Source organism: Streptomyces sp. NPDC051582 (genome assembly GCF_040681715.1).
Lineage (GTDB): Bacteria > Actinomycetota > Actinomycetes > Streptomycetales > Streptomycetaceae > Streptomyces.
In genome coordinates, this window is the sequence record NZ_JBFAZJ010000019.1 from 114000 (window position 1) to 165103 (window position 51104).

Consider the following 51104-nt stretch of genomic DNA (forward strand, 5'->3'; position numbering starts at 1 on the left):
ACAGCCGGGTGAGCAGGCCTGCCTGGAGACCCGAGTTCCCGCAGGTGGTCACGGTCTGGTCGGCGGCGGCCTCAGGGGTCGCGGCGGCCGGGCCGGCGGCCAGAACGGTCAGGCCGGCAACGCCGACCGCGAGAAGGGCTAAGCGGTTCATGGGGACGTGCTCTCCTTGTGTCTTCGTGGGTGCGTGACGGGCCATCAACCCGCCTTGTGTGATGTGATATTTCACATCGCACAAGGCGGGTTGATGATCGGACCCTGAACTCCATCCGTCGGGGGACGAAACTCTCCGGCGCAGTGGTCGGTGCGGCGTTGACGGAGGCCGGGCGGCTGGCTCCCGGTGCCGGGATCACGGTCAGGGAGCGGGCGAGCGGGCACACCACCGCGACCTGCTGCGGGCTGACGCCGCGTCCGGCCGCGACGCGGCTGGTGATCGTTTGTCCTCGCTCAATGCCGGAGGAGTTCGCAGAAGCGGTCCACAGCGCGGTCGGTGCGGCGACGGTCTCCGGTGGTCGTGAGATCGAACAGGAGACCCCGGATGACGGCCATGACCAGCGTGGGAGTACTGGTGTCGTCAGGGCCGGTGGCGATGTCGCTGAACGTGGCGCCGAGGGTGTCGAACCAGTCCGTGATCGCCTCGGCCTGGTCGGGGTGGTTCTCGGGGTGAGCGAGACCGTCGGCGTGCACCTCGAAGATCAGTCGGACGTACGGGGCGCGCTCGGGTGCGCTGATCCAGGCCCAGATGCCGCGCAGGTGTTCCTCCCGGGAGGCTGTCCGCGCCGGAAGGTTCTCGGCCAGCCGCGTCACTCCGCGACGGCGGGCCTCGGCGAGGACGGCAGATACCAACTCCTGCTTGCTGCCGAAGTCGTAGAGCAGCATCCGCGGGCTGGTGTCGAGAGCTGCGGCCAGCGGCCGCAGGCTCAACCCGGCCAGCCCGTGTGCCAGTACGTAGTCCGTGGCCCGCGCCAGCGTTGCCTCCCGTCGGGCGGGATCTGGGGGTCGCCCCACGGTGGATCATCCTCTCGGTACTGCGGAACTGAGCATGCGTCAGTATATGGTACGACTGTTTCAATAACGGGAGGAGACAACCATGTACACGCTCAACCGGGCACTCGCACTGGGCGCCGGAGGCCCCGTTGGTGCGGCCTGGACGGCCGGACTGGCCTGCGGACTGCGCCGCGGCGGGGTGGATCTCGGTCAGGCCGATCTGATCGTCGGCACCTCGACCGGCGCGATCATCGGCGCAGTGCTGGCCACAGGCCAGGACCCTGGCCGGCTCGCCACTCCCGTGCGCCCCGCCGACTCCGACGGCACCCCGCCCCAGGTGGACGGGCGCCGATTGGCCGAGGCGTTCGCCGTGCTCGGCAATGCCGCCTCGAATCCGGCCGAAGCGCGGCGCCGAGTGGGCCAGATCGCCCTCGCCGCCGAGACCGGCCCCGAGCGGGCACATGTCGCCCGGATGCGCGCCCTGGCCGGCGCGGACCAGTGGCCGGACCGGAAGCTGCTCATTGCCGTGCTGGACGCCGAGACCGGCGAGCAGGAGGTCTTCGACCGTACCGGTGGCGCACCGCTGCCCTCCGCCGTGGCGGCAAGCACGGCGTTCCCGGGCATCTACCCACCGATCACCATCAACGGCCGCCGGTACATGGACGGCTCCCTGCGGTCGGCGACCAACGCCGGACTCGCGGCCGGAGCCCGCACGCTCGTCGTGATCGACCCACAAGCACACCTGTTCCCCCGCGAGTTGCTCCAGGAGGAACTGGCGGTCGCAGGGGCGGACACAGTGGTGACCATCGAGCCCGATCCGGCATCGATACGCGCATTCGGCTCGGACCTGAGCGACCGCACGGCCTGGGAACCGGCCTACCAGGCGGGTGTTCGCCAAGCCGCCGATGCCGCAGAGCAGCTCCGCCTCGCATGGGAGACCGGATCCCATACGGACTGAGCGCCGCCGGGCCCCGGCCCTACTGCAGCCTCAACCCAGTTCGGGGTGCCGCCAGACCTGCTCGACGGATCTCCCCACCCCATGCTGGCCCGTCCCGGAGCGGAACGCCGATGGCGAGGGACCGCCGTGGTTGCACATGCCGTAGCGGCATGTGGTCTCGTCGAGGGCACCACAGCACGAAAGGCCCTGTCTGCGATGTACCCCTCCGCCACGCCTCCCCGAGAGGTCAAGATCGGCGATGCCGCCGCCTTCGCCGGAACCACCCCGCGCGCCATTCGTCACTACCATCAGATCGGTCTGCTGCCGGAACCCGAGCGAGGCGGGGACGGACGCCGCCGCTACGGCTACGACGACATGATCCGCTTGCTCTGGATCCGCAAGATGTCCGAGGCCGGCATCAGCCTGGACGACATGCGGGCCGCCTTCGACGAAGCCCGGGACGTCGAGGACGTCCTGGGCCGGCTGGAGGAGACTTTGGCCGCCCAGGAGGCCGACATCAAGCGTCAGCGCGCGGCAGTCCGGCGCCTGCGGGTCGTGGGCAGCCCACTCGGCTTGCTCTCCCCGCTGGTCACGGACCGGCTCAGCCACCTGCCTTCGGGCGCACTGCGCCCCTCCGACCTGGACGCCCTGCTGGTGACAGAACGGATCTTCGGGCCGCTGGGAGCCGCAGTTCAGGCCAGCGTGTTCATCACCCTGGCGACCCATCCCGGCCTACGGGCCGAGGCAGACCGCCTTGACGCGGCCGACGCCGCCCTCGATGACACCGTCGACCCCCACGACCCGCGGGTCGAGGAACTCGCCGCACAGCACTGCGCCCACCACGAGGCCCTGCTCCAGGCGATTGAAGCGGCCGGACTGGACGTGGCCGAGGAGAAGCTCTTCGAGATCTACGACGCCGACGCCGACGCCGAGGCCGGCGGTGAGGAGGGCGCCCAGATGAGTGCCTTCGAAGCGGTGACCAAGATGCCCTACGGCTTCTCCGCGGCCCGGACGCGATGCATGGAACTCACGGCACGGCTCCTTGGCGGGGACCTCTCCGCAGGCGGCTGATCGCTGGTATGGCCGTGAGCGAGGTCTGCGTGCCGTGCTGCGTGTGCGCACCAGCCGGTGCGCACACGCTCGCCTACGCGGGGCCGGCGTCGACTGCCGCTGTTGAGGGCCCGCCCGTTCTCGGCCGCCGGTGTCCGGACTTTCTCAGGAACAGATCCTGATGCACTTTCTCCGGTTCCCGATGACGACCCATTCGCAGCAGAACCGGGCTGATTCTTCTCCCAGTACTTCCTCTTCCTCGAAGCCGCCCCCGGATTCGTTCTGGATGAGGGTGGCGCGATCGACGAATTCGGTGACGAGTTGGTTGCCCTCAAGGCGCGAGAGTCCGACCGTCTGATCGAAATCGAGCTTCAGTGCGGCGATCTCACCGCCGACGAAGCGGATGGAGTACTTCTTGGCCGCCTCGGGGTGTTTCTTGAACAGCTCCTGGATCTCCTCGAAGAACTCCGGGTCTGCCTTCGGACCGACTTCGGGAACCGGCATGTGCGTCTCCTTGTCGCTGGGGCGGTCGTCCGACCGCGGTCGGGTAGATGTCTCCCCGGCGGGGACGCCCCGCTTCCGCGCCGAAGGCATGGTTCAGCCGGTTGCTCTCGGCAGGCAGATCTCCCGGGCGTCGGCCCCGGCGCACGGACGGCTGTTCGCTGTCGCGTTCCGGGTCGGCCGACTTGGCCGAGGTCGACGCGGCAACGCGTACGGGAGAAGCCCCACGGCCTGCTCAAGCACGCTCTTGCAGGGCAGAAGGCGGGGCCGCCGGCGTCCAGCCGCCGACCCTGCCTTCCTGGTTGCCCCGGATCCCTCAGGAGCAGATCTTGACGCACTTCGTCCGGGTCCCATTGGTTACCCATTCACAGCAGAACCGGTCTGCTTCCAGCACTTCTTCTTCGTCGAAGCCGCCCCCGGATTCGTTCTGGATGAGGGTGGCGCGATCGACGAATTCGGTGACGAGTTGGTTGCCCTGAAGGCGTGAGATGCCGACCGTCTGATCGAAGTCGAGCTTCAGCGCGGTGATCTCACCGCCGATGTAGCGGATTGAGTACTTCTTGGCGGCCTCGGGGTGTTTCTTGAACAGCTCCTGGATCTCCTCGAAGAACTCCGGGTCTGCCTTCGGACCGACTTCGGGAACCGGCATGTGCGTCTCCTTGTCGCTGGGGCGGTCGTCCGACCGCGGTCGGGTAGATGTCTCCCCGGCGGGGACGCCCCGCTTCCGCACCGAGGCATAGTTCAGCCGGTTGCTCCGGGGACGCAGATCTCCCGGGTACCTGGGCACGTGACGGCTTCGCGCAGGTCAGGGCCACCGGAGCCCCATCGCTTTGGCCAAGGAGGACGCGTACTGATGCGGACGTCCGAGTCGGTGTCCCGGCAGATGCCGACGACCAAGGTGAAACGGACGACGTGGGGGACCAGTGGCCGAAGGGGAATCGATCGGCCACGGCGGTGGCGGCTACGGCGGCGGCCCGATTTGCGCGGTCTTGGGATTTGGTCGGCGGCGGTTGCGGCCATGAGCGACGCCAGCCGTGTCCTTGCTGGGGCTACGACGTTGGTGGGGTGGGGCTGACGCGTGCAGGGGCGTAGGAAGTCTGCCTGGACTCGTACGGGTCGGCGGCCCAGTGTTCCGGTCGGCGCGGCCGGGCCCGTCCGGCGCGGGCGGCATCATGGAGGCGGTAGGACGAACGGACTGTGAGAGGGAAGTGCGAGGGTGACGGCGACAACCACTGACATCGAGAGGGCAGCCGGTGTGCTGCGGGCCGGCGGGCTGGTGGGTCTCCCGACGGAGACCGTCTACGGTCTGGGAGCCAACGCCGAGGACCCGGCCGCTGTCACGAGGATCTTCGAGGTGAAGGGGCGCCCGCCCTCCCACCCGCTGATCGTTCATATCGCCGCGGCGGACCAGTTGGACGACTGGGTCGAGGAGGTGCCCCTGGCCGCGCGCGTGCTGGCCGACCGCTTCTGGCCCGGGCCGCTGACCCTGGTCCTGCGGCGGGGCCGGCGCGTGCCGCTGGAGGCGACCGGTGGACTGGAAACGGTGGCCGTGCGCGTCCCCGACCACCCGGTCGCGCTCGCGCTGCTGTCCGCCTTTGGCGGTGGCGTCACGGCCCCGTCCGCCAACCGCTTCGGCTCGGTCAGCCCGACCACCGCGAGCGACGTCCGCTTGGAGCTCGGTGACGGCGTCGACTTCGTCCTGGACGGTGGGCCCTGCGAGGTCGGCGTCGAGTCGACCATCGTCGACGTCACTGGCGAGACGCCGGCCATCTTGCGTCCCGGCGGGGTGACGCGCGAGGACCTCGAAGCGGTGCTGGGGCACCCGGTCGCCGTGCCGTCCACCAGCGGTGTCCGGGTGCCGGGCCAGCATCCCTCGCACTACGCACCGCGGGCGCGGGTTGTTCTCGTCGAGCCGGAGAGCGTCGTCGCCGAAGCCGAGCTCGCCCAGGAGGAGGGACACCGGGTGGGCGTCTTCCTTCCTCCGTCCCTCGTCGGCGCGGAAGTGAAGGCCCACGCCGTGGTGACCCTGCCCGGGTCGCCGGCGGCCTACGCGCAGGGGCTGTACGGGTTCCTGCGTGAGCTCGACCAACAGGGGTGCGACCTCATCGTCGCGTCCCTGCCGGTGGAGGTGGGGCTGGGGCTGGCGATCGCCAACCGTCTGCGCCGGGCAGCGGGGCCCCGGCCCTCCGCGTAAGCGAACGGCCCGGGCCCTGCGCCTCAGCGAACGCGGCCGGGGAGGTCAAGGTGCGGTGGACACCGCTGCTCCGACGCCGCGGGTGGCAACCAGCTGGGCGCTGCCGTCGGCCAGGCGGTAGGACAGCCCGACCACGGCGGTCCGGCCGGCAGCCACCGCCTCGGCCAGCACCCGGGAGCGCTCCAGCAACAGGTCCACGGTGTGTTCGATGTGTTCGGCCAGGATCTCCTCGGGGCTGTCGCGTCCGGCGGCGCGGGCGGCCAGCACGCTCGGGGTCACTCGCTCGACAACGTCTCGGACGAAGCCGCCGGGCGTCTGCCCGTCTATCAAGGCGGAGCAGGCCGCGGCGACCGCGCCGCACGAGTCGTGGCCGAGGACGACGACCAGCGGCGCGTTCAGGACGTTCACGCCGAACTCGATCGATCCGAGGACTTCCGTGCCGGCGACGTGCCCGGCGGTGCGGACCACGAACAGGTCGCCCAGTCCGCGATCGAAGATGATCTCGGCGGCCAGCCGGGAGTCGGAGCAGCCGAAGATCACCGCGAAGGGCTGCTGGGACGGGGCGGTCTCGGTGCGGCGGGTGGCGTCCTGGTTCGGGTGCTCGGGGGTTCCTGCGACGAAGCGCCGGTTACCGGCCATGAGCAGGTCGAAAGCATCGCTGGGCGTCGGGGTCTCAGTCATGATCGCAGCCTACGAGGCGCCGGGTGCCGTCGCGGAAACGGGTCCCGCCGGCCCGCCTCGACGACGACCACGGCCGCCGCCACTGCACACGCCCGCACGGGGGGCAGGACGCCTTCCCGTCGGAGAAGCGCTCCCCGATCCTTCGCCTCCTCATGGCGGAGGTCGAGCGGTCCTGAGCATCCTCCGCGCAGCCGGCCGCGACCGAGGCACCCGTCCGGCACGACCCTGCGCATGGTGGGGAAGTCGGGCCGGGGGGTGGAGGCTGGGGGCTGGCGGCAACCCGTGAGAGCGAGCGCGGGGGCGCGCCGGGTGGGCCCGCTGCGCCCCCGCACTCCGTTGACCACGCACAGCGATGGCCCAATACTCAGCGCGACGAAGACCTGATTGGGCTTCGCATGTGGATTCGCCGGCGTCGTCGGTGGAAGGGCGGACATCCATGGGATTCCTGACCGTACGTGACGAGGATCCGCAGTCGCAGGCGCGACCTGGGCGGCGGGATGTGCTGACCCGGGCGCTGAGCCTCGCGGCCGGTCTGGGCACCGCGGCCGCGATCGGGGCGGCAGCCGGCCCGGCGGCGGCGTCGCCCGCGAAGACCGCCTCGCCCGCCGGGGCCGCCTCGGCCCGGGCCAACCAGGCCGACTGGCGGTTCTGCACCAAGTGCTACGGCATGTTCTTCCGCGGCTACCCCACCGACGGCGCCTGCCCGGGCGGCGGCGGCCACGATTCGGCCGGCTACGACTTCAACCTCCCGCACAGCATCCCCGAGACGCCCACCGCCCAGCACAACTGGCGGTTCTGCACCAAGTGCTACGGCATGTTCTTCTGGGGCTACCCGGACAACGGCCGCTGTCCCGCCGGGAACGCCCACGCGGCGGCCGGGTACGACTTCGTCCTCCCGCACGACATCCCGGCGACCGCGAAGTCGCAGCGCAACTGGCGCTTCTGCCCCAAGTGCTACGGGCTCTACTTCTACGGCTACCCCACCAACGGCCGCTGTCCCGCCGGGGACGCCCACTCGGTGGCCGGGTACGACTTCGTCCTGCCTTTCCTGTAACCCTTCTCCGCAGATGTGAATGGGCGCGCTGGTGGCAGCGGATGGACGTCAGTGAAGTCCGGGACGATGAGCCTGCTCTCACACCCCAACAGCGGCTGTGATCACGGCTGTCACCGGATGACCGGACCGCTGCCACGATGCGCCCCAAGGGAGGTGGCCGGTTGCCGTGAGGGCGCCGATTCACACTCGGTGACGATGATGGGCGTCCCTTGTCCGGGTGAGGGCAGTAGTCCGCGCCGGCCTCCGGTCGCGGTCCGCGGGTGATCGGGGCAGCATGGAGCGGTATGGCGGGCTGGTCCGGACACAGCCGGTCGCCGCACACCATGCGTGGTGGTCGGAGGGAGGCCCGAGGCGCCGAGAGGGTGCACCGCCGTTTCCGGCGCTGCCGCTGTCCGTTCGCCCGCGGCCGCACCCGCTCCCTCCTCGGCTTCCGCGCCGTTCTCCGGGGCCCGCATCCACTGCCCGATGGGAGCACCCTCATGTATCGACGCACCCGACGCGCCGTGATCACCTCCCTGCTCGTCTCCTCGGTCGTGTGCGGAGGCACCGTGGTCCTCGCGCCGGCCTCCGGTGCGGCGGTGCCGGCCGCCAGCTGCACGGTCACGCCCAACGCGGACGGGACCGCCGTCACCATCTCCGGCGAGGGGTTCACGGCACCGCGCAAACTCAACGACGGCGAGAGCACCGAGGTCCTGAACGTGGACGCGACCGGGCACTTCCTCCTGAAGCGCTTCCAGAAGAACGTCGACTACACAGTCCTCGCGGTCAACGAGGACCAGCCCTTCGTCTTCGTGAACTGCAAGCGCGTCCCCGCGGCCACCTCACCGCAGGCCACCAGCCCGACCCAGCCCGGCTCCCGACGTGATCGGGCCGAGGGCATCGCGGCCGGAGCCAAGGCGGGCGTCGCGGCGGCGGCCAAGAGCTGCGCCACCGCGCCCGTGGCGGACAAGAGCGGCCAGCAGCACAGCGACGCCTACTGGAACAGCTGGAGCCAGGCCGCCAACCGCGCCTTCCGGAAGGCGTGCCAGAACCGATAAGAGCACAGTGCACCCCGGCCCCCAGGGAGCCTTCGAAGGTTTCCTGGGGGCCGGGGCGCGTCACCACGTGGCCGGCGTGGCAGCGAAGAGATCCGCGTCGGCAACCACGCCCCTGCACCCTCCGTTTCGGGCCGCCGCCGACAGGAGCAGCTACCGCCGAGTCCGCGTCAACCGAGGTCCGTACCAGCGCTTCGACGACCGGCCTGCCGACCAGTTCCGCGACCGCCCGTACCATCCGGGCCCGCTGCTCCGCGGGGACGGCCGGGGCGGCGAGCGAGCGCAGCACGTCCGCCGTGTCGCGGGCGTTCTCGCGGGGCAGCACCCACGCCACGTACACGAGCTGCGCGCCGAGCAGGATCAGGTACTGCAGCGGCACGAGCAGGGCCACGGGCAGCAGCAGGGCCAGGGGCAGCACGATCAACCAGCCGCCCCGGATCCGCGAGGGACCGCCGGCCGGCGGCTCGAACCGCCGAAGCCCTCGCCACCACCGCGGGATCTCACACGCCGGACGGTCCGGGTGTCGGGCCGGATCGCGGACGAGTCACGAGATCACCGTCAGCACGATCTTGCCTTGGATGTGGCCCTGCGCAGCCCGCGCGTGTGCGCTGCCCGCGTCGGGCAGCGGGTAGGTGCTGTCCACTCCGACCTGGAGCTTTCCCTCGTCGAACAGGCGCCCGATCTCGGCGAGCTGGGGGCCGTTGGAACGTACCTGGATGTTCGAGACCGCGATGCCCAGACGCGCGGTCTCTTCCGGGTCGTACTGGGCGAAGAACACCGGAAGCATGGTGCCGCCGCGCTTGAGCACGGTCAAGAAGCGTGAGCTGTCCGGGCCACCGACGGTGTCGATCACCAGGTCGACACCGCTGACCACGTCCGTGGCCTGCGTCGTGGTGTAGTTGATGAACTCATCGGCGCCGAGCTTGCGCAGGAACTGCTCGTGCCGGCCCGAGGCCACCGCGATGACATGTGCCCCCTTCCATTTCGCCAGCTGCACCGCGAAGTGGCCCACTCCACCGGCGGCCCCGTTGACCAGCACGGTCATCCCGGGCGTGATCGGCACCGGCTGGTGCACCTGGCCGGTGAAAGGAGACGGCACGTCGTGGCCGAGATCAATCAGGTACTGCCAGGCCGTCAGCAGGGCCATCGGCGATCCAGCCGCCTGTACGTGGTCGATGCCGGCCGGCTTGTGAGCCAGGTGCGAGGCCGGCGCGGCCACGTACTCGGCGTACGTCCGGCCGTCGAATCCGGGGAATCGCAGCATGCCGAACACCTCGTCACCGACGGCGAACCCCAGGACGTCGGGAGCGACCGCCTCCACCACGCCGGACACGTCTGATCCGGGGATCAGGGGGAACTCAAGCGCCGGCCTCATCTCGGCCGGCATGACCTTCATTCCCTCACGCAGGTACCAGTCCGGCGGGTTGATGCCTGCCGCGTGCACTCGGACGAGCACGTCCCCCGGGCCGATCTCGGGAACCGGCACCTCGTCATACCGCAGAACTTCCGGTCCGCCCGCTTCGTGGAACTGGATGGCCTTCATCGTGCCCGTCGCTTTCTTGAGGAATCGTTGCTCCGTCAGTCAAGGCCCAAGGCGGCATGCACGTCCAAGACTGGTTCGGCAACCCGACCATTCCGAAACGGCATGACGCGTACGCTGGAAGGGTGAACGATCTCGGACGGGACCTGGAACTGCGGCTGGTGCGCTACTTCACCGTGGTGGCGGCACACCAGCACTTCGGCCGGGCCGCCGCCGACTTGCACGTGGCCCAGCCGGCGCTGAGCCGCCAGATCCAAAGGCTTGAGAAGCATCTCGGCGCACGACTGCTGGACCGCGTACCCCAGGGCACCCTGCTCACTCCGGCCGGCGAGAGGTTCCTCCCCCAGGCGCAAGCCCTGCTGCAGGCCGCCCGCCAGGCCGAGCTGGCCGTACGTGAACAAGCCGCGTCCGAACGAATCGCCATCGGCTACGTCGAAGACCTGGTGATCACTGCCGCCGTACGGGAACTGCGCCGCCGTTACCCGGAAGCCGAGATCGCCACCCGGTACCTGAGCTGCCGCGACGTCGGGGCGCTGTCCGACAAGCGCGTCGACGCCCTGATCGCGCGGGCCCCGCTGCCGCTCGCCGCCGACGAGGTGCTCACCACCCCGCTGTACCAGGAACCCCGGATGCTCGTGGTCCCGCGCGGCCATCGACTGGCCGACCGCACGTCGGTGACCGCGGAAGAACTGGCCGACGAGGAGGCCGCGCCGTGCGCGTTCGAGACAGCGGACTGGACTTCCTACCGGATCCTCGGGGCCGGCGTGCCGCCGATCGAGAGCTACGAGGACAAGCTCGAACTCGTCGCGAGTGGCAGGGCGATCGCCGTGCTGCCAGTGGGCGATCGGCGTAGCTCACTGCGTCACGACCTCGTCACCGTCCCGATCGAGGGCGCTCCTCCCAGCCAGGTCGTCCTGGTCAGCCGCAAGGGCGACCCGAATCCGATGATCAAGAATCTCCGGCAGGCGGCCGAGGCCGTCCTGACTGCCCCGAAAGCCTGACCGACTCCTCTGACGCCGCGGGCGCCTCGCAGGGCGGGGGTCTCGGTGATCCGTCGACGACGGGGATGGAGGCCGGGCACGCCGGGCCGGCCACCGACTTCGGCAACCCGCACGCGACCTGTGACGGCACGCGGTCGACCACGGGCGCGGACACCGGCAGGCGGTCCGAGCGCATGATGAAGGTCACCGGCCCGAGCACCAAGACCGCGGAATCCATCGTCACTGCCCCTCCGCCCGCTCGAACCCGGCCGAGCCGCGGCCCACGGGTCAGCCGGTCAGGACCATCCGGAAGCGCGCGGCACCCGAGAGCATCTTCTGGTACGCCTCGTCGGTCCGGCTCAGCGGTACCGCCTCGACGATCGGGCGGATTCCGTGCAGCGCGCTGAAGGCCATGGTGTCCTCGACGTCCTGCGAGGTGCCGGACGGGTGGCCGCGCACGACGCGTCCGCTCATGAGCAGCTGCATCGGGCTGATTTCCAGCGGCTCGGGGGCCGCGCCGATCACCACCAACTCCCCCCGGTGCGCCAGGCCGTCCACGGTCGCGGTGATGGCACCGGAGTTGGCGGCGGTGGCCAGCACGACCTTGGCGCCCCCGAGGGACCGCAGTGCGTCCGCAACGCTCGTACCCGCCGTGCTGTCGACGTAGTGGTGTGCGCCGAGCTGCTCGGCGAATTCCGCCTTGTCGGCCCCGCGGGCGATGGCCACGGTCTCGAAGCCCATCGCCACCGCATACTGCACGGCGAGATGGCCGAGGCCGCCGATGCCGAGTACGGCGACCAGGTCACCCGGCCGCGCGGAACTGCGCCGCAGCCCGTTGTACGTGGTCACTCCCGCGCAGGCCATGGGTGCCGCATCGGTGGCCGCCAGCGCGTCGGGGATCCGGGCGAGGGCGTCGGACGGGGCGATCACCGCCTCCGCGAACCCCCCGTCGTATGCCCAGCCCGGTACCTTGAGGTTCTCGCAGACGATGAAGTCGCCCTGCCTGCAAGCAGTGCAGTGGCCGCAGCTCCCGCCGAACCAGCCGACGGCGACCCTGTCACCGACCTGCCAGCCCCGGTCCTGTGCCCCTTCGCCCAAGGCTTCGATCCGGCCGGCGACCTCATGGCCGGGGACCAGCGGAAACCGCACGCCCGGCACCTTGGCGCCCACGAAGACGGCATCGCTGTGGCAGATCCCGCAGGCATCGACGGCGATGCGCACGTGGCCGGGCCCCGGCTGCGGCACCTCGCGCTCGACGATCTCGAACCGTCCATCGGGGGAGGTGACCTGCGCGACTCGATACGTACCCATCCGACCCTCTCTCAGACACGACTCGGCGCCACCACGACTCGACGCCCCCGCATTCCAGCAGAACAGCCCTGTCCCGATCGCGCGCGCCGACGGTCGCATGCGGGTGGATGGGGGTGGATGAGGGTGGATGCGGAGGCTGTCGTCCGTCACGTGCGGTCACCGCATTGCTGTCGAGTGGCGGTGTCACCGGGCCAAGAGCGTCAACTCAACCGAAGGTCATCTCACCCGAAAGTGTGGTGACTGTGTGGCGTTTGACGGGGGCTTTCGGTCATGACGGGGTGGGCGGGAGGGAGTGACGAGGCGAATGCGGCGGGGGCGGTGGGCCTGCGGTGTGATGCGTGACGGTGTGGCGGGAGCGGTTCGAGGGCGGATTGCGCAAACCCCGGCACGCCGGATTGGCTGAGCCCCGGCCTTCGTCACTTTACGTGTTCAGGCCCTGTGCGGTGCCCTTGCGGCGTGTTCGGGCTCCACCAAGGCACGCAGCAGAAGCGGCCGATCGGTGGTGCCTTTCAGTAGCGTCGATGCGAAGGGAAGCACCATGACCACACCTCCCGTTCCGCTCCGCGTCGCCCTGGCCAACGGCAGCTTCGAGCAGCCCGCCGTGACCGGTGTGGAGATCCTGCCGGACTCGTCACAGACACAGGCGGCCAAGCGGGTCCCGGGCTGGCTCACCACCGCCTCCGACCACATGATCGAGCTGTGGCACTCGGGGTTCCAAGGAGTGCCCGCCGCCGAAGGTGCCCAGTTCGCCGAGCTCAACGCGAACGAGGTCTCCACGCTCTACCAGGACCTGCCGACCACGCCCGGCACGAAGCTGTACTGGCGGCTGTACCACCGCGGCCGCCAAGGGGACGACACGATGGCGCTGGACATCGGCGCACCCGCTGCCCCGGTGGAGCAGCGGCGGCTCACCGACGGCAACACGGCCTGGGGTTACTACACCGGTACGTACACCGTTCCGGCGGGCCAGACACTGACGCGCTTCGCGTTCCGCTCGATCTCCGCCGCCGGCGGCGTCCGCAGCATCGGCAACTTCCTGGACGGCATCTTCTTCGGGACCGCCCCCTCCGTCGCGCTCGACAAGGCCGCCTACCCCGCTGGACCGCTGGAAGTCGGCGACGTCATCACCTACCGGATCACCGCCAGGAACGTGGGCGGCGGCCCGGCGGAGAACCTCGTCCTCACCGACGTCGTCCCGCCGGGCACCACGTACCTGCCCGGCTCCCTGCGGATCGTCGACGGCCCCAACGCCGGTGCGAAGAGCGACGCGCGAGGTGACGACCAGGCCTCCTTCGACGCCCGCGCGAACAAGGTCGTCTTCTGCCTCGGCAACGGCGCCACCGCCGCGGACGGGGGCAGTCTGCCCAACACCGAGACGCTGCCGGCGGGGAGCACGGTCGAGTACCGGGTCACCATCGACCGGGCCGGCGGCGGGAAGGAGATCAGCAACACCGCGACCGCCTCGTACGAGAACCGGCTCGGCGACAAGCCGGAACCCCTGACGTCCACCTCCAACGATCAGGTCACGCAGGTCAAACCGGCTGCCGACCTGAGCATGACGAAGGCTGCCGACGCGACCACCGTCACGGTCGGCCAGACGGTCACCTACCGCATCACCGTCCGCAATGCCGGCCCCAACGATGCCACGGGCGTCATCGTCACCGACCAACTGCCCGAAGGCCTCGCCTTCCTGTCCGCCGACGGCCCCGGAAGCTACTCCGCGGCCACCGGACGCTGGTCCGTGGGAGGGGTGCCCGTGGGCACCGCGGCCACCCTCGTGCTGCGGGCCAAGGCCACCAAGCCGGGCCTGATCGGCAACACCGCCACCGCCAGCGCCAACGAGAAGGACCCGGACACCGCGAACAACGCCGACACCGTCACCGTCTGCGTCGCTCCGGCGCCCTCATGCTGCGACCCCTGCGCCGGCGGGAAGTAGCCCCGGCCAGGCGCCGTGCGCAGCTGCCGGGTCGTCGCCCCGAGTGGACGACGACCCGGTGGCGCGGGACTCGCGTCGGGTCACCCGCCTCCGGACGAGGAGCGGCACCGCCCCGGCCGACGTCGTCCGTGACGGTGCGGGCGCCTACGCGTTCGCGGATCGGATTGCCGACCCGGCGAAATCGGCGGGGACTGCGGACGTGGTGCGAACGCGGCGCGGCGGCCGCCCGCGGGCCGCGTTCTCCAGCCCACCGCGCCGGTGCCGGTGTCGCGCTGAGAGGGCAGCAGTGGCCGCTGGCACCGCTGGTAGCCGGACGGCACCGGCGCGGCCGGGACACGGCACGGATGGTGGCTTGCGTTCTCGGGGGAGGGTGCAAGCCACCGCCATGTTTACGCGCCCGCACACCTCTCAGATGAAGAAGCGTGGCCCCCGCGCCCGCGGGGATGAACCGGTCGAACTGCGGCAGGGGTGGAGGCTTCCCGTCTGTGGCACGAGGCGCAGGTCCATTGCGTGCAGGCGAAGGCCTGGGCGGAAGCTGCCCGGCCGCTGCGGAAGGCCGGCGGCCGCGGTCGGGGTACTTCCCCCGCGTACGGGGCCGGCGCGCAGGGCGCGGACGTCACCGGTGGTGGGCGGTGGCCCGACGGTGCCCGGTGCCGTTACCGGTGTGCCGCCCCGGGCACCTGGCCCGTCGAGGCCGGGTACGGGCAAGTCCCGCTGACCTGCCGCGAGGAGAGTGCGTGTCCAATCCCGGCCCCGCTGCCGCGCCTGCCGTCGATCCGTTCGCCGAGTCGATTCTGCGGCGGCTTGCCGGCTGATGCTGACCCTTCCGTCAGGGTGGGCTGCGTACTCGACTGCGAAGGCCCATTCTCCGTCCCGCCCGACACGACGGCCCCGTCGCCACAACGTGAGCCGTGTATTCCGTATTCCCGTGCGCAACGGCCAACCGCAGCGGCGGCGTTCAAGGTTGAAGGACGGCGTTCAGGTGGCGCTTGACCGGCTCGAAGAGTCCGTAGGGGATGTACCGAGGGATCTCGTACAGGGTCGCCCACGCGACCTCGGCGATCTCGTCGACGTCCGCGGTCCCGCCGGCCAGCTCGCAGGCTGTGTACGAGACCTGTCGGCCGGTGATGGGGTGGACCCGCTCGCCCAGCGGGGCCACGGCGACCACGTCCACACCGGCCTCCTCCCTCGTCTCGCGGACGGCGGCCTCCTCGAAGGACTCGCCCGGCTCGACCTTGCCCGCCGGGAACTGCCACGAGAGCTGCCCCTCTGCGACGCGTCGGCGAACGAGCAACACCCGGCCCTCGTACACCACGACGGCCCCTGCAACCCAACCCTTGAGACCGGCACTACCGGGCGGCGACGCCTCCCGGTCAGCCACGACGGCCACCGGCATCCGGAGTGAAGGAGCGATTGGCCATGAAGAAGCAGAACAGGCGCGGGTCGCCGATGGTCATCAATCGAAGATCCTTTCCGTCACCGCGGCCGTCACCGCTGCTTCCTGCCGGGCGCGCTCGAACTCCAGCTGCCACGCTCGCGCCCCGGCGTAGGCGACCTGGACCATGCTGCCCGGACACAACACCAGCGCCCGGGCCTCGATCTTGTGGTCCTTGACCGACCCGTACTCGATCCTGCCCGGACCGACGGGCCGTAAGCAGAATCCGGGGCGGCCACACAAGGTGGGCGCCCCGGATGCGGGGACTACGCGGAGCCGTCGCGCTCGCGGGCGACCATGACTTCGATCCCTGCGACGAGGATGTCGAGGGCGTACGCGAAGTCCCGTTCCCAGATGGCGCTGACGCTGCCGAGCGACACGCGTTCGTCGAGGATCTCCACGATCGGTTCGAGTGCTTCCGCGAACTGCGGATCGTCACGGTAAGCCCTGACCGACTCGCCGTAGAAGTCGTCCTGGGACATGCCTGCCTCGGCCGCCCGGCGCTCGAACTGCGACTCGATCGTGCCGTAGCCGTACACGAACTGGAAGATTGCCGACATGGCGCTCGGCTGCCGTTGCATCGGCAGACCGGTGTCCCCGACGGCTTCCTGGATCTTGGCGCCGACAGCCATCGCGTGCGGTCCGATGTTCAGGTAGCGCCCTGCGCTCGGTGACATCCACGGGTGGCGGACCAGCATCCGCCGGTAATCCAGGGCCAGGACGCGGACCCGGTCCTGCCAGCCCCCGGCGGCATCGACTGCGTCGAGGTCGATCTCCCCGTAAACCCAGTCGACCGCGTACTCGATGATGTCGTCTTTGGTGTCCACGTACCAGTAGAGCGACATCGCGGTGACGCCCAGTTCGGTGGCCAGCTTGCGCATGGAGAGGCCGCCCAGCCCGTCCTCGTCCAGCATCCGGATCGCGGTCGCCACGATCCGTTCGCGGTCGAGGCCGGCCGGGCCGCCTCCGCTGCGCGGGGCTCGCTGTTCGAGCCACACGCTGGAACCCGCCGGGTTCTTGACCCGGTCGGCGGCCTTGACCATCGTGTTCCTCCGTGCGCTCACCTGTCAGCGGTCCATCGCCATGCTATGCAGCCGCGTCCCCCTGCGCGGACCGCTCCGCCCTGCGCAGCAGCGCCGCGGCGACCAGACCCCCTGCGAAGACGGCGACCGCTCCGACCAGCTGGCTGGTCTGGAGCCCGGAGGCGAAGGCGTCGGAGATCTCCGCCCGTTCGGTCTCGCTCCCGGCCGCCGCGAGGGCCGCGGGCAGCGACGTCGCGGTAACGGCGACCAGAGCGGCGAACCGGGCATTGAGGACGGCGCCGAGGACGGCAACGCCCAGTCCGTTGCCGAACTCGGCGAGAGTGCCGTTGATTCCGGCGCCCACACCCGCCTTCTCGGGCGGGATCGCGCTCATGATGGCGTTGGCCATGGCGGGCGACGAGACGGCGATGCCCGCACCCATCAGGACCAAGCCCAGGAGCATGCCCCAGTAGCTGCCTTCCGTGCCGCCACCGAGAACGGCGATCGAGGTGAGGCCGCCGGAGACCAGTGTCATGCCGATGAGGACCGCGAGCGGGGTACCGATCTTCATCACGAGTTTCGGGCCCAGTCCGGTCAGGTTGAGGCCCACGATCGTCAGGGCGAGCGGCGCCATCCGCAGACCGGCTTCCAGTGGCTCGTATCCGAGGACGAACTGCAGGTGCTGGGTCAGGAGGAAGAGTGAGCCGCCCATGCCGAAGACGACGAGCAGCGAACCGCCGATGGCTCCAATGAACTTCTGATTCCGGAAGAAGCTCATGTCGAGCATCGGGTAAGGGGCGCGCAGCTCCCACACGGCGAAGGCGCCAAGGACGGCGGCGCCGACGGCGGCCGGGAGCAGTACCTCGGGGGAGGCCCAGCCATGCCCGGGGCCGGTGATGATCGCGTACACGACGGCGATCATGCCGATCGTGGAGAGCAGCGCGCCGAGCAGGTCGGGGCGCTCCCCCTGCGGGTTCTTCGACTCCGGTACGAGCTTGAGGACGGCGACCAGAGCTATCAGTGCCACCGGGATGTTGATGAGGAAGATCATTCCCCACCAGAAGTGGTTCAGGATGGCTCCGCCGATCAGCGGGCCGCCGGCGAAGCCGAGCGAGCTGACGGTGGACCAGAGCGCGATTGCCTTGACCCGCTCCGAGTCGTCGAAGATCTGCATGACGACGGCGAGCGTGGTGGTCATGAGGAGTGCGCCGCCGACACCCATGCCGGCCCTTGCGGCGATGAGCTGCTCGGTGGAGCCGGCGAGTCCGGCGGCGAGTGAGCCGAGGCCGAAGAGCGCGAGTCCGGCGGCGAGGAGTTTCTTGCGGCCGTAGCGGTCGGCGGCGTTGCCCGCGGTGAGCAGGAGGCCGGACTGGACGAGTGAGTACGCGTTGATCATCCATTGGATGTCGGTGGTGGACGCGTGGAGTTCGGAGGTCAGCGAGGGGATGGCGACGCTCAGGACGGTGTTGTCGAGCAGCACGGTGAGCTGGGCGAGGCAGATGACGCCGAGGATCAGCCAGCGTTGCGGGTGACCACCGGTGGTGGTCGGCGAATCGGCGGCGGTCGTCGCCGTCATGGTTCCCCCTTGTACGGTGTATGGGACTGGTCTCGTACACCGTACAAGGGCCTCTCGTACGCTGTACAGCGGTTAAGTTGGGGGCATGCGCGTGAAGGGTGAGGCAGTTCGCGTACACGGCCGATCGGCATGCGAAAGCCGACGTCGTGGCCCCGCGCAGGAGGGATCGCCACCGCTCGCGCCGTCCATCCGCAGCGGCAAGCCAACCGCCGGGCCGGGAGTGTGTGGGGAGCCTGTTCGATGTGCGGAGCGGGGGCGTGGGCCGGGCCCTCGCTTCCGGGTTGCGTACGTGTTCAACTGCCGGAAAGAAGTCTGTCGCGAACATGACAGATCCCGTCGCGACCGTCTTTCCGGACAGATCAAGGACCGTCCAAAGGAAGAAACGTGACGATGCGTCTGGCCGCCCGCGCTTTCACGCTCGTGCTCTGCACGGCTCTCGGGGTCTGCACCGCCCTCCCGGCGCAGGCCTCCTCCGTCAGCGGCATCCGGCCGAAGGCCGAGACCGCGCCGCTGTACGACGACGGGGCCGGCGGCGACGCCAACGCGGACGACCCGGCGATCTGGCGCAACGCCGCCGACCCCGACCGCAGCCTGGTCGTCGCCACCGTCAAGCAGGGCGGTCTGCGGGTGTACGACCTGGACGCCCGCCAGGTGCAGTCGATCCCCGCCCCCGCGGGACCGGGCGCCGGCGACGCGCCCGGCCGCTTCAACAACGTCGACCTGGTCCAGGGCCTGCGGCTGGGCGGTGGTCGTGCCGATGTCGCGGTGGTCAGCGACCGCGGCAACGACCGGCTGCGCATCTACCGGATCGACCGGGACGAGCCCGGCGGCCCGCTCACCGACATCACCGCCCCTGGAGCGCGGCCCGTGTTCTCCGCCGACCAGGCCGAGGTCAACGAACAGAGGACCGCCTACGGCCTGGCCACCTGGACCGACCGCAAGACCGGCCGCTCCTACGCGCTGGTGAGCCGGCGCAACCGCACCCGGATCGCCCTGCTGGAACTGATCGCCACCCCGAACGGCACGGTGGACTACCGCCAGGTCCGCACCGTCGACCTGCCCTCCTCCTTCCGCCTGCCCAACGGCGCCGCGTGGACCCCCTGCGCCGAGCCGGGCGAACTGCCGCAGGTCGAAGGCATGGTCGTCGACCCGGCGGACGGCACCCTGTACGCGGGGCAGGAGGACGTCGGCATCTGGCGCATCGACGCGGGCCTCACCGGCGCCCCGAAGCTGATCGACAAGGTGCGCGAGTACGGCGTCCCCGGCACCTACGACCCGCAGACCGAGGAGTGCACCCCTGGCGCCGACCCCGGCTACGGCGGCAAGCACCTGACGGCCGATGTCGAGGGCCTCACCCTGGTCACCGAGCCCGACGGCGACGGCTACCTGCTCGCCTCCAGTCAGGGCGACAACACCTTCGTCGCCTACGACCGCGAGCGCAGCGAGCGCAACGAGTTCGAGGGCGCTTTCCGCATCACTGCGGCCTCCGCCACACTCGACGGCTCCGAGGTCTGCGACGGAGCCGCAGCCCTGAACGCACCCCTCGGCGCGCGCTACCCCCGCGGCCTCCTCGTCGTCCAGGACGGCCGGGAAACCCCCGCCGACGGCGACCGTGAGGCAACCGGTTTCAAGTTCGTCGATCTCGGCGAAGTCCTCGACGCCATCGACTGAGCCGGCCCCGGCGGGCGCACGGAAGCCCCCTTGCCCGTCGGTCTCCGAGCGGCGGCCCGCGTACGAGGACGTCAGGGCGTCGGCAACGGCGGCTGCATCCGGGTCCGCCACCATCTGCCGGGCATTCGGGCAGGGGGTCGTCCCGGACGGGCAGCCACTACCCGTACAGCGGGGCCTGTCCCTCGGGCCGGGCGAAGAATCACACGTGACCGGGCCAGGTGGGCCGCGGCTCAGATGACCAGGACCCGGCGCCCTCGGGTGTGGCCGGCGCGGCTGTCGGCGTGCGCAGCCGCTGCCTCGGTGAGCGAGTACGACTTCTCGACCGGGATGTGGAGCCTGCCCCGGGTGATGAGGTCGACGGCCTCGGCGAGCGCGTCCGGTACGCTCCCGGCCGCGCCGGAGAACCGGACGCCCAGCCGTGGCGCATCGAGGTCGGCGATGGAAACGACCTTGCGCGGGTCCCCGGTCAATTCGACGAGTTCGCGGATCACGCCCGAGCCGGCCAGGTCCAGGGCCGTGTCGACACGGCCCAGTTGTCGCACCCGTTCGACCCAGCCCTCGTCGTACGTCGTGGCGAGGGCGCCCAGGCCGCGCAGGTAGTCCTGGTTCGCGGCCCCGGCCGTGCCGATCACCCTGATGCCGCGCGCACGGGCGATCTGCAGCACCGCAGACCCGACACCGCCGGAAGCGCCGCTGACCAGCAGGCTCTGCCCGGGCCCCACGCCGACCTCGCTGATGATGCGCAGGGCGGTCTCCACGACTGACGGGTACCCGGCCGCCTCCTCGAAGGCCAGGCCCTCGGGCATCCGGGCCCAGGCCGACAGCACCGCGAACTCGGCGTAGGTGTCGAAGCCTTCGCCGAACACGCGGTCACCGACCTCGACCCCGTCCACGCCCTCGCCGACCTGATCCACCACCCCGGCGGCGTCCAGGCCGACCCCGGCGGGCAGTTCGACCGGATGGGCTCCAAGTGCCTGGCCCTCCCGGATCCTCCAGTCGACGGGGTTGACCCCCGCCGCCCGTACGGCGATGCGTATCCGGCCGGGCCCCGCGTGGGGCTCCTCGGCTTCCACCAGTTGCAGGACCTCGGGACCGCCGAACTCGGCGAAGCTGATTTTCCTCATGCGGCCGACAGTAACCCTAACGGTTAGGACTTCACAACGGTCAGGGATTCATACCTGGTAGTGTCAAGGCATGATCGAGCCGTCCGGACGCCGCGAACGCAAGAAGGCCGCGACCCGTCAGAAGATCGCTGACACCGCGCTGCGTCTCTTCCTGGAGCGCGGGTACGACGCCGTGGGCATCCGTGACGTGGCGGCCGAGGCAGACGTGGCCGTCACCACCGTCTTCGCCCACTTCGTCTCCAAGGAAGCCCTGGTGTTCGAACGTGACCAGGACTTCGAGCAGCGCCTCACCCGGGCGGTGGCCGACCGGGCTGCGCACGAGCCGCTCATCCCGGCGCTGCACCGCGAGGTCCAGGCCCTGGTACGCCACTGCACGGCGGAGGGGAGCGCCCCGATCCGCCGCATGATCGAGGGTTCACCCGCCCTGCGGGCGTACGAGGAGTCGATGAGCCTGCGTCACGCGCAGGCGCTGGCAGAGGTGATGGCCGCCGATCCCCGCTTGTCCCGGAGTCCGACGGCCTGCCGGGCGACCGCGCGGTTCGCCATCGACGCCTATGTGCTGGCGTGCTGGGCGGACGATCCCGGGGCCACGGTGGACGAGGTCTTCCGGATGATCGAGGCGGCCTGGGAAGTCACCGCGCCCCGAGTCGGATCCGACCGGCCGCGGAGACCGTAGCGCGGTCCGCCGAGGAGGACGGCCTGTCTTCGCGCGCGGGCCGAGCGGGTTGCGGAGGCCTTCGCCGCCCTCCCCGCCGGCCGGCGGGGAGGCGTTCGGCGGCGTGACATCTGCCTACCGTCGACCGCTACGGGGGTCGGGCCGGGCACAGGTCACGCAGGTGGCCGCCGCCGGACGGATTTCCAAGCGCTCGGGCGGGATCGTCGAGCCGCAGCTTTCGCACGTCCCGTAGTCGCCGTGGTCCAGCCGTTCCACAGCGCGGTCCAGCTCCTCCAGGTGCTCGCGCGCCTGCGCGAGCAGGGAGGTCACGTGCGCCCGCTCGAAGGCGGTGGTGCCCCCTTCAGGGTCGTGCTCGTCATCGACTGCGACCAGGGCGTTCGCCGCGACGATCCCGTCGAAGTCGCGGCCGAGCGCCGCCATCCGTGCCAGGGTGTCCGCACGGTCGGCTGCCAGTCGCTCGCGAACGCCGGCCACGACCGACCGGCGGTGACCCTCCCGGTAACGCCGGGGCGTATCGCTCATGGGTGCGTCAACGCCGCTCCGCCGCCCGGGATTCCCCGCGGCGGCGTTCTCGCCACCGTGCGTCCGGCTCGTACGGTTCTCCGCACGCGGGTGGGTGCCCAGGTGGCGGTCAGGAGGGCCTGCTTGAAGGCGGCGCTCGCGATCATGCCGCTGACGCTCCCAGGGCCTGCCCGACGGGCTCGTACGCGGTCGTGGACGCCCTCAGCACCGGCGCCCCCGGCCGCGGCGGACCATCAGGATCACGGCCACGGCGGCTGCGGCCAGCAGGAGCGGGGTGCGGTTGGTACGTGCGGCCGCCGCTGCCCGGTCGGCCTTCTCCATGAGCGGATCGGGGGTCTTGTCCTTCACCAGGTGAGTGACGTCACCAGCCTTCTCGCGGATCTGGTCGGAGACCAGCGCTGCCTTCTCCGCGGCCTGATCCTTGATCTGGGCGGCCTTCTCCTTCGCCTGCGCCTTGATGTCGGCCTTCGCGGCGAGGGCCTCGACGGTCTTGCCGAGCTCGTCGCGGGTGCGCTCGACCTGATCGCGCAGTTCCTCGGAGCCACGGTCTTCCGGAGCGGGGGCGGGGGTGCCGATGTTGGTTCGGGCGTCGTCGTTCATCGGTGTGCCTTCTCCTTGATCTCGGCCAGGTCGGCCTTGACGCTGTCGATGGTCTGTTCGGGAGCCGGAGTGCCGGCCCGGGCGATCTGCTTCCTTCCGGCCAGGGCGGCCACGCCCGCCACCATCCCCAGGACCGCGGTGATGATGAGGGCGGAGGCCCACACGGGCAGGACGAGGGCGAGCGCGGCGATACAGGTGACCACCAGGGCCTGAAGTGTCAGAAAGCCGACGATCCCTGCGGCGCCGAAGAGGCCGCCTCCCTTCCCGTAGCGCTTCCCCTTCTGCGTCATCTCCGCCCGGGCCAGCTGCATCTCCTCGCGCACCAACTCGGACATCTGCTGCGAGGCGCGTGAAACCAGGGCGCCCACCGAGTCGTCGGCGACGGGGGGCTGTCGCTCTGTCGTGGTCATGATGGGGACACCTTGCCCTTCTTCGATCGGCTGGAACGGGCGACTCATCGCTCCGGTGCTCGAAGTGGCGCCGCCGCCGTCCGGACGGGTGTGCGGCGCCGTGTGCCTGCCCGAGGCGATGCCGCTCAGGGTCGCGATGCTCATGTCTTCGCCACGGGGCGACTACCCCGCAACGGCGATGTCACCCGCCAAGCCGTCGATGTGGGTCCGGCGCGAACAGAACGTAAGGCCGTCAGCGCGCTACTTGCTCTTCTTGCGCAGCGCGCTCGCCCTGTGCACAGCGGACCGGTCCGTCTTGTGGCTTTCCACCTCGTATCGGGGCTCCCGTGCGCCTGCCCCCGCCGAACCGCTCCGTGTCATTCGGCGCTGAAGAGGGTTCGTCACGCCCTGAAACGGGCACGCGCCGTTCGTGGACGGGAAAACGTCGCAGCCTCTCACCCCCGACGGGCACCATGTCGTCATCGGGGGGCGCCGGTGGCGCGCCACCGATCCGGCCGTCCCGGACGACGCGTCCGCCCGACTGCGCGCCCATCTGATGGCGGCGCGCCGCGCTGTGGCCGCCGCCCGGCGCGCCGGCGACGCGGAGGCGGAGCAAGCCGCCCGGGACCGGGTGCAGATGGCGAAGGTGGCTCTCGGGGAGCGCGGTGTCCCCTGGTGGGAGCAGAGTGCCGCGGAGCGAAGGGCACGCTGGGGTGACGGTCTGCGATCGCTCGACGCCTGAGGCGAGGAGTACGAGGGGCAGACCGCGTCGGCGGCGCAGTGCCCGGCCGTGGGAGGAAGCCGCAATGGCCAGGCGTATCGAAGAGCAGCCGGGCCCTGCGCTGGACCGCGCACCGACGAACTGGCGGCGGCCGGCGGCCCCGCGGCCCCGCAGCCCGATCCCGGTCCGCCCGCGCCCGAAGACCCCCGTGCCGGGGGAGTAGAGGTCAGGAACGGCGGTGGGTCCCGTGACGGTGGCCGAAAGCCCCCGTCACGGTGCTCACGGCTGCTCCCCACCTGCATGTGGGTCACGACGCGCAGGTCCGCCCGCCCCGCCGGGGGCGTTCAGCCCCGGGAGGCCGAGGACAGCGTGGACGGGTCGACCCCGGAGAGTTCGACGATCCGGTGCGCCGGTACACCTGCGGCGAGGGCCCGGCGCAGCAGGCCGTCACGGTTGTCCTCGCTGTCCCGGAACGCGAGCAGCTCCTCTTCGATGCCCGCGACCTGGTCAGTGGCCGTGGCGCGGCGGACGCGTTCCAACTCCTCCTCGCTGAGCGGGACCGGGAGCCGTTCGGCCTCCTCCGGGATCAGCCCGGTCTGCTCAGGGGGAATGACGCGCACCACCGAGGACGCCTGGTTCACGCCTTGGGCCGTGAACCAGGCACGGACAGCGGGTGTGTCCAGGCACTCCAGCTCTCCGACGAGGGCAAGCGGCGTCCCCTGCCAGACGTCCGCGCTCATCGCGAGGAACAAGTACGCGTCATCCGTCATCGCCGGCCACTCTCCTGACACACCGTAGCTGTACTCGATCGACCGGCTCCTACCCCCTCCTGCCGGGGCCAAGCTGCGCCGTTCGGGGCCGGGACCAGGCCTGCTGCACGAGGCAGGACTGGAGCCGGCCGGGCAGCAGGACAGCTCTGCGTGGGACGAGCCCGCGATACGGGCCGCTCTGGCCGTGGCGCAGCCTCGCGGGCGGGCGCGGCTCGGTCGCTCCGCCCTCGTGTGACCTGCCTGTTCGGTGATCTTCCTGCGTCGTCGGCCGTCTGCTCGTAGCGTCTGGTGTGGAGCGGTCGTTCGGGCCGCCGTCGAAGGAGAGCGGGAAGGAGCCGACCATGTCGGAAGTGATCGAGAGCTTGGCACACGAGGGTGGCACCGTGCTTGTCACCGCGTTGGCCACCGGGCTGGTGGGCGCCGCGCGGGGCCTGCCGCGGCTTTGGCGCCGGGAAGGCACCGAGGAGCGGATGGCGGCGGAGTTGGAGCGTTCGGCCCGGGAACTGGCCGACGCACAGCCCGAGAACCGCGATGCCGGAGCGCGCGTGGCGGTGGTATGGGAGACCCGGTTACGCGACCTGCTGCTGACCGATCCGGCAGCCCGCGGCGAACTGGAGCGGCTCCTGACCGAGATCCGGCGCGAGCACCCGCAGGTCACGACGGCCACCACCCAGCACGTCACGGCGAGCGCCCCGAACTCGACGGCGCAGGGCGTGATCGGAGGCAGCATCCACAACCACGCCCCCGCCGCCCCACCCGGTCTCGGAGCGCTCCCCTCGTCGGACACACAGGCATGACGGTGCCCCGGTCGCCCAGTGGAGAGGAACCCGCGGAGGCGTCCTGGGGCGACGGCTCCGAGGGCGCCGGGATCGTCCAGAACGTCTACGCGTTCGACGGCTTCGCGTACGGGGCGATCAACGCGGACATCCACATCCACGGTGACGGCCGGCCCGTGTACGTACTCGCCGAGCACGAACCGCCGGACGGCGATCCCGACCCGGCGTGGATCGAGCAGCCCAGCCGACTGCTCAACGCGGCCAACGCGGTCGTGCCGTTCACCGGACGCGAGGCCGAGGTGGAGGAGTTGATCCGGTGGCGCGGCCCGGGCGCGGGCCGTCACAGCCCCACCGGAGCCCAGGGCGCCAGCCACGAAAGCCACGAAGGCCGCGCCCTGGCCGTCCGTTGGCTGCACGGCCCGGGCGGCCGGGGCAAGACCCGGCTGGCCGATCACTTCGCCGCGCGGTCCGTCCGTCAGGGGTGGAAGACCATCGTCGTCCGGCACGGCGGAACGGTCCTGCCCGAGTCCGCGGGCAGTCACGACGCACGCGCCGGCCACCTCCGCGGGCTGCTCGTCCTGGTGGACTACGCCGACCGGTGGCCCCTGCGGGACCTGGCCTGGCTGTTCGCCAACAGCATGTTCGACGGTGGCCCACGCGGCGGCGCCCGAGGGGAGCGGGTGCCCGTACGGGTCCTGCTGGTGGCCCGCACGCCGCACGCGTGGCCGGCGGTGAAGTCCATGATCGGTGGACGAGCCGGTTCCTCCGAGTACGAGTTGGCGCCACTGGCCGTGGAACCGGGAGACCGGGGGCGCATGTTCGCCACCGCGCGCACCGAGTTCGCGGAACTGTACGGACGCCCCGACGCGGCATCGGCCTCCTCCGCGGTGCAGCTCGCGGACCCCGCCTTCGGGCTCACCCTCACGGTGCACATGGCGGCCCTCGTCGCCGTGGACGCGCACGTCCACGGACGGACGGTCCCACGGGACCCGGCCGGGATGTCGGCCTACCTGTTGGAGCGGGAGCACGAGAACTGGCGGAGGCTGTACGAGAACGCCGCGGCCGGCCTGGACTTCCGGACCCCACCGGACGACATGGCGAGCGTCGCGTTCGTCGCCACACTGACCGGCGCTTCCACCTGGGAGGCGGCCGCGACGGCCCTGCAACGGGCGGGCGTGGCCGACGCACCCGGGACCCTGAGGTCCCTCCTGCGCGACCACGCCCGCGTCTACCCGCCGATGGACCCGCGCACCGTACTCGAACCGCTCTACCCCGACCGGCTGGCCGAGGACTTCCTGGCACTGACCGTGCCCGGGCACACGGTCACCGGGTACCGCGCCGACCCGTGGGCGCTGGGGGTTCCGAAGGCACTGCTGACGTCGCCCGGCGCCGCCTCCGTCGCCCCGCGCTCCGTGACCCTCCTGGCCTCGGCGGCCGATCGATGGCCCCACCTCGCCGAACAGGTCCTGCACCCCCTCCTGCGCGACCACCCCGACGTCGCGCTCGACGCGGGCAGCGCCGCCCTGGTGGCCATCAGCGCCATCGGCGGGACCGACCGGGAGATCCTCGAAGCCATCCAACGGGCCGCGTTCCGGAGGCTGGGCGGCATGCCGCACGTGGACCTCGACACCGGCCTGGCCGCCGTCGCCGTACGCTTGGCCGCCCTCGTCGAACCCGGCGCCTCCGATGCCGGGCGGGCCGGGCTGTACCGGCACGTTGCGCTGTGCCTGGGCCGCGCGGGGCGGTGGGCGGAGGCCCTGACGTACGCGCGGCGGGCCGCGGACCTCCACAGTCATCCCGCCGCCCCGCCCCGGGACCGGGCCGGGGCGTTGTCCGCGCTGGCGGTCGCCCTGGCGCACGCAGGGAAGCACGAGGAGGCCATGGAGAGGTCACGGCAGGCCGTGGACCTCTACGAGACCCTGGTGTCGGCCGACCCCGACGCCCACGCGGTGCTACTCGCGGAGGCACTGGGCAACCATGCCAACCGCCTGGCAAAGGCCGGACAGCGGCGCGAGGCCCTGGAGTGTTCCGCCCGCTCTGTCGAGCTGATCGGATCAGCGCTGCCCGAATCCATTCCGTTCCCCCGCGTCCAGTCGCTGTCGACGGGCACGACGTTGGCCAATCACGCCACCCTGCTGTACGAGGAGGGGCGGCACGAGGAGGCGCGCGACTGCTATCGCCGTGCCAAGGAGCAGTACCGTGCCCTGGGCGAGGCCGATCGCGCCGTCAGCCGCCCGATGGAGGCACGTCTGTCGCTCAACCTGTCGCTCCTGGATGCCGCAGCGGGCGACCTGGTGGAGGCGGTGGCCGGTTCCGCCGTGGCGGTCGAGCACTTCACGGAACTGGCTGAGATCATTCCGGGAAGCCACCTGCCGGACCTGGCCAGTGCCCTGACCACGCACACCGGACACCTGTGGACGTTCGGGCTCCGCGAAGAAGCCCTGGACCGGTCCCGGCAGGCGATCACGGCCTGGGGCAAATTGGCCGACGAGAACCCCGGCGCGTACCTGGTGGGCCTGGTCGCGGCGTTGCGCAACCACGCCGGCTTCCTCGCGCAGGCCGACCGGCGCGAGGACGCCCTGGACTGCTCGCGCCGGGCCCTGGGGCTGGCAGAGGAACTGAGCGGGGAACCGGGCGGCGAGGGGAGTGCATCCGACTCCCGGTCCCACCTCCCGGAGCTGGCGCGCGCCCAGTGGTCGTACGCGTTCGTCAGGTCCGTACTGGACACCGACCTCGATGGCGGACTCGCCGCGGCGGCCCAGGCCGTCCTTGCCTTTCGTGATCTGGCGGAGCGGAACCCGCAGGCGTACACCGCTGACCTCCTGGGCGGATACGCACTCCTCGCCGACCTGCTGCAACGCGTCGGCCGGGCCGAAGAGGCCGCCGACATGCGACTCACGGCCGCCCGGCGGCGCGCGGAGACATCCACCGCCGGACGGGCCGGACCGGCCGGACCTGATGGACCCGACGCGAGGGACGACCTCGAACGCGCCTACCGGGCTGAAGCCGAGGAGGGCCACGTACCCGCGATGATCCACCTCGGGCGTCTGCTGGAGCAGGCGGACCGGATGGATGAGGCCGAACCATGGCTGAGGCGCGCCGCCGAGACCGGCCAGCCCACGGCCATCGTGCTCCTGGCCGGAGCCCTGCTCGCCCGGGGCCGGGCCGACGAGGCCGAACCCTGGCTGGAGCGATCCGCCCGCACCGGCGATGTCACCGCCATGAGCCTGCTCGGCGAACGACTGATCAGGACCGGCCGCGGACCCCAGGCGGAGGCGTGGCTGCGCAAGGCCGCCGAGGCGGGCGATACCACCGCCCTCTACGAATTCGGGGTCCTCCTGGAGACCACCGGGCGGGCGGAGGAGGCCGAACTCCGGCTGCGCCAGGCCGTACGGGCAGGCCATCCACGAGCCGCCGGTACCCTGGGCGTCCTCCTGTACGACAGCGGCCGGGCACGAGAAGCGGAACCGTTCCTGCGACAGGCCGCCGACGCCGGCAGCGCGAGCGCGATGAGCAACCTCGGAACGCTCCTCTACACGGCGGGCCGGACGCAGGAGGCCGAGGACGCCTACCGGCGCGCGGTGGACGCCGGATTCGACCGTGCCCAGTACGACCTCGGCGTACTCATGGAGAACACCGGGCGGCCTGCCGAAGCCGAGCAGTGGTACCGCCGGGCCGCCGGGTCCGGGCACCTGCCTGCCATCGCCGCCCTGGCCATCCGCCTGTGCGAGGCGGGGAAGCTACACGAGGCCGAACCATGGCTGCGGCGCGCGAGCGACGCGGGAGATCTGGGCTCGATGGTCAACCTGGGGCTCCTGCTCGGGCGCACCGGCCGGGCCCCGGAAGCGCAGCGGTGGCTCCGGCGGGCCGCCGAGGGAGGGGAGGCCGGGGCGATGGGGCCGCTCGGGAGCCTGCTCTGCGAGCTCGGCAAGTGGCGCGAAGCCGAGCCGTGGCTGCGGCGCGCGGGTGACGCCGGTGATGTCACATCGATGGTCAACATGGGGTACCTGCTCTTCCACGGCGGGCACAGAGCGGAGGCCGAACAGTGGTACAGGCGGGCCGCGGCGGCCGGTGACCCGACGGCCGCGAAGCTGCTGAGCGGCCGACTGTTCAGGGGGGCCGGGGAGAAGCCCCGGCGCCGCTGGGGCTTCCGCGCACCCGACTGACCCTCCGAAACCGCCGCGCCGAACCCGGGCTGCCCCCCCGCCCCGCAAGTCAGGGCGACTGTCTCGTCAGGCCTGCCGCCTCGACCCGGGCTGCGTGGGGAGGGTTGATGCCCACCCGCCGGGCCCTGCGCGGGTGTCCGGGCCGGGTCAGAGCCGGTCAGGCTCCGGATCGGACGGGGCCGATGACGGTGCCGGCGGCCACCTCGAAGGGGCCGTCGGCGGCCGAGGTTCCGGGGATCTCGCCGTCGGGGGCCCTGAGTGTGAACGACGCCCCGTCGGCGGGGGCGCGGTGGCCGTTGTCGGGGACCTGGATGTCGAAGTGGACGGGCCGGCCGGGCCCGAAGGTCACCGGGGCGGTCTGGTCCCCGTAGCGTCCGGCCGTGATGCCGAGCGGTGTGCCCCGGTGCGCGAAGGCCACGTCGGTCGGGGAGCCGGCGAGGCGGCACGGCGCGTAACCCTTCGGGGCGGTCAGGGTGACACGGAAGTGAACGTGCCCGGCACTGGCCCGGTCCTGCGTGATCTTCGCGAGGTGGTTGGCCGGCCGGCAGGCCGACGGGGCGGCGGCGCCCGCTGTCGCGGCCTGCCCGGTACCCGCGCTCGCGAGCGCCGCCAAGGCAACGGCAACGGCGACGAGGGACGTACGGCTGGTGCGCATGCTGAACTCTCCCTGCTGTTCCAACTGGTTACCCCAGGTTCCCCACGGAGTCACGGGCGGGGAATTCCTGCCCGGCGCTCCCTCACGACACTCCCCAAATGCCAAAAAACCAGTCTTTGTGCTCAAAACGCCAGTGCCGCAGGGCGGCTCGGGCGGTGGTGGTGCGGGCCTCGGCGGCGGCCCTGAGGTCGCTCAGCAGGGCTTCGAGTTCCTGGCGGAGGATGGCGCTCGCGGTGGGTACGTCCAGTCGACCTGGGGGCCGGTGCGGGTCTCCTCGGTGGTCCACCCGGACGCCGTCGCGGTCAGGAGACCAGTCCGTTCTGGCGCGGGGCACTCATGTCACCAACATCACCCCGCCGCACGGTCCCTGGAAGCCGGCAGCGCGCCGAACGTCCGCATGAACCGGTCATGCGACCCACGCGCGGCCGGCCACTCCCGTGGACCGCAGGGCGGTGGGGCGCCGCGGACGGTGGAACGGCCCTCGGCGTCCAGGAGCTGCGCGGCCTGGAGCGTGGTGTCAGTGACGTCCACGCATACGACTCGGCCTTCAAGCGTTCGAACCTCTCGTCGTCGGCGAGCCCGACCCTCCGTCAGTGCGGGGAGACGTAGGGGGAGATTTCAGATCGGAGCCGAGGAAGGGAGTGAGGAGCGTGAGCAGCGCGTCGGGGCGGTCCAGGGGGATGATGTGGCCGCAGTCGTGGAGGTGGTGTCCGATCAGGTCATCGGTGATGGGGCGCAGCTGGAGTTGGAGCCCGCGGCCGACGGGGTGAGAACCGACGGTCATGGTGGGCATGGTCAGCCGAGCCGTCGCGACTGCGTCCTGGATCTGCTGCGCGCTGACGGGAAGGGCCCGGTAGTAGGAGAACGCGCAGCGAAGGGCCTCGGCCCCGGCATACGCGTGGACGAAGGCTGCACGGATGCCGCCGGGTACCCCCCGCCCGAGCGTTCCCGAGTCGAGGAACCAGTCGACGTACGGGGCCTCGTTACCGGCCAGGACGCTCTCGGCGAGGCCGGGGACGGCGTGGAAGCCGAACCACCACGGTTCCCCGCCCGCGACAACGCCCTCTGCTCCTGGCAAGCGGCCGAGCAGTGCCTCCATCAAGACCAGGCGCCGGACGAGACCGGGCCGGCGCATCGCGAGCAGGAATGCGACGGCAGCGCCCGCGTCGATGCCGACCACCGCGGCCGAGGGTTCGCCGAGTGCGTCAAGCAAGCCTTCGACGTCGGCGGCGAGGGTGCCTGCGTCGTAACCCTCGGCGGCGCGTGCGCTGGCGCCGAAGCCTCGCAGGTCCGGGGCGATGACCCGGTAGTGCGCGGCCAGTCGGTCCATGATCCCGCTCCAGAGCTGCCAGGTGTGCGGGAAGCCGTGCAGCAGGAGGACCGCGGGCCCCTCGCCGGCGATGGCGACGTTGAGCTGCACGCCGTTCGTCGCGATGCGGCGCAGGTGGTGTGCGGTGGTGACGGGCATGAGGGAGCCTCCCCGAGCGGTTACCATTGGTGACCAGGCAACGATAGGTAACTGAACGATTGCTTCCCAGACGGCACTTTGAGGTAAGGCGGTGAGCCAGAGGTGACCACCGGTGGAGCCCGGGGCGCCGGTCACGGGGCACGCGGCGATCTGTTCGATCCCAGTTGTCCGACGCGGCAGTTGCTGGACCGCATCGGCACGAAGTGGACGTCCATGGCCGTCAAGACGCTCGCAGATGCGGAGCCGGACGAGGTGCGGTTCGCGGAGCTGAAACGCCGGATGCCCGGCGTATCGCAGAAGATGCTGTCCGTGACGCTGCGGAACCTGACCCGCGACGGGCTGGTGTCGCGCCGGGTCGAGCCCACAGTGCCGCCGCAGGTCTTCTACCGGCTCACCGGGCTCGGACTGTCCTTGGAAGCCGCGCTTGCGGGGCTGCGGACCTGGGCGGAGGAGCACATGGCCGAGATCGACCGTGCCAACGAAGCCGCCGCCCAGAAGGCCGCTGAAGGATAGGGAGGCGCAAGCACGCCCCGGTCCTCACGCACTTCGCCGCCCGCCTCACGCGAACACGAACGCGCTGCTGCCAACCGGGCCCGCGACGACGAGCTCACCTCCCTGGAGAACCATCCCAGCCCCACCGGCTCCAAGCCCCGCCCGCGCACCGTCCCGGACCTCCTCCGCTCGTCAGGCTTTGCAGCGCCGGCCCTCAGGCCGCGCACGCGGGCCCCGGCCCTGGACCTGGCCACCCGATGGCTGGCCTACTTCGTCGCCTTCGACCTCTTGCAACTCGACGGCGAGGAACTGCTACGACGCCCTCTGCCCGGCTACCGCGGCGGGACCAAGATCCGCCGCAGAGCCACCACCGAAGCGATCGTCGGCGCCGTCACCGGCACCCTGACCCGCCCCCAGCTCCTGCTGCCCCGGCGCTGGTGGGATGCCGGTCAGGCAGGGATGGCGCTCGGTCTGGTTGGTTGTGGGACGGGTTCGGTGACGGGTTCGAAGTAGCTGGGGTGTTGTCCGGGTTCGGTGTGTTCGATGCGGGTGTAGCGGCCTGACAGGAGGTGCCAGTCGAGGCTGCCGGCGACCCAGGTGCCCAGTCCGTGGACGGCGCTGACGGTCTTGTACCAGTCGTTGACGGGGAGGTTGAAGTCGTGGAATGCGTTGGTGAACTCGTCCCGTAGCCGCACGTAGGTGCCGACGCGCTGGTTGATCATGGCGGCGGTCTTGTTCAGGGCCTGTTCCAGGGAGAGCCGGTCATGGTGCTGGAGTACGGCGACGAGGTTGTTGAGGTCACCCCGGGCGGACTCTTTGGCGAGGGAGAGGATGTCGTTGGTCCAGCAGGCGATGTCGTTCCCGGCCAGCCGCATCTGCTGGTAGATGCCGCTGTCGAATACGGCAGGGTCGAGGCTGAATTCTTCGGCCACTTCGATGAGGTCGAAGGTCGGGTCGGCCGCGCCGATGATTCGCCGGTAGGGGATGTACTCGTCGGCGGTGGGCGGGGTGGTGTAACGCCGGTAGGCGATCTCCTCCCGGTACAGGTCGATGTAGTCGCAGATGTGGTCGATGAAGCGGATGCGCCAGGAGCGGCTCATCGGCGGTGCGGTGTGCGGCCACATGTCGGCGGCCGCCGCCGTTCCGGGGCATGTCGGCACGGGGGTTGGCCCCAGGTCCACCGGCAGGACGGCCCGCAGCTCCGCGACGAACCGGTCGACGGCCTGCGCCTGGGACGCGGGATCGCCCGCGTCATCGAACTGGTCGTCCACCAGGAAGAGCCAGGACACCCATTCGGCGATGGTGCGGATGTCGATGGCGTCGGGTTTGATCCGGGCGGCGAAACGCCCGAACTCCGCCTGATCGAAATGTGCGGCGGCCGCATCGGTGGTCACGAGGCGGAAGCGGCGCACCCATGCGCGGACGTGCTCTTCCGCCGTCCACTCATCGGCGTGGACGCGGATCGGGAACGGGTTGTGGATGGTGACGCTGGGCACGCCCGGCAGGCAGATGAGACGGTGATCGGCGGGCAAGAACTGCTCCCCTTCTGGCATGTACTGAACGTGGGCCGGATTGCGCTCTGTATCTCCCCCGCGACACGGCGGATACACGAGGGGCTGAGGGTGACAGAGAAGCGATCCGCACTGACGACTATTCACCTGCCCCCGCCCCATGCGGGCTGCCACCGACAAGAGCAGCCACCGCACGGCCGTCCCCGGCGCACGGGACGGCCCGAATGCCCGCGAGCAGGCGGAGCATGCCGCGTCATCCGAATTGCCGGGCGCCCTTCGGGCAGGTTCACCTGCAAGTTCGGACCGCTGGCGCGGACCGTCTTTTGCCGGAGTCGAACTGCAGGGGCACGTCCCTGCCGCCGCGGCGCCGGAATCCCTTGCCGTGCCGGGCTGAGCGGCGGACGCAGGCTGAGTTCTCTTCCCGTCGGCGTCCAGTAGCTCGCCGTCGAGACCGTCACCGACCACGGGCTCTACCACCGGCCCCGCCCCACGGCGGTGGGGCCGGCGGTCACGGTCACCACGGCGACCGCCCCCGCGGGAAGACCTTCGACCGTCACCGTGACCGAGACGATGTAGCCGACCGCTTCCTCGACGCATTCCTTGATGAGGCGTTCGACCACCTCCTGGGTGGCGCGCATCGCGGCGGCGCCGAACAGTGATGAAAGGCCTGCGGTGACTGGGATGAGGGAGAGCGCGATACCCGCCTCGGCGGCCAAGTAGCCGAGCTGGACCTCGGCGGCAGCCTTCATGGCGCAGACCGCGTCAGCGGCAAGGTCCATAGCGCCGGCGATGGTGCGTGCCGCATCCGGGAGGTCTTTGACGTGCTTGCCCTTGACCTTGTTCCAGTGGGCGTTGAGTGCCTCGATGGACTCGCCCTTGCTGGCGGAGAGCAGGCGTTCGACGTGGTTGTTGGCCAATCTTGGAATACGGGGCCGGCCGCCCTGGCCCTTGTGAAGCGTGGGCGCGGCGGCCGGATGCCTACAGGGGCTGTGCCGGTCAGGGGGTCAGGAGGCCTTCGCGGAGTGTGGTCAGGGTGCGGGTGAGGATCCGGGAGATCTGCATCTGGGAGATGCCCAGGCGGGCTCCGATCTGCGCCTGTGTCATCTCCTGGCCGAAGCGCATCTCCAGGATGAGCTTTTCCCGCTCGTCGAGCTGTTCCAGCAGTGGCGCGAGGGCGTGGAGTTCCTCGAAGAGTTCGATTGCCGAGTCCTCGGCGCCAAGGACCTCGGCCAGCGGTCGGGGGGCTGCGTCGGCGGTGTCGTCCTGGCTGTGGTCGAGGGACTGGCTGGAGTATCCGTTGGCCGCGACGAGGCCCTCGATCACTTGCTCCTCGGTGAGGTTGAGATGTTCCGCGAGTTCGCTGACCTTCGGCTCGCGGTCCAGCAGCGTGGCGAGTTCTTCCTTGCCTTGGGCCAGGTCGGCGCGGAGTTCCTGCAGACGGCGGGGGACGTGGACGGCCCAGGTCGTGTCGCGGAAGTGGCGCTTGATCTCCCCGGTGATGTAGGGGAGGGCGAGGGTGGCGAACCCGTTGCCCAGGCCGGGGTCGAAGCGGTCGATGGCCTTGATCAGACCGATGGTGCCGACCTGGACCAGGTCTTCGAGATCCGTGCCGTCGCCGCGGTTGCGGAAGCGGCGGACGGCGAACTGGACCAGGGACAGGTTCATCTCGATGAGGGTGTTGCGCACGAACTGGTAGTCCCGCGTGCCCTCCTCCAGGTGCTGAAGGCGTTCGAAGAAGACCTGTGACAGGGAGCGGGCGTCGGCGGGGGCCACTTCGCGAGGCTCGGCGATCCGAGGCAGGCGAGTATCGGCCTCAGCCACGTCCGCGTGGAAGCTCCGGGAGGACGCGGACATCGACGGCGTGACCAGGACGTTCATTCTCAGCTCCTCGAAGGGTGCGGCCCGCGCCTCGTGGCGCCCCGCTGCGGTCAGATCATCAGGCCTGACCAGTACACCCGTCAAGAAATACACGAAATGTGCTTCCCGTATCCGGCATCAAGGCGCGTCGTGCCGCGCGACCCGGTGCGCTCCGGGCGTCAGCCGGAACGGGGCTGTGGTGGCCGGCCGCGTGTGAGAGCGGGCTGCTCCGAAGAGGAGCGGGGCCCGCCGCGGATGGCCGTACCGGCGCCGTGGAGCAGGGGCGGAAACGGCGTCGGCTCAACGCGTAGGACGTTTGCAGCGGCCGGGCAAGCGTGCACGGCCCGCGACGTCATCCCGCTCTGGGGGCAGGGGAGTGAGCGAGTGCATATGCCCGCCGATGAGGTTAAGAAACACATAAAGATCGCACGCATGAGCGGCGGGCGCGGGGGCACTCGGTGCTTCGGAGGTTGATAACTATGGTTCCCCTGCTTCTTGTTCTCCTGCTCGTCCTGATTCTCGCCGGTGCCGGTTTCGCGCTGAAGATCCTGTGGTGGGTCGCCATCGCGGTTCTGGTGTTGTGGCTGATCGGTTTCGTTGCCCGTCCCAAGGGCAGCAGCGGCCGCTGGTACCGCTGGTAGCCCGACGGCGCCGGCGCGGCCGGCACGAGTTACAGATGGTGGCGTGCGCTCTCGTCGAGGGCGCACGCCACCGTCATGTCCGCGCGCCCGATCGCGGAGACGGATCTGCGGGGGGTGAGAGCGGGCACTGCGGGTATCCGCGCGAGCAGTCGGGGCGGTCGTCGTGACGCAGCAGGGGAATCTGCTCGCCTCCACCGATCGGCGCCCGTCCCGGCCCCCGAACGTCGGCAGGCGTGTGCCCGCTGGAGCCGGTGGCGACTCGGGGTGTTGGTTGCCGGGGTGCGGAGGCGGCGTCCCGCACCCCGGCAACCGGGGGGAAGGGGTGCCGGTGCGGCCAGCAGTCGCGGCGTCGTCCGTCGGCGAAGACGCCGCCGTCACGACGCCGTGTGTCCCCGATCTCCGGCCCCAAACGGCCGCCCCGAGGCCGCCCTGTGCCGCGCTGTTCAGAGGCTGTGCGGCGGCAGGGCGTGAGCCCCGTAGAGGATCCCCGCGGTGCGGAAGGTCCGAATTCCAGCCCCATCAGTCCCTTGGGCCCGCCTGCCGGGACGGCGATGAGAGCGGGGCGAGCCCCGTGCATCGGCGAGTCCTGTTGGGGTCAGGTGTGCCTGCGGCGCTAAGCCCCAGGTGGCAGCCGTGGCGCGCTGTCATGCGCTGGTGGTGAAGAGGGGGAGGGTGCCGGTGACTTCGAGGAGTCGTCGGATCTGGTGGTTAAGGCCGGTGAGACTGATTCGGATGCCGTGGGTCTCGGCCGTGATGCGGGCGGTGATGAGGGTGTTGAGGCCGGCGGAGTCGCAGAAGGTGACCTGGCTGAAGTCGACGAGGACCGGCCGGGCGGGTGAGGCGTGCCGTAGTGCCTCGGCGAGAGCGTGCTTCAGGTCTTCGGCGGTCACCAGGTCCATCTCGCCGTGCGCCCGGACCGTCACCGTGTCCTCAAGGATTGCGACGGGAAAGCCGGCCCCTATGCGGTGAGGTTCACGGTTGATGATCATAAGAAGAGGCTCCTGGTTGCGTGGCGGGAGGAATGAGCTGATGAAGGGTTCATGCCCGGCGTTTGTCGTCGCTGCCGGAGCGCAGACGCCTGGTCTGCTCGCGTAGTTCGTCGACCCGTTCGGCGAGTGCGGGGTGGTCGGGGCGAAGGGCTTGGTGGGTGGCGGTGAGGGCTTCGACGAGCTGTGCCGCCCCGTCCTCGCCGAGTGCCGCGGTGAGTGTCTTGATCTGGTCGTCGGAGTCGGCGGCCAGGTCGGTCAGTCCGATGATCTGGCCGGCGAGCTGGCGCAGGGGGGCGATGTTCTCCCCGGCCCAGGCGGAGACGGTGCGGTCGGCGGCGCGCTGGTCGCGGACGGCTTGGACACGCTGTTCGCCGGTGGTGTCCGCAGCTCCAGGGCGCAGGCGCAGGTAGCGGCGTTCGGCTGCCTGCCTGCTGGCCACGCCGAGAGGCGGGGCCAGCTCGGCCCAGCTCGCACCCGCCTCCCGCGCGGTTTCGATCAGCCCGCTCTCCCACGATGCGAGCTCCTCGCGGATCTCCCGCAGCATCAGCAATGCCGCCAGTGCCGGATGCGGGCCCGCGTCGGCCCCAGCAGTGACCGGCGTCCGGGCGGCGGATCGCTGCGCGTCCTTCATGGACTGGTCGATGGCCTGCAACGCAGCGGCCGCAGCGTGGAAGGGGACTGGTGTAGTGGGCGCGGCCGCTTTGGCGGCTTCGTTCATGGGGCCCTCCGTAGCCGTGTCATCCTTCAGATGACACCTTGCTTGTCATCGCTTGGATGACATGTTACAACGGAAGCACGTTGAAGCGCATTGGCAGTTTCTGCCTGAACCAACTGGAGGTGTTTCGCGATGTTGATGCGCACTGACCCGTTCCGCGAGATGGACCGGATCGTCCAGCAGCTGTCGGGTACGTCGGGTACCTGGTCGAAGCCGTCGGTCATGCCGATGGACGCCTACCGCGAGGGCGACGCGTACGTCATCGCTTTCGACCTGCCGGGTGTGAGCACCGAGGCGATCGACATCGACGTCGAGCGGAACATGCTGACCGTCAAGGCGGAGCGCCGCCCGGTCGCCAAGGCCGACTCCGTGAAGATGGAGCTCTCCGAGCGGCCCCTGGGCGTCTTCTCCCGCCAGATCATGCTGGCCGACACCCTGGACACCGAGCGCATCGAGGCCGACTACGACGCGGGTGTCCTGACCCTGCGCATCCCGATCGCCGAGCGCGCCAAGCCCCGCAAGGTCAGCATCGGCGCCGGATCCGGGCGCAAGCAGATCTCCGGCTGAAGGGCCCCTCAGCCGGTCGCGGAGGGTGGGAGAGCCCCTTTCCCCCTCCGGCACCCACCCTCCGCACCCCCTCTTTGGCCTCTCCACCTTCACCGGAGGTGACGTGATGTCGATCCGCAGGGAGTCGTTCCTGTCCGACGTCCGGGAACGCGGCGAGTACGCGACCATGGAGGAAGCCGACCGGGTAGCCCGCGTCGTACTGGCCTTGCTCGGCGCACACCTGGTCGGCACGGTCCGGGCCGAACTCGCCGCCCGCCTCCCCGAGACGTACGCCCTGATCCTCCTCAACCCGCTGCAGGCGGCGGAGCCGCTCTCTGCGGAGCGGTTCGTCCGTGCGACCGCGGCCTGGATCGAGGGCGCCAGCGAGAAGACGGCCCCGTGGGACATCGGCGCCGTCCTGTCCACGGCAGCGGCCACCGCGGGCGATGACCTCACCCGCGAGATCCTCCTCCAGCTCCCGCCAGGCTACGACCTCCTCTTCGGGCACGCCCAACCCACCTGACCCCCTCCAACCCACCAGACCACCACCGGCCCGAGGCCGGACACCCATCGCAGAGAAAGGCAACCGCAGCCATGTACGACCAGCCTCGACCGAACGCCTCCCAGACGGCCATGACGTTCGACCAGATGCTGGAACGCGTGCGCTACGAAGGCGCCTACCCCACCCGCGAACGCGCCGCCGAAGCCGTCCACCACGTCCTGGGTGCCCTTGGCCGCCAGCTCACCGGCGACGAGCGCATCGACCTCGCCCAGTGCCTGCCCATCGATGCCGCCCTCACCCTGACCGCCCAGATCCCCGACACCGAGCCCCTCACCGGCTGGGGCTTCGTGAAAGACCTGGCCGCCCGTACCGGCGCCACTCCTGCCACGACCCGCTGGGACACCGGGGCCGTCCTCGCGGTCGTCGCCCGCTTGGCCGGACCCGACCTCCTCGCCCGGATCCTGCGCCGGCTCCCGGGCGGCTACGCCCTCCTCTTCGGCCAGGCGGAACTGCCCCGGCCCCAGCCCGCCGCCGCCTGACGCCCCGCCAGCTGCCTGCCGACATGCGTCAGGGCCGGGACCGCTTTGCGGTCCCGGCCCTGACGGCGTGAACATCAGTGCTTGAAGACGTCCTTGATCTTCTCCTTGGCCTCACGCGCGTCGCCCTTGGCCTGCTCCGCGCGGCCCTCGCCGGCCATCCGCTCGTTGCCCGTCAGGCGGCCAGCGGTCTCCTTGAGCTTGCCCTTGGCCTGCTCGCCCTTCGCCTCGGCCTTCTGCTCACCAGACACAGCTGATCACTCCCTGCTCGTAGAAAACGTCTTACAGCGCCGCGTATGACCGCTGGGACCCTTCCTAAACGAACGGGGCACCATCGCCTGGCCCGAGCATGGCGCCGGCGGGCCGGGAGAGGTCAGGCGGGTCCTGTCAGGACGTGGCCGGCGTCGGGCAGCTCATGGATGTGAGCGGCTGTTCCTTCCAGCGGCAGTAGAGAGCGCAGAGGACAGGAAGCCGGGGTGCGGTCGTGGTCGACCTTCCACGTCGGCAGGGATACGGTGCCGCCGCCGTTGGCGGAGACGGCGTAGAGGGTGCCGGAACAGGCTCGGCATACCAGCGAAGCATGGATCACGACAGTGCCCTTCCGACGGTGTCGACTCGGCTCGACCTCCCCATGATCGGCCTCACGCCATCGAAACGATTCTTCCGCCTCGCAGACACCATCCTGTGGCCCCTGCCCCCGCCTGTCACATCGCCGCTGGGTTCGTGGACGGCCACCTCGATGCTGTCGGGGTGGGCGGTCAGGTCCAGGGTGCAGCTTCGCCGGCGTGGCGCAGGGCGTTGGTGACGAGTTCCAAGAGACCAGGGCCGCGCTGTCGGCGGTCCCGGCTCCGACCGGGCCTGCGAGGCGGTCGAGGAAGGGCTGGGTGCGCTCGCGGGCGTCGGCGTCGGCGTCGGCGACGGAGACGGTGGAGCGGGCGGCCGCGATGTCGAGGCTCAGCGTATTCATCAGGTTCACCAGGTCTTTCAGTCGCCCATGCCTGCTCCTGTCAGATCAGTGCTTGCGCCCCGGCTGGGGCTGGCAACCCGGCGAACGCCGCTGACCAGGGCTTTTGGTATCGCCGTTCGAGGTCGATTACCTCATCGTCGAACGCCCGAAAATCTATGTTGGCTGGAGTAGACATTGGGCTGTGGGCTGGCTATGGTTTCTCTCGTAGCCCGAAGAGATCGAAGGGCCCGGCAGAGACGAACTGCCGGGAAGCAGGACCGCAGTACCGGTAGTTGCAGTGCGCAGGACGGTGCGGTGACGGAGTTTCGAAGCCAGAGCAGTTGCAGGACGGCGACGGGGCTGGTGGCCGGACCGGGTGGCCCGCAGTGATCAGGGGCCGCCGCAGGCAGTACCGCAGTGGCAGTACCCGTAGTAAGTGCAGTTGGCAGTACCAGCAGTGAAGTCAGTGCGCAGTACCTCGGTGAAGGCGTCGGCTGCGGGCGCGCGCACCGGGAGGTTCGGCAGTGGGGTTCTAAGCCAGAGCAGATGCAGGATGGGCGACGGGGCTGGCTGCCGAAGTGGCGCTGGAAGAGGCCACCAGCAGGACGCAACACCAGCAGTACGCAGTTCCCGTTTGGTAAGTGATTGATCCAGAGGGAAGAACGGAGGAGCCAAGCGCCATCAGGATCGCCCGGGCGGAAGTCTGAGTCCGGGTACCGCAGGACATCGATAGTGAGGTGGTCTCCGGTCAAGCAACCGCGATCCCCGCACCCCCGGCGAAGCTCAGGCCGGGCAGGCGGAAACAGAAGGCCGACGCAGGACTAGGGTCGGCAGATGGTGTAGCAGTTCCTTCGGGGCCCGGGAGCCACATGCTCCCGGGCCCCTCCACGCGTTCCACAGAGAGGTGCAATGACAGCAGACAACCCGACCGGCCCGCTCGGCGGTCACCTGGACGACGACGACTACCCCGCCTACACCATGGGCCGGGCCGCCGAAATGCTCGGCACCACCCAGGGTTTCCTCCGGGCCATCGGCGAACACCGCCTGATCACCCCACTGCGCTCCGCGGGCGGACACCGCCGCTACTCCCGCTACCAACTGCGCATCGCCGCCCGCGCCCGGGAACTCGTCGACCAGGGCACTCCCATCGAGGCGGCCTGCCGGATCGTCATCCTCGAAGACCAGCTCGAAGATGCCCAGCGCATCAACGCCGAATACCGACGCGCGGCCGAATCGGCGAATCCCACGGCCGCGGCGTGACCTGGGACGCGCCTGCCGCCCCACGGCGGGCCTGCCCGCACCCGGTCCACGACGTGTACTTGTTTCCCGTGGTGACCGACCAGGAGAGTGACCCCCACACGGAACGGCACGCGGCTCCTCCGTAGTTGGATCGCGGCTGCCCCTGTCCGTACCGTGTGGAAGGGAGCGCGACCTGCGAAGCGGACATCGGCCGTAACGGGTGTCGTCCTCCGCCCGACGCAGGACGGCGGGCAGGACCCGGCGGCGCACAGGCACCAGGGCGTGAGCCCACCCGGTGCTGGGGACGCTGGCGGTGGGGCGCACGAGGGGGGGCTCATGGGATACACGGCTGTACACCCGTTATGGGGCAGGCTGGACGCGTCACTGGACGATCTCGGGTGCGGTCGCGCCTGGACGGACGTCCATCGCGTCAAGGAGCTGGAGCTGGAGTGTCCGGAGTGCCGGGGACGAGTCTTCGCCCGGGTCTCCCAGCGCAGCGCCCGGCACTTCTACCACCAGGTACGGCCCGAAGACTGCGAGCTGGCGAACGAGTCCCCTGAGCACCATCTGTTGAAGCTGGAACTGGCCATGGCGGCCCGGGCAGCGGGCTGGCGGGCAGAGCTGGAAGTCAGCAGCGAGACCCGCAACTGGCGCGCCGACGTGATGGTCTTCGACGAACACGGCGAGCCCTTCATGGCGTTGGAGGCGCAGCTCTCGCCGATGACGCCGCAGGACGCCCGGATGCGTACGGACCGCTACGCACGAGACGGAGTGGCGGTGTGCTGGGTCTCCCTGCAGGACCGGCCGTGGGAGCGCGCCGTGCCCTCGCTGCGGGTCCGCTTCCCGCAGCAGCGGGGAGAGACCTGGAAAGTCTGGCACGGGATGGTGCGCTACCTCTGGGCACCGCGCACCCTGAAGGCGAAGGCGAAGTGGGAGCACATAACCTGCTCGCTCGGTGACGCGATCAAGTGGGTCCTAGAAGAGCGGGTGCACGTCCACACCCGCATGAACGGCACGGTGTGGTGGACGGCTCCCGCGTACGAGCGCCTTGCCCTCTCCCGCGCCCAGCTGGAAGCCGAGGCCGAGGCCGTCAAGCGGGCCGCCGATGCCGAGCGTCGCCGTCAGGAGGCCGCGGAGAGGGCCGCTGCTGCTGCGCAACGCCGCCGAGACGCCGAGGAACGCGCGCTGGAACGCAAGCGTGTGCGGGAAGCGGAGTTGCAGCGGCTGGCGGGCTTCTTCGAGTACGCGGGCCTGGATGCCTTGGTATGGGAGACCTTCACGCAGATGGTCCGGTCTGCATCCGGCAAGGCGATCAAGTACGGCGACCAGAGCCCGGCCCACGGGAACGGACTGCTCGTCTATTCGCGGGCGAGATGGACAGGCGGCGAGTTCGATCTGGCCGGTGTGGTCTGTCCCGATCCCCGAGCGCTCGCGCGGTGGCCGGAAAACCTGACGATCCTGGTGCCGAATCAGATGTGGCTCTCTCGCATCCAGGCTGCCGCCAGGGGGGCGCTGAAGGTGGCCGTGCTGAACCCGGTCACCGGGCACAGCAACTTCGTACGAGTCTCCCCTCTCGGGGCTTCAGGTTCACCAATTGGTCCCGTTGGGTCCAACAGGACCAACCAGGTGTGACGGGCTCCTACGGCGGGTACTCGCGTACGGGGCCGCCGAGCTCGGTTGAGAAGTCGATGCGGTCCTGGGCCTGGAGGATTGGGGCACAGACGGTCAGCAGGCCGGTGCGTGCCTCAGGCCGGGCCAGGACGGGGGCGGGCGAGCTCAGTGCGGACGCGGGCGACCGTCTCGGGGACCAGCAGGGCATACAGGTACAAGGTGGCCGCGTCGTAGCCGTACGGGGCGCGGCCCCACCCTTCCCAGTCGAGGATGTGCGAGCCGCGCGTGCCGTTGTCGTAGCGGAGATCGCCGTGGGCGGTGGTCCAGGTGCGTCCTCGACTTGGTGGCCGGTGAACTGGGGATGACGCGGCGCAGGTACTTCTCGCGCACGGCCTCGCGGTCCGCGGGCGGCGGGACCTCGGCCAAGGCCTCTCAGGCGGTCCTCATCTCCTTCCACCACGTCTCGGACGGCCGGCGTCCCGCGCAAAGGCGCGAAGCGTACGCGAACACCAGAGCCAGCCGTCCTTCCTGGTCGCGGTGACGGCCCGCTCGAACCGGTCGAAGGCGGACCAGGACCCCGCCGAGTGGCTGCCGCCGTCGATGGATGCGCTGTGCCGGTACGGCGCGGAGTGGACGGCCGCCAAGCTCCGTTGGGGCCTGGGTCGATGCGGCGGAGCGCGAGCGGCTGCTGGACAACGCGGCCGGCTGCGGCGGCACGCACGTGGAGCTCACGGCCCACGCCCACCTACGCGAAGTAGCGCAGACCCATGGCCAGGCGAAGACCGTGAGCGGTCAGCGTCACCAGCTCGACACCGTCATCGCACCCGAGTGGTCCTGGCCTCTAGCCCAACCCGACAAGTTCCGCGGCCGCGCCCTATAACGTGCGAGCGGTCTGGAACGCCTGTCGGCGCTGGAGGCCTTCGCCCGGGCCGCGGCCGACGCGGCGATATGGGGTTCGCAACCTTGCAGCGCCAGCTCCTCAATCATCGATACCGGCCGGTCGTGTTCGGGCAGGCTGACAGCGAGGTTCTGTCTGCGGCTTTCAGGGGGCAGGGCACTCGTGTGAGCGGTCTGCTGGGCTGCGCTGGTGGGTAGGGGTCGGCTGTGAACAGGCCTGATTCCATGTCTATGAGCAGACTTGTGAAGGACATCGTCGATGCGGTCGACGCGGGTGACGACGGCGGGATTGACCGTTTGCTGTCGCTGCTGGTGGAGCGGGCCGGCCTCGCCGATCTCTACGAGCTGCGGGCCCGTCTGATACGCCGCTGACCAGGGGCTGTCCGGCGGATCATCTCAGGCTGTGCAGGCACGCCGGGTACGGCTGAGTTGTCGTGGGCCGCAGCAGTCACGCGAACGACGGCCACCGGTCGGCGGCCCACTCCCGCCAGTCGACCCACCCGGGCGGCGGGCCGGCGCCCCTGTGGCCCTCCAGCTCCGCGGCGTCGGGCTCCTCGAAATGCGCGCGCCCGTGCAGGATGTCGGCCTCGGACATTGGCAATGTCTCCTCGGGGGTGGTCGCCCAGCGGTGGGCGATACGGGTGCGTTGGGTCTCCTCGTCCACCGGCAGGTAGACCATGCGGAAGCACGCCTCCTCGGCCTCCACCAGCCAGCGGATCGCGGACCGTTCGTTCCGTGACCAGCAGCCGTAGTCCACGACGACGTTGGTGCCCAGTCTGACCGCCTCCAGGGCGAGCCAGAGCATGCGGCCCTCCAGCACGTCGCGCTTCCCGTCCGCCTCCGCCTCGCCGAACAGGGGAATCATCCAGTCGTCGGGCGTCAGACGCAGCGCGCCGTGCTCTGCGGCGAGCTGCCGAGCCCGTGTGGTCTTTCCGGCCCCTGGCAGGCCGATCATCAGGAACAACGTGGTCACCCCCGGATCGTGGCAGGGAAGCGAATCAGGAAGCCACCGTTTTATCCGCCCGATCACGGGCTGAGCCACAGGCGGGGGGACACCACGGTGACAGTGCCGTGGAAGACGTAGGCGCGCTTGTCGTAGCGCGTAGCCAGGGCGCGGAAGTGCTTGAGCCGGTTGATCGTGCGCTCGGCCTCGTTGCGGCGCTTGTATCTCTCCATGTCAAAGCCCGCTGGCCGCCCTCCTCGGCCTCCTCGGCTTCCTCGGCGCCTGCGGTTGGCTCGCTGGTCCTTCGGTTCCGGGATGGTGTGTTTGATCTGGCGTCTGCATAGGTAGCGGGCGATTACGGCGGGAGCTGTATGCCTTATCGCCGCCCGAGTGGTCGGGACGAGTGCGTGGATGCCCACCGCCGAGGCGCTTAACCCGGATGCGTTCGAGGACTGGGATCAGCTGCGGGCTGTCCCCCCCCACTGACCATGAGTGATCAGCAGCGCCAGAGGGCGGAGACCGCCTTCCCCCCCGGCAAGGTGGATCTTGGAGGTCAGACCGCCCCGCGAACGACCGAGTCCTTCGTCGAGGTGGCGCTGCCGAGGTGTTGATTTCGGCTTGGGAACTCGCGGCGTCCTGCACGGAGCTCCGGCAGCATGCTGATGGGCTCGGCACGAGGTGGAGTCCACACTCACCATGCTCCAGTCGATCCGGCCCCGGGCGTCGGCATCGGACTTCTGCAGGTGGGGCGCAAGTCGCGCCCACTCGTCATTCGTCAGATCGCCCCGCCCCACAAACCGAACAATGACCCACGCGAGGCGACCGTCACATGATCAGCCGGACAGGACTTAAGAGCTGTGCCACTTCGGTCGCAGAAGGAGCGTGCCGCGGACTGGGCCTCGGCGCAGCGTCCTCACACCCACCCCTCAACCTGCGGCGGTGGTGAGCCGGCGTGGATGCCGGCCGTACTGCCTCCGGCCGGGGGCGCGGACAATCTGACCCAGCCCTGGTCAGGAACCGGCGGGGGCCGGACTTCGTGCGAACACGGCGCGGCGGCTGCCCGCGGGGGCGCCCACCGGCCGCAGCCGGCCTGGCCTCGCGCGGGCGCCGTGGAACGCGGGCTGCGTTCTGTTGCCCGCTGCCCCAATTAAGAAACAGATAAAAATCGCACGCATGGGCGGCAGGCGTGCGGGCACACGGCGCTTCGGAGGTTGATAACTATGGTTCCCCTGCTTCTTGTGCTTCTGCTCGTCCTGATTCTCGCCGGTGCCGGTTTCGCGCTGAAGATCCTTTGGTGGGTCGCCATCGCGGTTCTGGTGTTGTGGCTGATCGGTTTCGTTGCCCGTCCCAAGGGCAGCAGCGGCCGCTGGTACCGCTGGTAGCCCGACGGCGCCGGCGCGGCCGGCACGAGTTACAGATGGTGGCGTGCGCTCTCGTCGAGGGCGCACGCCACCGTCATGTCCGCGCGCCCGATCGCGGAGACGGATCTGCGGGGGGTGAGAGCGGGCACTGCGGGTATCCGCGCGAGCAGTCGGGGTGGTCGTCGTGACGCAGCAGGGGAATCTGCTCGCCTCCACCGATCGGCGCCCGTCTCAGCCCTGCCCCGGACACCGGATGGCCGGCTGGACTTGGCCGTCGACGTCTCGCCGTGGCTGCGGCCGGACGCCAGCACCTGCCCGGACCGCTCGTTCTGCCGCACGTTCGGCCGGGGCGAAGGCAAGTATCAGATGTGCCGGGCTGGCCGTACTCCTCCGTGGCCGCCCTGGAGACTGGCCGCACATCATGGACCGCAGTGCCGGAGGCTGTCCGCCTGGAACCCGGGGCGGACGTCGCCGCGGTGACCGCCGTCCAACTCCGCGCGCTCGTCGAGCGGCTGATCGCCGCAGACCAGGAAGGAAGACGATCCCGAGGCCCTGGTGGTGCTGGACGCCGGATACGACGGGCCCTGCATCGCCCACCTACTCACTGGCCTCCCGCCTGCGCTCGGACCGCGTCATGCGATGCCCGACACCGCCCGTGTCCACGACCAGAAGGACGGCCGGCCGCCGAAGCATGGCGGCGAGTTCGGAACAAAGCCCCGCTGCACTGGATGAACGGCAAGAACGCCAGACTGGGGCCCATGGACTCAGGACTCGCCGCACTGCTGGGCGCCGCCGTCGGCTCCGTCACCACCCTCGGAGCCGCAATCGTGAACAGCCGTGCGCAAGCACGGTCCCAGCACGCCCAATGGAGCCGCCAGCACCGCCGCGACGCATACACCGGCTACCTCAGCGCGCTCCATGACCGCGACATAGCCATGGACGCCATCCTCGACGCACTTCGTTCCGACCAACCCGATCTGCCCAGCCTTGACGAGAAGATAGACCGCTTCATCGCCCTGGCCCGCGAGGTCCACCGAGCCGGCGAAATCGTCATCCTCGAAGGGCCTGCATCCGTCGCGGAAGTCACGGAACGGGTCGCCCACGCCTCCAGCGATCTCTCACACGTCATGCGACGGATGGCCGAGCACGCCCACGCTGGAATCACCACCCACACGGCCGAAGACACCGCCCTCGCCGCCGCACGAGAGCGCATCCTCTATCAAGCAGTCAAGGACTTCCGCCTCGCGGCCCGGAGCACTCTTGGCAAGACCAACTGACCCAGGGACTCTCGACCCAGGCCGCCTGACCGCCGGAGACTGAGGCGTAGTTCGTCCTGAGACCTTAGACGTCAAGCACCGCGCGCTGCGCCCCGGCGGCCGGCTGTCCTTCATCTGCGCGGCCGAGGCCACGGCCAACGAGTGGCTCGCCGTGCTGCCCTCGCTCAAGGACATCCTGCCGCTCGGCGGCTTCGGAAAGGCTGGTGGCCCCGGCATGTTCCCGCTCGCCGATCCCGGCCGCATCCGCGACCTGGTCACCACAGGCCGATTCAGCCGGGTGGAGGTGCAACACATCGAAGCGGCGTGGAAGCGGGGCGCCGACGCGCGGACGCGGCGGCCTTCCTCCTGGGCTCCGGCCCCGGACGATCACCTCCTCGACCAGGTGGCCCCGCCCCCGCGCGACGCCGCGCGCCAGGCACTGGCAGCCGCCCTGCAGCGCCATGAGACGAACACGGGGGGTGTGGCTGCGCAGCAGTTCCTGGCTGGTCACCGCCGAAGGCGGCGGCGCGGCACGCAGCTGACCGCAGCCGGAACCCGCCGCGCCCCAGCCCCGGGCCCCGCCCCAGCCGCCGGCCCCGGCACCAGGATCATACCGACGCCGAATATCACTGACCCGGGCACTACACCGCGCCGCCCCACTGCGATCGGTCACCGTTTCACATGTACGCCGAGCCACGTGGTGTTCTGGGGCAGCGTCGGTGCAGGTTTCGGCCGCGATTAGGTGTGGAGGCGGCTGTTGGTGCCGTCGTGGTGGTCGGCGGTGGGGTCGTCGAACCAGTAGTCGCCGGCGGCGAGGTAGCGGAAGGAGTGGCTGGTGTGTGCGGGGAGGGCGACGCTGGCGGCCCGGGTGCCGTCGCCTCGCGCCTGAAGGGGGTGGGTGGCGGGGTTCCACTGGTTGAAGTCGCCGACGACGCTGACCGGCCCTTCGGGGGTGTCTTCGGGGAGGACGAAGGTGACTTCGGTCCGGCTGCCCTGCCGCTTGCGTTCGAGCACGGGATCTCCATCGGTGAAGAGTCGTCGGGGTGCGGGAAGTGTGGCCCCTGCCGCGGCCAGCCGCCGTGGCGCACGGCCGGAGGCGGAGAAGGTACTGCCGGGTGGGGCGTGCGTGGCGGGGCCCGGCCGGGGTGGCTTGTCGTCCGGCCGGGCCCCGCCGTGCGTGGACCTCGCTCTGTCACCGTGCCACGCACGTGCCCGGGCTGCGCGCCGTGTGGGCTGCTCAGGTGAGGCACACGTCTACGCCCCATTTCACCCAACGGGGCGGCCGGAGGCGGTGTGTCAGGTGAGGATGATGGAGAAGAGGTCTCCGGGATCCATCGGCAGCCGTTTCCGGCGGCCCAAGTCGCTGACCGTGCAGCAGTCGGGCCGCAACCCCGGCGAGATGGCGGCCCGACTACTGTGCTCGTGCTCCGCCGGTGTCCGGGCTCCAGACGGCTGGCCCGCCGCCGCGCCACTCGATCAGGAGTGGGCCGTCGAGGTGGACGCCGTCGGGGACCAAGGCGGCGCGGCGCAGAAACTCCAGTAGGTCGCCGGGGCCAAGGGCGCGGCCAAGCATCTCGCCGCCGACGCGGACAGCACGCGCGCCCTCAGCGTCCGGTGGGTAAACGACCACGCGCAGGTCGGGGCGCATTCCTCCACCCTGCGCGTATCCGCTCACTCCAGCACGCCGAGCATGGTGTCGCGACGGCGGTGGATACGGGCGGGTATGCCTTCGACCAGGGCCCTCCGCGCCTCGTCCACGGTTATGGCCGTACAGCGCTTGCGTACGTCCCAGCAGACCTCCGGCGTGGACGCGCATCGGGAGCCGGCCCAAGCCGATGCCGCGCTCGATCTGGCAGTCCGGGGGCGGTGACGCAGGCTTCGTACGGCCTCGGCTGCGTGCTGCACTTCGGTGGCGGTCCAGTCGCGGTTTCGCTGCGGTTGCGGTTCCTGGACCTTTGCCAGGAACCGCAGGAGCTGAAGGCGCAACGGCGCGGGGGGGCTCGTCCACGGTTCAGCCCCCTAACGTGCCGGCCGCGCGGCCTTGCGCGCCACACGCTCGGGGGCGCAGCGCCGACTCCGTAGCAGCATGTCGGTGCGTGGCATTTCGGGCAGGAGCCGGTCTGCCCCGGTGCCCAGGTACGGGGCGGGTGTCGGGGTGGTCACCGGGGCTCCCGGGGCATGCGGAGGACGTGACCTCTATTTGATCGCTTGGACGGTTGGTGGACCGGTTCTCCCGACTGGTACCGGGGCTGCCGGTGACCGTCGGCCTCGAAGGCGGGCGGCGGCCAGTTCATCGTCATCCTGGCCACTGGCCGCCGCTGACGGCACTCGCTTCGAGCTGAACCGCTACCCCCATCCGCCGGCCGGGCACGGGCTGACCCCCGGGTTCGCGCCGGGCTGCGGCCGGGTGATCGGCGGCTGCCGGACCAAATCGCCAAGGCGGACTGGGGCAAGGCTTGCCGGAGACCACCTTGACGGTGGCCAACGGCTGGCGTCTGTGTAGATGGGGGCTGGTCCTGGTGCGCTGTTCCTCGTGGGGGATGCGGCGGGTGACGACCGCCAGAATTTGGCGCCCCCGACGCCCCGAGGACGGCGGGTCGGGATGCTTGAGCTTGTCCTTGACCTCGGCAGGTCAGGTGTGCGTGATCAAGTCAGCGAGCAGGAACGGGCGGAGCGGGCCGCCTGCCATGCTGGAGACGTGGGCTCAACGGGTCCGGCTGTTTGGCCAGCTGGCCTTGCAGCTCCTGGAGGTTCCCCATGCGTGATGGCGTCAGTGAGGCGGTGGAGTCGGTTCTCTACGAGGCGGCCTGCTACCAGGGGGCGTCTGTCAGGGTGCCCGCCGACAGGGGCGATGAAGGCGAAGCCGCAGTGGCGTACTCGCTGTCCCGCCTCGGACTTCACCGTCTCGGATCTGTGCAGGCCCCGACTGTGGCGGCCGATCCGGAAAATCCCTTCAGGCAGGACATTGATGCGTTGTCCCACGTCACTGTGTGGGCAGCGAGGCCGGCAAACGCGCGGCTCGATCTCGCTGAGCGGGGAATTGCCTGGCAGGAATACACAGCCGACACTGCAGACCTCGGCACCTGGGCGGGCAGGGCTACCTACGTGCGTGTCTGGAGGCACACGGCCGAGGGCCCTCCTACAGACTGTCCTCCTGACCCTTCCGGCTCCCTGCCGGAGTTGGTGATCGTCGACTAGTGACCTGGTTCGGAGATCCTGTCGCAGTAGCGGCAGATGCGGTCGAGGATCTGGTCGGCGGTCTTGGTCCACTTGAAGGGCCGGGCATCGT

At 70.4% G+C, this 51104-nt stretch carries 50 protein-coding genes and 3 pseudogenes (1 of these 53 only partly in view); 27 read left to right on the plus strand and 26 right to left on the minus strand.

The features are described 5' to 3' along the window. Together AB0M92_RS24270 and AB0M92_RS24275 are read right to left on the minus strand one after the other, a co-directional pair. A protein-coding gene (locus AB0M92_RS24270; protein WP_366104372.1) for a hypothetical protein crosses the window boundary here: on the minus strand, positions 1-151 show its 5' end (the start). Its footprint begins 305 nt before the window's first position; the window shows 151 of its 456 coding nt (coding positions 1-151); it begins with the start codon at positions 149-151; the stop codon falls past the left edge of the window. A 293-nt stretch (positions 152-444) separates the two neighbouring features. Continuing rightward, positions 445-1005: a TetR family transcriptional regulator gene (locus AB0M92_RS24275; RefSeq protein ID WP_366104373.1), complete on the minus strand. Its 561-nt coding sequence runs from the start codon at positions 1003-1005 to the stop codon at positions 445-447. A gap of 82 nt (positions 1006-1087) precedes the next feature. Between AB0M92_RS24275 and AB0M92_RS24280 the strand changes: the two genes are divergently transcribed. Together AB0M92_RS24280 and AB0M92_RS24285 are read left to right on the plus strand one after the other, a co-directional pair. Further along, positions 1088-1942 carry a patatin-like phospholipase family protein gene (locus tag AB0M92_RS24280; RefSeq protein WP_366104374.1) on the plus strand — a complete coding sequence of 285 codons (855 nt, stop codon included), beginning with the start codon at positions 1088-1090 and terminating at the stop codon, positions 1940-1942. A gap of 195 nt (positions 1943-2137) precedes the next feature. Further along, positions 2138-2992: a MerR family transcriptional regulator gene (locus AB0M92_RS24285; protein WP_366104375.1), complete on the plus strand. Its 855-nt coding sequence runs from the start codon at positions 2138-2140 to the stop codon at positions 2990-2992. Positions 2993-3136: 144 nt separating this feature from the next. On the opposite strand, the gene AB0M92_RS24290 is transcribed toward AB0M92_RS24285, so the two are convergent. Next, positions 3137-3475, minus strand: coding sequence for a hypothetical protein (locus AB0M92_RS24290; protein ID WP_366104376.1), 339 nt, complete (start codon positions 3473-3475; stop codon positions 3137-3139). 313 nt (positions 3476-3788) lie between these two features. After that, complete coding sequence (locus AB0M92_RS24295) at positions 3789-4121, minus strand: hypothetical protein (RefSeq protein WP_366104377.1); 333 nt, start codon at positions 4119-4121, stop codon at positions 3789-3791. Between the two features lie 567 nt (positions 4122-4688). On the opposite strand from AB0M92_RS24295, the gene AB0M92_RS24300 reads away from it, so the two are divergent. After that, positions 4689-5666 carry an L-threonylcarbamoyladenylate synthase gene (locus AB0M92_RS24300; RefSeq protein WP_366104378.1) on the plus strand — a complete coding sequence of 326 codons (978 nt, stop codon included), beginning with the start codon at positions 4689-4691 and terminating at the stop codon, positions 5664-5666. A 45-nt stretch (positions 5667-5711) separates the two neighbouring features. Here AB0M92_RS24300 and AB0M92_RS24305 read toward each other — a convergent pair whose 3' ends face one another. Continuing rightward, on the minus strand, positions 5712-6347 hold the full coding sequence (locus tag AB0M92_RS24305) for a carbonic anhydrase (protein ID WP_366104379.1): 636 nt from the start codon (positions 6345-6347) through the stop codon (positions 5712-5714). A 436-nt stretch (positions 6348-6783) separates the two neighbouring features. Here AB0M92_RS24305 and AB0M92_RS24310 point away from each other — a divergent pair, with 436 nt between their 5' ends. After that, entirely contained in the window at positions 6784-7401 is a 618-nt protein-coding gene (locus tag AB0M92_RS24310) for a hypothetical protein (RefSeq protein WP_366104380.1), read from the plus strand. Between the two features lie 479 nt (positions 7402-7880). Continuing rightward, the gene (locus AB0M92_RS24315) at positions 7881-8438 is read left to right on the plus strand and encodes a hypothetical protein (RefSeq protein ID WP_366104381.1); all 558 of its coding nucleotides are present in this window, start codon (positions 7881-7883) and stop codon (positions 8436-8438) included. A gap of 541 nt (positions 8439-8979) precedes the next feature. On the opposite strand, the gene AB0M92_RS24320 is transcribed toward AB0M92_RS24315, so the two are convergent. Continuing rightward, positions 8980-9978 (minus strand): NADP-dependent oxidoreductase, encoded by a 999-nt coding sequence (locus tag AB0M92_RS24320; protein WP_366104382.1) that lies wholly within the window; start codon positions 9976-9978, stop codon positions 8980-8982. A gap of 122 nt (positions 9979-10100) precedes the next feature. Here AB0M92_RS24320 and AB0M92_RS24325 point away from each other — a divergent pair, with 122 nt between their 5' ends. Further along, complete coding sequence (locus AB0M92_RS24325) at positions 10101-10976, plus strand: LysR family transcriptional regulator (RefSeq protein WP_366104383.1); 876 nt, start codon at positions 10101-10103, stop codon at positions 10974-10976. A gap of 267 nt (positions 10977-11243) precedes the next feature. On the opposite strand, the gene AB0M92_RS24330 is transcribed toward AB0M92_RS24325, so the two are convergent. Beyond that, on the minus strand, positions 11244-12266 hold the full coding sequence (locus AB0M92_RS24330) for an alcohol dehydrogenase (protein WP_366104384.1): 1023 nt from the start codon (positions 12264-12266) through the stop codon (positions 11244-11246). A gap of 538 nt (positions 12267-12804) precedes the next feature. On the opposite strand from AB0M92_RS24330, the gene AB0M92_RS24335 reads away from it, so the two are divergent. Next, positions 12805-14202: a hypothetical protein gene (locus tag AB0M92_RS24335; RefSeq protein ID WP_366104385.1), complete on the plus strand. Its 1398-nt coding sequence runs from the start codon at positions 12805-12807 to the stop codon at positions 14200-14202. A gap of 958 nt (positions 14203-15160) precedes the next feature. Here the strand turns inward: AB0M92_RS24335 and AB0M92_RS24340 are convergent. From AB0M92_RS24340 to AB0M92_RS24350, 3 genes are all read right to left on the minus strand, one after another. Then, entirely contained in the window at positions 15161-15598 is a 438-nt protein-coding gene (locus AB0M92_RS24340; protein WP_366104386.1) for an NUDIX hydrolase, read from the minus strand. A 305-nt stretch (positions 15599-15903) separates the two neighbouring features. Next, the gene (locus tag AB0M92_RS24345) at positions 15904-16680 is read right to left on the minus strand and encodes a TetR/AcrR family transcriptional regulator C-terminal domain-containing protein (protein ID WP_366104422.1); all 777 of its coding nucleotides are present in this window, start codon (positions 16678-16680) and stop codon (positions 15904-15906) included. 43 nt (positions 16681-16723) lie between these two features. Further along, positions 16724-18235 (minus strand): MFS transporter, encoded by a 1512-nt coding sequence (locus AB0M92_RS24350; RefSeq protein ID WP_366104387.1) that lies wholly within the window; start codon positions 18233-18235, stop codon positions 16724-16726. A gap of 384 nt (positions 18236-18619) precedes the next feature. Here AB0M92_RS24350 and AB0M92_RS24355 point away from each other — a divergent pair, with 384 nt between their 5' ends. Continuing rightward, complete coding sequence (locus AB0M92_RS24355) at positions 18620-19906, plus strand: phytase (protein WP_366104388.1); 1287 nt, start codon at positions 18620-18622, stop codon at positions 19904-19906. Positions 19907-20136: 230 nt separating this feature from the next. On the opposite strand, the gene AB0M92_RS24360 is transcribed toward AB0M92_RS24355, so the two are convergent. Further along, complete coding sequence (locus AB0M92_RS24360) at positions 20137-21030, minus strand: NADP-dependent oxidoreductase (RefSeq protein ID WP_366104389.1); 894 nt, start codon at positions 21028-21030, stop codon at positions 20137-20139. Positions 21031-21100: 70 nt separating this feature from the next. Here AB0M92_RS24360 and AB0M92_RS24365 point away from each other — a divergent pair, with 70 nt between their 5' ends. Beyond that, entirely contained in the window at positions 21101-21706 is a 606-nt protein-coding gene (locus AB0M92_RS24365; protein ID WP_366104390.1) for a helix-turn-helix domain-containing protein, read from the plus strand. 114 nt (positions 21707-21820) lie between these two features. On the opposite strand, the gene AB0M92_RS24370 is transcribed toward AB0M92_RS24365, so the two are convergent. The 3 genes from AB0M92_RS24370 to AB0M92_RS24380 all read right to left on the minus strand — a co-directional run bounded on the left by AB0M92_RS24370 (position 21821) and on the right by AB0M92_RS24380 (position 23238). Then, complete coding sequence (locus AB0M92_RS24370; RefSeq protein ID WP_366104391.1) at positions 21821-22228, minus strand: TraR/DksA C4-type zinc finger protein; 408 nt, start codon at positions 22226-22228, stop codon at positions 21821-21823. Between the two features lie 201 nt (positions 22229-22429). Then, complete coding sequence (locus tag AB0M92_RS24375) at positions 22430-22828, minus strand: DUF3618 domain-containing protein (RefSeq protein WP_366104392.1); 399 nt, start codon at positions 22826-22828, stop codon at positions 22430-22432. After that, positions 22825-23238 (minus strand): phage holin family protein, encoded by a 414-nt coding sequence (locus AB0M92_RS24380; protein ID WP_366104393.1) that lies wholly within the window; start codon positions 23236-23238, stop codon positions 22825-22827. The genes AB0M92_RS24375 and AB0M92_RS24380 overlap by 4 nt, the downstream gene beginning before the upstream one ends. Positions 23239-23647: 409 nt before the next feature. Between AB0M92_RS24380 and AB0M92_RS24385 the strand changes: the two genes are divergently transcribed. Beyond that, positions 23648-23959, plus strand: coding sequence for a hypothetical protein (locus AB0M92_RS24385; protein ID WP_366104394.1), 312 nt, complete (start codon positions 23648-23650; stop codon positions 23957-23959). A 323-nt stretch (positions 23960-24282) separates the two neighbouring features. On the opposite strand, the gene AB0M92_RS24390 is transcribed toward AB0M92_RS24385, so the two are convergent. Then, entirely contained in the window at positions 24283-24708 is a 426-nt protein-coding gene (locus tag AB0M92_RS24390) for a DUF6003 family protein (protein WP_366104395.1), read from the minus strand. A gap of 341 nt (positions 24709-25049) precedes the next feature. Here AB0M92_RS24390 and AB0M92_RS24395 point away from each other — a divergent pair, with 341 nt between their 5' ends. Then, entirely contained in the window at positions 25050-25505 is a 456-nt protein-coding gene (locus AB0M92_RS24395) for a hypothetical protein (RefSeq protein ID WP_366104396.1), read from the plus strand. Continuing rightward, the gene (locus tag AB0M92_RS24400; protein WP_366104397.1) at positions 25502-29650 is read left to right on the plus strand and encodes a tetratricopeptide/SEL1-like repeat protein; all 4149 of its coding nucleotides are present in this window, start codon (positions 25502-25504) and stop codon (positions 29648-29650) included. Before AB0M92_RS24395 ends, AB0M92_RS24400 begins: the two co-directional genes overlap by 4 nt. Positions 29651-29807: 157 nt before the next feature. Here the strand turns inward: AB0M92_RS24400 and AB0M92_RS24405 are convergent, their stop codons facing one another. Both AB0M92_RS24405 and AB0M92_RS24410 read right to left on the minus strand, forming a co-directional pair. Beyond that, positions 29808-30305 carry a DUF4232 domain-containing protein gene (locus AB0M92_RS24405; RefSeq protein ID WP_366104398.1) on the minus strand — a complete coding sequence of 166 codons (498 nt, stop codon included), beginning with the start codon at positions 30303-30305 and terminating at the stop codon, positions 29808-29810. 547 nt (positions 30306-30852) lie between these two features. Next, on the minus strand, positions 30853-31773 hold the full coding sequence (locus tag AB0M92_RS24410) for an alpha/beta hydrolase (RefSeq protein WP_366104399.1): 921 nt from the start codon (positions 31771-31773) through the stop codon (positions 30853-30855). Positions 31774-31875: 102 nt separating this feature from the next. Here AB0M92_RS24410 and AB0M92_RS24415 point away from each other — a divergent pair, with 102 nt between their 5' ends. After that, positions 31876-32286: a helix-turn-helix domain-containing protein gene (locus AB0M92_RS24415; RefSeq protein ID WP_366104400.1), complete on the plus strand. Its 411-nt coding sequence runs from the start codon at positions 31876-31878 to the stop codon at positions 32284-32286. Positions 32287-32714: 428 nt separating this feature from the next. On the opposite strand, the gene AB0M92_RS24420 is transcribed toward AB0M92_RS24415, so the two are convergent. From AB0M92_RS24420 to AB0M92_RS24430, 3 genes are all read right to left on the minus strand, one after another. Continuing rightward, positions 32715-33797 (minus strand): hypothetical protein, encoded by a 1083-nt coding sequence (locus AB0M92_RS24420; protein ID WP_366104401.1) that lies wholly within the window; start codon positions 33795-33797, stop codon positions 32715-32717. A 449-nt stretch (positions 33798-34246) separates the two neighbouring features. Continuing rightward, positions 34247-34693 carry a hypothetical protein gene (locus AB0M92_RS24425; RefSeq protein WP_366104402.1) on the minus strand — a complete coding sequence of 149 codons (447 nt, stop codon included), beginning with the start codon at positions 34691-34693 and terminating at the stop codon, positions 34247-34249. A gap of 79 nt (positions 34694-34772) precedes the next feature. Beyond that, positions 34773-35630 (minus strand): SigB/SigF/SigG family RNA polymerase sigma factor, encoded by an 858-nt coding sequence (locus tag AB0M92_RS24430; protein WP_366104423.1) that lies wholly within the window; start codon positions 35628-35630, stop codon positions 34773-34775. A gap of 482 nt (positions 35631-36112) precedes the next feature. Between AB0M92_RS24430 and AB0M92_RS24435 the strand changes: the two genes are divergently transcribed. Next, positions 36113-36274 carry a hydrophobic protein gene (locus AB0M92_RS24435; protein ID WP_366104403.1) on the plus strand — a complete coding sequence of 54 codons (162 nt, stop codon included), beginning with the start codon at positions 36113-36115 and terminating at the stop codon, positions 36272-36274. 644 nt (positions 36275-36918) lie between these two features. On the opposite strand, the gene AB0M92_RS24440 is transcribed toward AB0M92_RS24435, so the two are convergent. Beyond that, positions 36919-37263 (minus strand): STAS domain-containing protein, encoded by a 345-nt coding sequence (locus AB0M92_RS24440; RefSeq protein ID WP_366104404.1) that lies wholly within the window; start codon positions 37261-37263, stop codon positions 36919-36921. A gap of 49 nt (positions 37264-37312) precedes the next feature. Further along, complete coding sequence (locus tag AB0M92_RS24445; protein WP_366104405.1) at positions 37313-37981, minus strand: HSP18 transcriptional regulator; 669 nt, start codon at positions 37979-37981, stop codon at positions 37313-37315. Between the two features lie 129 nt (positions 37982-38110). Between AB0M92_RS24445 and AB0M92_RS24450 the strand changes: the two genes are divergently transcribed. The 3 genes from AB0M92_RS24450 to AB0M92_RS24460 all read left to right on the plus strand — a co-directional run bounded on the left by AB0M92_RS24450 (position 38111) and on the right by AB0M92_RS24460 (position 39565). Continuing rightward, positions 38111-38545, plus strand: coding sequence for an Hsp20/alpha crystallin family protein (locus AB0M92_RS24450; protein ID WP_366104406.1), 435 nt, complete (start codon positions 38111-38113; stop codon positions 38543-38545). A 106-nt stretch (positions 38546-38651) separates the two neighbouring features. Continuing rightward, complete coding sequence (locus tag AB0M92_RS24455) at positions 38652-39047, plus strand: DUF2267 domain-containing protein (RefSeq protein WP_366104407.1); 396 nt, start codon at positions 38652-38654, stop codon at positions 39045-39047. Between the two features lie 71 nt (positions 39048-39118). After that, complete coding sequence (locus AB0M92_RS24460) at positions 39119-39565, plus strand: DUF2267 domain-containing protein (RefSeq protein WP_366104408.1); 447 nt, start codon at positions 39119-39121, stop codon at positions 39563-39565. 74 nt (positions 39566-39639) lie between these two features. Here AB0M92_RS24460 and AB0M92_RS24465 read toward each other — a convergent pair whose 3' ends face one another. Beyond that, on the minus strand, positions 39640-39813 hold the full coding sequence (locus AB0M92_RS24465; protein WP_366104409.1) for a CsbD family protein: 174 nt from the start codon (positions 39811-39813) through the stop codon (positions 39640-39642). A gap of 1604 nt (positions 39814-41417) precedes the next feature. Between AB0M92_RS24465 and AB0M92_RS24470 the strand changes: the two genes are divergently transcribed. The 4 genes and pseudogenes from AB0M92_RS24470 (at position 41418) to AB0M92_RS24485 (ending at position 44627) form a co-directional block, all read left to right on the plus strand. After that, positions 41418-41768 carry a MerR family transcriptional regulator gene (locus AB0M92_RS24470; protein WP_366104410.1) on the plus strand — a complete coding sequence of 117 codons (351 nt, stop codon included), beginning with the start codon at positions 41418-41420 and terminating at the stop codon, positions 41766-41768. A gap of 315 nt (positions 41769-42083) precedes the next feature. After that, complete coding sequence (locus AB0M92_RS24475; RefSeq protein ID WP_366104411.1) at positions 42084-43379, plus strand: competence protein CoiA family protein; 1296 nt, start codon at positions 42084-42086, stop codon at positions 43377-43379. 489 nt (positions 43380-43868) lie between these two features. Then, a pseudogene (locus AB0M92_RS24480) lies at positions 43869-44067 on the plus strand (HNH endonuclease); the annotation flags it as partial. Between the two features lie 419 nt (positions 44068-44486). Next, positions 44487-44627 (plus strand): hypothetical protein, encoded by a 141-nt coding sequence (locus AB0M92_RS24485; protein WP_366104412.1) that lies wholly within the window; start codon positions 44487-44489, stop codon positions 44625-44627. Between the two features lie 76 nt (positions 44628-44703). Here the strand turns inward: AB0M92_RS24485 and AB0M92_RS24490 are convergent, their stop codons facing one another. Further along, positions 44704-45228 (minus strand): ATP-binding protein, encoded by a 525-nt coding sequence (locus AB0M92_RS24490; protein WP_366104413.1) that lies wholly within the window; start codon positions 45226-45228, stop codon positions 44704-44706. Between the two features lie 53 nt (positions 45229-45281). Next, positions 45282-45992: pseudogene (locus AB0M92_RS24495) on the minus strand (IS5 family transposase). A 426-nt stretch (positions 45993-46418) separates the two neighbouring features. On the opposite strand from AB0M92_RS24495, the gene AB0M92_RS24500 reads away from it, so the two are divergent. The 4 genes and pseudogenes from AB0M92_RS24500 (at position 46419) to AB0M92_RS24515 (ending at position 48557) form a co-directional block, all read left to right on the plus strand. Beyond that, the gene (locus AB0M92_RS24500; protein WP_366104403.1) at positions 46419-46580 is read left to right on the plus strand and encodes a hydrophobic protein; all 162 of its coding nucleotides are present in this window, start codon (positions 46419-46421) and stop codon (positions 46578-46580) included. Between the two features lie 216 nt (positions 46581-46796). Further along, positions 46797-47264: pseudogene (locus AB0M92_RS24505) on the plus strand (transposase); the annotation flags it as partial. A 53-nt stretch (positions 47265-47317) separates the two neighbouring features. After that, positions 47318-47836, plus strand: coding sequence for a proline dehydrogenase (locus tag AB0M92_RS24510; protein ID WP_366104414.1), 519 nt, complete (start codon positions 47318-47320; stop codon positions 47834-47836). Between the two features lie 151 nt (positions 47837-47987). Next, positions 47988-48557 (plus strand): hypothetical protein, encoded by a 570-nt coding sequence (locus AB0M92_RS24515; RefSeq protein ID WP_366104415.1) that lies wholly within the window; start codon positions 47988-47990, stop codon positions 48555-48557. On the opposite strand, the gene AB0M92_RS24520 is transcribed toward AB0M92_RS24515, so the two are convergent. Beyond that, entirely contained in the window at positions 48554-48829 is a 276-nt protein-coding gene (locus AB0M92_RS24520; RefSeq protein WP_366104416.1) for an isoamylase early set domain-containing protein, read from the minus strand. The genes AB0M92_RS24515 and AB0M92_RS24520 overlap by 4 nt on opposite strands. A 295-nt stretch (positions 48830-49124) precedes the next feature. On the opposite strand from AB0M92_RS24520, the gene AB0M92_RS24525 reads away from it, so the two are divergent. Then, positions 49125-49358 (plus strand): hypothetical protein, encoded by a 234-nt coding sequence (locus tag AB0M92_RS24525; RefSeq protein ID WP_366104417.1) that lies wholly within the window; start codon positions 49125-49127, stop codon positions 49356-49358. A 1214-nt stretch (positions 49359-50572) separates the two neighbouring features. After that, on the plus strand, positions 50573-51013 hold the full coding sequence (locus tag AB0M92_RS24530) for a hypothetical protein (RefSeq protein ID WP_366104418.1): 441 nt from the start codon (positions 50573-50575) through the stop codon (positions 51011-51013). Positions 51014-51104: the final 91 nt, after the last annotated feature.

What these genes read in the sequence shown, in the direction of transcription:
- AB0M92_RS24280 (WP_366104374.1), top strand. Translation starts at nt 1,088, where the DNA reads ATGTACACGCTCAACCGGGCACTCGCACTGGGCGCCGGAGGCCCCGTT.
- AB0M92_RS24285 (WP_366104375.1), top strand. Translation starts at nt 2,138, where the DNA reads ATGTACCCCTCCGCCACGCCTCCCCGAGAGGTCAAGATCGGCGATGCC.
- AB0M92_RS24290 (WP_366104376.1), bottom strand. Translation starts at nt 3,475, where the DNA reads ATGCCGGTTCCCGAAGTCGGTCCGAAGGCAGACCCGGAGTTCTTCGAG.
- AB0M92_RS24295 (WP_366104377.1), bottom strand. Translation starts at nt 4,121, where the DNA reads ATGCCGGTTCCCGAAGTCGGTCCGAAGGCAGACCCGGAGTTCTTCGAG.
- AB0M92_RS24305 (WP_366104379.1), bottom strand. Translation starts at nt 6,347, where the DNA reads ATGACTGAGACCCCGACGCCCAGCGATGCTTTCGACCTGCTCATGGCC.
- AB0M92_RS24310 (WP_366104380.1), top strand. Translation starts at nt 6,784, where the DNA reads ATGGGATTCCTGACCGTACGTGACGAGGATCCGCAGTCGCAGGCGCGA.
- AB0M92_RS24315 (WP_366104381.1), top strand. Translation starts at nt 7,881, where the DNA reads ATGTATCGACGCACCCGACGCGCCGTGATCACCTCCCTGCTCGTCTCC.
- AB0M92_RS24320 (WP_366104382.1), bottom strand. Translation starts at nt 9,978, where the DNA reads ATGAAGGCCATCCAGTTCCACGAAGCGGGCGGACCGGAAGTTCTGCGG.
- AB0M92_RS24330 (WP_366104384.1), bottom strand. Translation starts at nt 12,266, where the DNA reads ATGGGTACGTATCGAGTCGCGCAGGTCACCTCCCCCGATGGACGGTTC.
- AB0M92_RS24335 (WP_366104385.1), top strand. Translation starts at nt 12,805, where the DNA reads ATGACCACACCTCCCGTTCCGCTCCGCGTCGCCCTGGCCAACGGCAGC.
- AB0M92_RS24340 (WP_366104386.1), bottom strand. Translation starts at nt 15,598, where the DNA reads ATGCCGGTGGCCGTCGTGGCTGACCGGGAGGCGTCGCCGCCCGGTAGT.
- AB0M92_RS24345 (WP_366104422.1), bottom strand. Translation starts at nt 16,680, where the DNA reads ATGGTCAAGGCCGCCGACCGGGTCAAGAACCCGGCGGGTTCCAGCGTG.
- AB0M92_RS24350 (WP_366104387.1), bottom strand. Translation starts at nt 18,235, where the DNA reads ATGACGGCGACGACCGCCGCCGATTCGCCGACCACCACCGGTGGTCAC.
- AB0M92_RS24360 (WP_366104389.1), bottom strand. Translation starts at nt 21,030, where the DNA reads ATGAGGAAAATCAGCTTCGCCGAGTTCGGCGGTCCCGAGGTCCTGCAA.
- AB0M92_RS24365 (WP_366104390.1), top strand. Translation starts at nt 21,101, where the DNA reads ATGATCGAGCCGTCCGGACGCCGCGAACGCAAGAAGGCCGCGACCCGT.
- AB0M92_RS24370 (WP_366104391.1), bottom strand. Translation starts at nt 22,228, where the DNA reads ATGAGCGATACGCCCCGGCGTTACCGGGAGGGTCACCGCCGGTCGGTC.
- AB0M92_RS24375 (WP_366104392.1), bottom strand. Translation starts at nt 22,828, where the DNA reads ATGAACGACGACGCCCGAACCAACATCGGCACCCCCGCCCCCGCTCCG.
- AB0M92_RS24380 (WP_366104393.1), bottom strand. Translation starts at nt 23,238, where the DNA reads ATGACCACGACAGAGCGACAGCCCCCCGTCGCCGACGACTCGGTGGGC.
- AB0M92_RS24390 (WP_366104395.1), bottom strand. Translation starts at nt 24,708, where the DNA reads ATGACGGATGACGCGTACTTGTTCCTCGCGATGAGCGCGGACGTCTGG.
- AB0M92_RS24395 (WP_366104396.1), top strand. Translation starts at nt 25,050, where the DNA reads ATGTCGGAAGTGATCGAGAGCTTGGCACACGAGGGTGGCACCGTGCTT.
- AB0M92_RS24400 (WP_366104397.1), top strand. Translation starts at nt 25,502, where the DNA reads ATGACGGTGCCCCGGTCGCCCAGTGGAGAGGAACCCGCGGAGGCGTCC.
- AB0M92_RS24405 (WP_366104398.1), bottom strand. Translation starts at nt 30,305, where the DNA reads ATGCGCACCAGCCGTACGTCCCTCGTCGCCGTTGCCGTTGCCTTGGCG.
- AB0M92_RS24410 (WP_366104399.1), bottom strand. Translation starts at nt 31,773, where the DNA reads ATGCCCGTCACCACCGCACACCACCTGCGCCGCATCGCGACGAACGGC.
- AB0M92_RS24430 (WP_366104423.1), bottom strand. Translation starts at nt 35,630, where the DNA reads ATGTCCGCGTCCTCCCGGAGCTTCCACGCGGACGTGGCTGAGGCCGAT.
- AB0M92_RS24435 (WP_366104403.1), top strand. Translation starts at nt 36,113, where the DNA reads ATGGTTCCCCTGCTTCTTGTTCTCCTGCTCGTCCTGATTCTCGCCGGT.
- AB0M92_RS24440 (WP_366104404.1), bottom strand. Translation starts at nt 37,263, where the DNA reads ATGATCATCAACCGTGAACCTCACCGCATAGGGGCCGGCTTTCCCGTC.
- AB0M92_RS24445 (WP_366104405.1), bottom strand. Translation starts at nt 37,981, where the DNA reads ATGAACGAAGCCGCCAAAGCGGCCGCGCCCACTACACCAGTCCCCTTC.
- AB0M92_RS24450 (WP_366104406.1), top strand. Translation starts at nt 38,111, where the DNA reads ATGTTGATGCGCACTGACCCGTTCCGCGAGATGGACCGGATCGTCCAG.
- AB0M92_RS24455 (WP_366104407.1), top strand. Translation starts at nt 38,652, where the DNA reads ATGTCGATCCGCAGGGAGTCGTTCCTGTCCGACGTCCGGGAACGCGGC.
- AB0M92_RS24460 (WP_366104408.1), top strand. Translation starts at nt 39,119, where the DNA reads ATGTACGACCAGCCTCGACCGAACGCCTCCCAGACGGCCATGACGTTC.
- AB0M92_RS24470 (WP_366104410.1), top strand. Translation starts at nt 41,418, where the DNA reads ATGACAGCAGACAACCCGACCGGCCCGCTCGGCGGTCACCTGGACGAC.
- AB0M92_RS24475 (WP_366104411.1), top strand. Translation starts at nt 42,084, where the DNA reads ATGGGATACACGGCTGTACACCCGTTATGGGGCAGGCTGGACGCGTCA.
- AB0M92_RS24485 (WP_366104412.1), top strand. Translation starts at nt 44,487, where the DNA reads ATGAGCAGACTTGTGAAGGACATCGTCGATGCGGTCGACGCGGGTGAC.
- AB0M92_RS24500 (WP_366104403.1), top strand. Translation starts at nt 46,419, where the DNA reads ATGGTTCCCCTGCTTCTTGTGCTTCTGCTCGTCCTGATTCTCGCCGGT.
- AB0M92_RS24510 (WP_366104414.1), top strand. Translation starts at nt 47,318, where the DNA reads ATGGACTCAGGACTCGCCGCACTGCTGGGCGCCGCCGTCGGCTCCGTC.
- AB0M92_RS24525 (WP_366104417.1), top strand. Translation starts at nt 49,125, where the DNA reads ATGGAGAAGAGGTCTCCGGGATCCATCGGCAGCCGTTTCCGGCGGCCC.
- AB0M92_RS24530 (WP_366104418.1), top strand. Translation starts at nt 50,573, where the DNA reads ATGCGTGATGGCGTCAGTGAGGCGGTGGAGTCGGTTCTCTACGAGGCG.